Consider the following 56,690-nt stretch of genomic DNA (forward strand, 5'->3'; position numbering starts at 1 on the left):
GGCGAGGTCGGCGGCGGACTCGGGTCCGGCGAGGGCCAGCGCGGCCTTGAGGCCGGGGCACGACCGGGCGGCGTGGGGGCGCCGCCGCCCGCCGCTGGTCGTGGCCCGCTCCGGGCACGGATTGTCGGGTCGAGCGGCAGAGATCAACTCGGGCGTCTAGATTGCGTCTTGAACGATGTCTTGAACGACGCCCCGTTGCACGATGTCCCTGTCCCTGTCCCAGTCCTTCCGGCATCCAGGAGCTGACCCACGTGACCGACAACTCGGCCGCCACGAACGACGTGGCCGTGTCACTGCGCGCCCGCATCAACACCAGCCAGCCGCACACCGCCCGGATCTGGAACTACTGGCTCGGCGGCAAGGACAACTACGAGGTCGACCGCGCGGCCGGCGACCAGATCCGCCAACTGCACCCGGGTATCGGCGAGTACGCCCGCGCCGACCGCCTGTTCCTGGGCCGTGCCGTGAACCACCTGGTCAGCGAGGTGGGCATTCGGCAGTTCCTGGACGTCGGCACCGGGCTGCCCAGCGCCGACAACACGCACGAGGTGGCCCAGCGCATCGCGCCGGACGCGCGGATCGTGTACGTCGACAACGACCCGCTCGTCCTCGCGCACGCCCGTGCCCTTCTCACCAGCACGCCCGAGGGCCGTACCGACTACCTCGACGAGGACCTGCGCAACGTCGACGCGATCCTCGAACACGCGTCGACGATCCTGGACTTCAGCAAGCCGGTGGCGCTGATGCTGCTCGGCGTCGTCATCTTCATCGGCGACGAGGAGGACCCGTACGCCCTGGTGCGGCAGTTGATGGACCGGCTGCCCGCCGGCAGCCACCTGGTGCTGTCGCACACCATCACCAGCCCCTCGATGCCGGACGTGGACGAGGCGGTCAAGTTCTGGAACGAGCACGGCACTCCGAAGCTGACCCAGCGCACCCCTGAGACCGTCACGCGGTTCTTCGACGGCTTCGAGCTTCTGGAGCCGGGTGTGGTGTCCTGCTCGCGCTGGCGCCCGGAGGGTGAGCAGGACGGCGAGCCGGAGGAGGTCGCCATGTTCGGCGGGGTGGCGCGCAAGGCCTGACGGGACGCACTCACCGGCGGCGCGCGGGAGGGGGCCGGGTGGCCCCGGTGCCCTGCCGTCGCCGGTGAAGGCCGTCGGCGTACGCCCATGGTGAACCCCGCCGGTGAACGCCGTCGGCCCCGGCTCCGTAGTAGTGGCCGGGTGCCCGGTGAGCGGAGGGCCCCGCGGTGCCGGCAGGGGCAGCGCGCGTTCGGGGTTCGGGAGCCATGCATGAGGCACGTACGACGGCGGGTCGTCCGGCGAGTGACACGGCTCGCGGCGGTCGGCGGACTCCTACTGGGAGGTGCCATGGTCGCCCAGGCGGCCATGGCGAGCGAGACCCCGACCCCGGCCACGTCGGCGCGGACGACCGGTTCGGCGGGGACAGCCGGTGACACGAGTGCCGCCCTGGTGGCGAGGCTCGGCACCGCGCGGACGGCGGGCAGCTGGATCGGCGCCGACGGCCGGCCGGTCGTGGCGGTCACCGGCCCGGAGGCCGCGGCGCAGGTGCGGCGGGCCGGGGCGGTGGCGAAGGTCGTGGACCACAGCATGGACGAGCTGAAGTCGGCCACCGCCACGCTGCGTTCGGCGCCGCGGGTGGCCGGCACCGCGTGGTCGGTGGACTATCGCGCCAACCGCGTCGTCGTCCTCGCGGACCGCACGGTGTCGGCGGGCGACTGGTCCCGGATGACCCAAGTTGCCACAGATATCGGCGGTTTCGTGCACATGGAGCGGACGAAGGGCACGTTCACCACGCGGCTGAACGGGGCTCAGCCGATCCTGTCGACGGGCGGGCGCTGTTCGGCGGGTTTCAACGTCACCGACGGGCAGAGGGACTTCATCCTGACGGCCGGCCACTGCGGGCCGTCGGGATCCGTCTGGTTCGCCAACGGCCGGGGCGAGCGGCAGTTGGGGCAGACGGTGGACAGCGCCTTCCCCGGCAGCGACTTCTCGCTGGTCCGGTACGACTCCGGGAGGGCCGGTGACGGCGCGGACATCGTCGCGATCGGCGGCGGCAAGGGCGTGCTGATCACCGGGGCGGCCGATCCGGCGGTGGGGCAGCGGGTGTTCCGCAGCGGCAGCACGAGCGGGCTGCACGACGGTCAGGTGACGGGGCTGGACGCGACCGTGAACTATCCGGAGGGCACGGTCACCGGACTGATCCAGACCGACGTGTGCGCCGAACCGGGCGACAGCGGCGGTCCGTTGTTCTCCGACGGTGTCGCGCTCGGCGTCACCTCGGGCGGCAACGGCGACTGCACCACGGGGGGAACGACGTTCTTCCAGCCGGTGACCAAGGCGCTGACGGCGCTGAACGTCCGTCTCCTCGTCGCCGCCCGGACCCCGGGCGACACCGGGACCACCTCCCCCGCCCCCGACTCCACGGCCTCGGCCGCGCAGAGCGCGATGACTCCGAGCGCCGCCTCCCCCGGCTCCCCGGCGCCCGTGACGGGCACCACTCAGGGCCGGACGCTGCTGGCACGGCTCACGGACACCCGGAACATCGGTCCCGGACTGCTCGTCATCGCGGGCAGCCTGATCGCCCTCGTCGCGACGCGCTACATCCGGGCGGAGCGGGACCGCAAGGCGTACCAGCGGTACTACTCGGCGACCTGGGGATGACCGCGCGCGCGAAAACGCGCACGGAAAAGGAGGGCCCGCACCGCGTTCGACAGGGGTGGCTACGCGGGCCGGGAAGTCTTTGACGAGAACGGTGGCGCGGGCCGGGCGGTCCGCGAGGCTCAGGCGACCCGACGCTACCGCGGGGACGCGGCGGCCCACTCCGTCACGAGGCGCTGGTACTGCGCGCGCTGCTCGGTGTTCAGTGTCCCGCCCGCCCGGCGCCACAGGGCCCGGATCTCCTCGTTGACCTCCGCGGCCGATCGCTCGGAGACGGCTTCAACAGTGGTGGACATGCTGTGAAGCATATGCCGCCCGAGGTGAAGGTGCTGTGAGTAACTGCATTATATGCGGACATTTCGGACCGTGTTACTCATCACGTCAATGCGTCGGGCGGCAGCGGGAGTTCACGTTCGCGCGGCGGCGAGGACCAGCACCTGAATGGCCAGTACAGCGGCACCGCGCGCCCAGTCGTGGAAGTCCGAGACCTTGGTCTCCAGGTCGACCGGATCGGCCAGCGGATGCCGGTGCGCGCGGATGGTCCCGCGCACCGTGTCGCCCGCCACATCCATGAGGCCGACCCCCTCTCCGGCCAGCAGGATCTTCTGCGGCATCGCGAAGTTGGCGATCTGTGCGACCAGGGTGCCCAGGGCCCGCGCGGCCTCCCCGACGACCCGGGCGGCCATCGGTTCCCCCTCGGCCGCACCGGCGAGGATCTCCTCGTAGCTCGCGTCGTGCCCGCGGGCGGCGCGGATCTGGTAGCGGATGCCGGGGATCGTGAGCAGGGACTCGGCGCTGCCGCGCGCGCCGTCCAGGGTGAGCGGGCCGTGGGGGTCGATGATCCAGTGCCGGCCGAAGCCCCGGTTCTCCTCGGCGAAGGGCACCCGCCTGCCGCCGAGCACGAGTCCGTAGCCGAGGCCCGCACCGATGGTCAGGACGGCGAACCGGTCGAGGCCACGTCCGGCACCGAACCACGTCTCGGCCTCCACCAGGGCGGCCACGTCGTTCTCCACGACCACAGGCAGCCCGGTGCGCTCCCGGACCAGCTCGGCCAGCGGCACGTCCCGCCACCCCAGGAACGGCGAGTCGGCGACCACCGCGCGCCCGCGCACCAGGCCGCCCACGCCGATGCCGATGCCCGCGAGAGCGGGGCGCCCGGTGGCCGGCTCGGCGGTCATCTCGGCGAGGAGGTCGGCGACCCGGGCGGGGTCCCGGTCGGGCAAGGGGCGCTCCAGACGGGCGGTGACGTCGCTGCGCAGGGTGGTGACGACGCCGTAGACCCGGTCCCCGGTGATCTTGAAGCCGAGGAAGGAGCAGGACTCGGCCACCACGTCGAGCGGCTGCGACGGCCGGCCCTGGCGCGCCCCGGCCGGACCGCCCGCCTCGGGCACCTCCACCAGCAGCCCGGACTCGATGAGCGGCTTGGTCAGCCGGGTGAGGCTGCCCTGCGAGAGGTGCAGGCGGCGAGCCAGTTCGGTGCGGGAGAGCGGGCCGTGCACGAGGACTTCGATCGCCACGGAGCGCTCACCCGCGCTGAGCGGCAGCCAGCTGGTCATGGGGCCCGATTCCTCCGCCTCTCGCGCCATTTCTCTCGTCACTTCTTTTCGGCCGTTTCTTTCGGCTCAGAAATAACAAGGCCAACACTAGCCGGGAAGTCTCGGCCGGGGGGCGCCTCATGGACGCTTCATCCGCCCTCTTGACGAACTCATCCTTCCGCCGAAAAAGTAAAGCCCATGACCTTCTCCCTCGGCATCGTCGGCGCCGGTCAGTTCTCCGGCCAGTTCGCCAAGCTGTTCCAGGCCCACCCCGGGGTGGGCGAGGTCCACGTCACCGACCTGCTGCCCGAGCGGGCGGAGCGGCTGGCCGCGGCCCAGGGCCTCGCCGGCACCTTTCCCTCGTACGAGGCCATGCTGGAGTCACCCGCGGTCGACGCGGTCGCGGTCTTCACGCAGCGCTGGACGCACGGCCCGCTGGTCCTGAGGGGCCTTACGGCGGGCAAGCACGTGTACTCGGCGGTGCCGATGGCGATCACCGTCGAGGAGATCGCCGCGATCGTCGAAGCGGTCCGCTCGACCGGGCTGACGTACATGATGGGCGAGACCAGCCAGTACAACCCGGCGACCGTGCACGCCCGCAACCAGATCGCCGAGGGCGCCTTCGGCCGGCTCTTCTACGCCGAGGGCGACTACGTCCACGACATGGACCTCGGCTTCTACGACGCCTACCGCTACAGCGGCGGCGCGGACTGGAAGGCGACCGCGAGCTATCCCCCGCTGCTGTATCCGACGCACTCGGTGGGCGGGGTGCTGGGGGCCTGGCGGACGCACGCGGTGAGCGTGTCGGCGATCGGTGTGCGCGACCAGCGCGACGACGGCGTCTTCGACCGCTCGGTCAGCCGGTTCGACAACGACGTGTCCAACGCGACGGCCCTGTTCGAGGTGGCGGGCGGCGGTTCGTTCCGCACCAACGAGTTCCGGCGGGTCGGCTACCCCTCGCACATCCGCGAGTCCCGCTTCCGCTTCTTCGGCACGGAGGCCAGCATGGAACAACTGGCGACGGTCGCGCTGTGGCAGGACAAGAACGGCGTGAAGGACATCAGCGAGCTGCTGGAGCCCAAGACCACGCTTTCTCCCGACGACCCCTCGCTCCAGCACGTCGCGCCGGAACTGCGGGCGGCCTTCACCTCGGGCTCGGCGCCGGTGCACGACCGCTCCCGGCTGCCGCGCTCGTTCGACCACATGCCCAACGGCCACGAGGGCAGCCACCACTTCCTGGTGGACGACTTCGTGACCGCCGTCACCACACGCACCCTGCCGCCGGTCAACGCGTGGGTCGCCGCCCGCTACACCCTGCCGGGCGTCCTCGCGCACGAGTCCGCGCGGCAGGGCGGGGTGCGGCTGGAGATCCCCGACTTCGGGGACGCACCGCAGGACTGATCAGGTGCCGGGCTTGCGGCCGTACACGTAGACGTCGTCGCCGTTCTTCAGCAGCGACCAGTACTTCTTGGCGACCGTCGTGGTCATGTTGACGCAGCCGTGCGAGCCCGGCGGGTTCCACATGCTGAGGTTCACGGAGTGGAAGGCCTGCCCGCCGTCGAAGAACTGGCTGTACGGCATGGGCACGTTGTAGAGGCTGGAGACGTGGTCGATGTCCCGCCAGTAGATCTTCTTCAGGCCGGTGCGGGTCTCGTAGCCGTTGCGTCCGGTGCGCACCGGCACGGGCCCGTAGACGAGCTTCTTGCCGTCCTGGATCCAGCTCAGCTGGAGCGTGAGGTTCACGCAGGCGATCCGGCCCTTGTTCACCGGGCACTTGCCGGCCTTGTTGGGGTTGCTCCCCACGGCCTTCTGCTTGTTCATCAGGTCCATCACACCCCAGGTGACGGGGCCGGCGTAGCCGATGTCGGGTGTGATGCCGTGCTTGGTCTGGAAGGCCCGGATGGCCTTGCAGTCGGTGGCGGACTGCTTTCCGTCGACCGGGCGGCCGAGGAACTTCTCCACCTGCTTCTGGTACGGCCCCGCCTGCGTGGTGCAGCTCGCGGCCTGGGCCGGTGCCGCGGTGAACGCGAGCGTGAGCGGCGCTATCAGCCCGGTCACCCCCAGCACGACGACACTTCGCCTGCGTATGTCCCCCATGTCGCCCTCTTCCCTTTCTACGCATGACTCCGGGGTCTCCTAAGGGAGTTCCCCTGCGCGGTTCCCGCGGTCTCCGCCTACTAGACCCGTCTTCCCGCCGGACAGTTGTGCTTCCGGGCACGCTGTGACGAAACGGTGAACTTCGCGTCCGCCGCCCCGGAACACCCAGGTCTCAGGGGTGGCCGAGCGCCGTGCGGAACCCGGTGTTGACCGCCGTGAGGCCGCCGTCGACCACGAGGGTGGTGCCGGTGATCCAGGCGGCGTCGCGGGAGGCGAGGAAGGCCACGGCCGCGGCGATGTCCTCCGGTTCGCCGACCCGGCCCAGCGGGTACAGCGGGCGCACGGCGTCGAGGTCGTCGTCGCGGCCCTCCCAGGCCGAGGTGCGGACGGTGCCCGGCACGACGAGGTTCACGCGGACGCCCCGGGCGGCCGCGTGCCCGGCGAGGGTCCGGGTGAGGGAGCCCAGACCGGCCTTGGCGGCGCTGTAGGCGTGATTGCCGAAGTCCTGCAGGCCGTTGACCGAACCCACGCTGACGACGGCGCCGCGTCCGCAGGCGGCGAGGTGCGGCAGGGCGGCCCGGCAGCAGCGGTAGGCGCCGGTGAGGGTGATGTCGAGGTCGCGGGCCCAGGCGTCGTCGGGATCGTCCTCGAACAGCGGCGGGTCCGGGGTGCAGTGGGCGGCGCAGTTGACCAGGACGTCGAGCGAGCCGAACGCGGACACGGTGTGGGCGACGGCCGCCTCGACGGAGGCCCGCTCACCGACGTCGCACCCCAACGCCTCGGCGGAGAGGCCCTGTTGACGCAGCGCGGCGGCGGTTCGCTCCGCCTCGGGCGCGTCCTGGTCGGTCACCAGGACGCGCCCTCCCTCCTGCGCGATCCGCCGGGCGACGGCGGCACCGATACCGCGGGCCGCGCCCGTGACGAGAACCCCGTGTCCCGCGAAGCGATCGAGATCAGTCATGGCCGTGACCGTACGGGCCGGACGATCGGCACGACAGACTCCGTACGCTCACGGATGCGGGTCACGGATGCGGGTCACCGATGCGGCTCACGGATGCGGGACCCAGACGCGAGTCACAGGCGCGGGTCACCGACGCGCGTCACCGGTATCCGGTCACGTCCGCCGGCTTGCCCGGGTCCTGGACCTCGACCATGTAGCGCCAGGCGTCGGGCCGGCTGCCGTCCACGTCGGTGAAGCCGTACTCCTGGGCGAGGCCGCCGCTGGAGAGGGAGCGGCCGTTGTGCCGGGACACGTCGGGGTCGGCGGCGAGGGCGGCGACGGCGCGGCCGACGTAGCGCGGGGTCTCGGAGATGGCGAAGTGGGGTTCGCGGGCCAGGGCGTCGCGCCAGTTGTCCTCGCGGACGCCGAAGACGTCGAGCATGATCTCCGAGCGCATCCAGCCCGGGGTGAGTGCGACGGCGGTCGCCCCGCGCGGGCCGAGTTCGTGGCCGAGTGCGAAGGCCATGCGCAGCACGGAGGTCTTGGCGAGGTCGTAGAAGAGGTTCACGCGGTAGGTGTCGCGGTTGTAGTCGGCGGTGCCGTCGGTGACCTCCACGACCAGGCCGCCGGGCCGGCGCAGCAGGAGCGGCAGGGCGAAGTGGCTGGTGACGGCGTGGGTCTCGACGGCGAGCCGGAGCAGCCTGAGCCCGTTGTCGAGGTCGTGCTCCCACACCGGCGTGTCCCACTCGAAGAGTTTCTCGCCGCCCCAGATGTCGTTCACGAGGACGTCCAGGCGGCCCTGTTCGTCGGCGATGCGGTCCACCAGGGCACGTACCGCGGGCCTGTCCAGATGGTCGACGGGGACGGCGATGCCGTGTCCGCCGGCCGCCGTGACGAGGTCCGCGGTGTCCTCGATCGTCTCGGGGCGGTCGTACTCCGAGCGGCGGGCGCGGGTGCTGCGTCCGGTGACGTAGACGGTGGCGCCGGCCGCGCCGAGTTCCTCGGCGATCCCCCGCCCGGCGCCCCGGGTCGCCCCTGCGACCAGCGCGACCTTGCCTTCGAGCGCACCTGCTGACATGTCCGGCCTCCCGTGTGGTGACGAGTGTTGTCGGGCTCCACTCTCGCGGGACGGCCGGACGTCGTCATACGGTTTTCCGGCGGGGTCCGCCGCGCGGCGCTCAGTGCCCGCGCGCGATCCACTCCTCCAGGTGGGGTGCCTCGGCGCCGATGGTCGTGGACTCGCCGTGGCCGGTGAGGACCTTGGTGTCCGGGGGAAGGGTGAGGAGGCTGTGCCGGATGGATTCGATGATCGTCGGGAAGTGGGAGTACGAGCGTCCGGTCGCGCCGGGGCCGCCCTGGAAGAGGGTGTCGCCGGTGAAGACGACGCCGAGCCCGGGGTCGTAGAGGCAGACGGCGCCGGGGGCGTGGCCGGGGGTGTGCAGGACGGTCAGGTCGGCGCCGGCGGTCTCCAGGACCTGGCCGTCCAGGAGGTGGCGGTCGGGCTCGCGGTGCGGATGGGTGAGTTTCCACAGCGGCAGGTCGTCGGGGTGGAGCCAGATCGTGGCACCGGTGAGGTCGGCGAGCGCGGGGGCGGCGTCGATGTGGTCGTTGTGGGCGTGGGTGCACACGATGGCGGTGAGGGTGCGGTCGGCCACCGCCTCGGCGATGGCCTCGGCGTCGTGGGCGGCGTCGATGACGATCACCTCACGTTCGTCGCCGACGATCCACACGTTGTTCTCGACGTCCCAGGTGCCGCCGTCGAGGGTGAACTGGCCGCTGGTGACGAGGCGTTCGATGCGGGTGGTCATCAGAGCACCACCACCGAGCGCAGTACGTCGCCGCCGTGCATCCGCTCGAACGCCTTCTCCACCTCGTCGAGTCGGATGGTCTCGGTGACGAACGCGTCCAGCGGCAGCCGGCCCTGCAGATGCAGGTCGATGAGCATCGGGAAGTCGCGGCTCGGCAGACAGTCGCCGTACCAGGAGGACTTGAGGGCGCCGCCGCGGCCGAAGACGTCCAGCAGGGGCAGTTCGAGCTTCATCTCGGGGGTGGGGACGCCGACGAGGACGACGGTGCCGGCCAGGTCGCGGGCGTAGAAGGCCTGCTGGTACGTCTCGGGCCGGCCGACCGCCTCGATGACGACGTCGGCGCCGAAGCCGCCGGTCAGCTCGCGGACGGCCTCGACCGGGTCACTGTTCTTGGAGTTGACGGTGTGGGTGGCGCCCAGGGTGCGCGCCTTCTCCAGTTTCCGGTCGTCGATGTCGACGGCGATGATCTTCGACGCGCCGGCCAGGTTCGAGCCGGCGATGGCCGCGTCGCCGACGCCGCCGCAGCCGATGACGGCGACGGAGTCGCCGCGGCCGACGTTCCCGGTGTTGATCGCGGCGCCGATGCCGGCCATCACGCCGCAGCCGAGCAGTCCGGCGACGGCCGGGGAGACGGCCGGGTCGACCTTGGTGCACTGGCCGGCCGCGACGAGCGTCTTCTCGGCGAAGGCGCCGATGCCGAGGGCCGGGGAGAGTTCCTGCCCGGTGGCGGCGAGGGTCATCTTCTGCTTCGCGTTGTGGGTGTTGAAGCAGTACCAGGGCCGGCCGCGCAGACAGGCCCGGCAGTTCCCGCACACCGCACGCCAGTTGAGGACCACGAAGTCGCCCGGAGCCACGTCGGTGACGCCCTCGCCGACCGACTCCACGACACCGGCGGCCTCGTGGCCGAGCAGGAAGGGGAAGTCGTCGGAGATCCCGCCCTGCTTGTAGTGCAGATCGGTGTGGCAGACCCCGCAGGCCTGGACACGTACGACGGCTTCGCCGGGCCCGGGATCCGGGACCACGATCGTCTCGACCCGTACGGGTTCGCCCTTGCCCGGTGCGATCACGCCGCGTACTTCCTGCGCCATGTGCCTGGCCCCTCTTCGTCGAATTGCCTTCGGTGCCGACCCTACGCGCGACCGACCGGTAGGAACACGGACACGGCGGCACCAGTTGATCTTTCCGGCCGCCACCGGCACGGCTCTGACCTCGGCCTGGACCGCGACGGCAGCCACGACGGCAGCCACGGTCGCTGCCCGGTCCGGACACCGGTGAGGGCCGTCCCCGGTGGGGACGGCCCTCGGATCCAGCGGTTCACCTGCCCGAGCGGCTCAGGCCTCGACCGCGGGGCTCAGGCCTCGACCGCGGGGCTCAGGCCTCGACCGCGGGGAGCAGGCCGGTCGCGGGGGCCACGAGATCGGTGAGCTGGTGGAGTTCGTTCAGCCGGTTCAGTCCGTCGAGCTGGTTCAGTCCGCGCATCTGCTCGGTGACGGTCGGGACCTGGGCCCTGTGCTCGGCGGGGATGTCGCTGACGGCGAGCGTGTCCAGCGTGGTCATCGGGTTGATCTGCCCGGTGTTCGCTGCGCCCGCCTCGGCCGCGTTCGCCATCGGTGCCGCGAGGCCGGTGACGCCGACGGCCAGACCGACTGCGGCGACGATACGTCGTGTTGAGATCATGTCCTCAGCAACGGTGCCGGACGCCGCGCGGACACGGGCCCCCGTCCGCACTCACCCGGGAGGCGGAGCACCGTCCCTGCGCTTGCCGTGGCAGTCGGGGCGGAGGACGCTCGACAGTGGGGACCGTGCGGTCCGCTCCCGAACGGGCCGCGGGCGCCGGAAGGAGGTCCCGATGGGCACCGCGACAGGTTCCACGTTCGACACCGAGACACTGCGCCGGGGCATAGAGGGCAATACCGGGAACACGCTGCTCGCCCTCTACGCGGACAACGCGGAGATCCTCATCATCGACCACGACAGCCAGCCGAGCCACCCCAAGATCCTTCAGGGCCGTGGGCAGATAGCGGAGTTGCTCGACGACGTCTACAGCCGGGACATGACACACCACCTGGACCAGTGCGTCATCGAGGGCAACCATGCCGCCTTCACCGAGTCCTGCGAGTACGAGGACGGCACCCGGGTCCTCGCCGAATCGATGATCACCCTGCAGGACGGGAAGATCTCCCAGCAGATCCTGATCCAGGCATGGGACGAGTAGGCGGGAAGGCCGCGAAGGTCCAGGTCACCTCCCGGCTGACCTGGACCTTCTCGGCACGGGCGGGTCTTGGGAGAGCGGCGCGCAGGCCCGCTCCCGGCAGCGGGCCTGCGCGCGAGTGCCGCCCTGCTCCGCTCGCTGCTGGGAGCGGAGCCCGCTCGGCCCCGCCCCGGGCTGCCCCGTCCCACGCCGTCACGACGCGCGCTGTCACGGCGCACGCGCAACCGCTGATGCTCAGCCGGTGGTGAGGACCATACGGAAGCGGGCCTTGCCGGCGAGCATCTTGTCGTAGGCCTCCCCCGTGCGCTCCAGCGGCACGGTCTCGGTCATCGGGCGGATGTTGTGCAAGGCGCTGAACTCCATCGTGTCCTGCACGTCCTGGGCGGTACCGGACGGGTGACCGGCGACCTTGCGGCCCGTCATGAGCAGCTGGAACGGCGAGATGGCCATCGGTTCGAAGTCCGCCCCGATGGCCACCAGTTCCCCGCGAGGAGCCAGGCCGTCGACCGTGGCGCTGATGGCCTCGGAGCTGCCCGCGGTGGCCAGGACGACGTCGACGCCGCCGAGCGCCCGCAGTGCCTCGGCGACGGGGGTGCCGGAGGTGCTGTCGACGTAGTGGTGGGCGCCGAGCTGCTTGGCGAAGTCGGCCTTCTCGGCGCCGCGGGCGATCGCCACGGTCTCGAAGCCCATCGCGGCCGCGTACTGCACGCCGAGGTGCCCGAGGCCGCCGAGGCCGAGCACGGCGACCCGGTCGCCCGGCTTCGCCGAGCTGCGCCGCAGACCGTTGAACGTGGTCACGCCCGCGCAGGCCATGGGTCCGGCATCGACCGCCGACAGCGCGTCGGGGATGCGGGCCAGGGCGTCGCAGGGCGCGATCATCTTCTCGGCGAAGCCTCCGTCGTAGGCCCACCCGGGAACCTTCAGGCGTTCGCACACGATGAAGTCGCCCTTGCGGCACTGTGTGCAGTAACCGCAGCTGCCGCCGAACCAGCCGACCGCGACCCGGTCACCGACCTGCCAGCCCCGCTCCGCCACGCCCTCGCCGAGTTCCTCGATGCGTCCGGCGGCCTCGTGTCCGGCCACCACCGGGAACGTCACGCCCGGCAGCGCCCCGTCCACGAACACGGTGTCGCTGTGGCAGATCCCGCAGGCCTCCACGGCGATCCTCACCTCGCCTCGTCCCGGCCGGGGCACATCCCGCTCGACCAGTTCGAACGTGCCGCCGGGGGCGGTCACCTGCGCGACTCGGTAGGTAGTCATGCGTCTCTCCGGGGAAACGGTACGAAGATCGTTTTTCGACGGGCCCACTCAGGCCACTCGGTCCAGCACACCAGCTCCGGAGCGATCGCGCGCGCCGAGCGTCTCCCGCCCACGGTGTCGCACGGGCGCCGGCCCGCCCCGATGCGGCGTGGGCGGGATCCTCAGCCGGCGCCCGGACGCCACCCTTCGGGCCGGAGCGTGCCGAGCAGTTGGCGCACGAGTTCGTCGACCACCTCGTCGAGGCTCGCGTCCACCCAGCCGGCGCTCCAGTCGTGCAGCAGACCGTTGACGCTGCCGATGAAGGCCGTGGCCGCGAGCCGGTAGTCGCGCGGGGCCGCCTCGCCGCGGGCCACTGCCGCGTCGGCCTCGGAGCGGATCAGGTCGATCCAGCGGGCCCGGCGGGCCAGCCGCTGCTCCTCCAGGCGGGGGCTGACCCCGATGATCTCCACGAAGGCGATGCGGATGCGGCGCGGGTCGGAGGTGACGTCGCGGGCGTAGGCGTGGAAGAGCACGGCGACGCGTTCGGCCAGTGGCAGCCCTTCCGCCGCCGCGAGCGCGTCCAGCACGGCCTGTTCCGCCCAGCCGTTGACCTCCAGGTGCAGTGCGGCGAGGACGTCCTCCAGGGTGCGGAACTCCTCGTAGAACTGGCGGGTGGACAGGCCCGCGGCCTGGCTCAGCGCGGCGACCGTGGTGGCGCGGAAGCCCGGGGTGTCGCCGAACAGGCGGAGCGCCGCGTCCAGGAAGCGCCGGCGCCGCTCGGCCTGCCGTTCCTCGGCGGACCTGCCGCCGTAGCGGCCCGTCGGCGCCCTGAGTCTGCCCGTCAACCCGTCCCCCTCCGTCCGGCCCTGACGCCTCAATCCTGTCGTGCACACATCTTGTCGAGAAGGCCTCCCCCTCCCTACTTTTCAGTAAGTTCACTGTGAAAGCGCCCGTGTTCAGATTCCTCCGAGGAAGGAGAGCAGCCATGCCTGCCTCCAGAACCAGGCACCTCCGCTCCGTGGCCGCCGCCCTCGCCCTGACCGTCGCCGGCCCGGCGACCGCCGCCTCCGCGGCCTCCGCCGCCTCCCCCACCGCGTCCCCGACCGCCTCCCCCACCGCGTCCGGCGCCTCGGACCTGCGCGAGGTGCTGTTCGTGGGCAACAACTGGGACGGCACCGCCGATGTCCTCAAGTCCTCCGGCGACTTCGCGAAGGTCGGCCGGGTCGATGTCGTCCCGGACAAGGACCAGCGGATGGCGGAGATCGACGCGGACCCCGTCAAGTGGATCTACTTCATGGCGATCCGCAACAGCGTCGGCGAGGGGCACGACCAGTTCGCCGACGACATGTACTCCACGCCGGACGGCAGGTCGGTGGTGGTCTCCCGGCCGAGCTTCGCCGACGTCGTCTCGATCGACCTCGCCACCGGAAAGCTCAACTGGCGCTTCCCCGTGGCCGGTTACCGCGCCGACCACATGGCGGTCTCGCCCGACGGCACTCGCGTGGCCGTCTCCGCGTCGACCGCGAACACCGTGCACGTGCTGGACATCGACTCGGGCAGACAGCTCGGGTCGTTCGCGACCGGCGACAAACCGCACGAGAACATCTTCACCAAGGACGGCAAGTACATCTGGAACATGTCCATCGGGGACGTCAACACCGCACTGGACGACCCCGTCTGGGACTGGACCAAGGGCGACCGGCACATCACGGTCGTGGACGCGACGACGTACAAGCAGGTCAAGGTCATCGACATGCGTCAGCGGCTGGACGCCTTCGGGCTGAAGGACTTCTCCGACGCGGTGCGCCCGGCCGTCTTCTCCCCCGACGAGTCGAAGCTGTACTTCCAGGTGTCGTTCTTCAACGGCTTCCTGGAGTACGACGTCGCCTCCGACCGGATCACCCGGCTGAAGACGCTGCCGAAGAACCCGGCCACCAGTGAGGACCGCACCACCTGGGTCAACGACTCGCGCCACCACGGCCTGTCGATGAACCCCGACGGCACCAGGCTGTGCGTCGCGGGCACCATGGACGACTACGCCACCGTCGTCGACCGCGCCTCCCTCCAGGAGGGCCCGCTGATCCCCGCGTCCAAGCCGTACTGGGCCACGGTCAGCGGCGACGGCAAGGACTGCGTCGTCTCCGAGAGCGGCGCCGACCAGATCACGGCGATCGACTTCGCCACCGGCCGCAAGGTGACGTCGATCCCGGTCGGCGATCACCCGCAGCGCGTCCGGCTCGGGCATGTCCAGGCCGACTGGACCGGCCCGAGCGGCAGTTGAACGAGCGGAGTTGAACGGGCGGCACTCGATCGACCGGCACCCGATCGAACGGCGCTCGATCAACCGGCACTCGATCGAACGGCAGTCGGACGATCCGCACGAGCCGCGGCCTCCGGGACACCCCACGCCTCCCGGAGGCCGTGCCGTGGCCGGACGCGCCACGGGAACCGCCGCTCTCAGTCCCCCACCCTGCGCGTCACGTTCAGCAGGTACTCCTTCCGGTTCAGCGGGTTGTGGTCGGTGCGCAGCCGCTCCGGGAGCGGGCCCCGCCCGACGGGCGCGTAGTGGTCGAACGCGGTCTCCAGTTCGCCTTCGCCCCCGGTCAGGCCGGGCAGCCGCTGCTCCAGCTCGTGCACCCGGGCGACCGGAACCGCGCCCTGGAGGACACAGGCCCCGCCGTGCGTGCTCGTGGACTCCGGTACGGCGCCCAGCCCGGCGAGCACCGGCAGCAGGGCGCCCAGCGTGTCCGCCGGTGCGTCGAGCCGGAAGCGGTGCATCGGCTCGCACACCAGGGTGCCCGCCTGCCTCAGCGCCTCGATCAGGACGAGCGGGGTGAGGCTCCGGAAGTCGTAGCCGGTGCTCGACATGCTCTTGTCGAAGCCCTGGTGGGCGTGGCTCTGCCGGGGCGAGTAGCCGGAGTGGGTCATGGTGACCGTGCAGTCGGTGACCTGCCAGCCGTGCAGCCCCTGTCCGAGCGTCTCGCGCACCGTGTCCTCGACCGCCTTGAAGAAGGCGTACGGCATCGCGCCCAGCTCCACCTCCAGCCGGAAGTCGACGCCGGAGCCGACCGGGGCGGGGTCGACGCGCAGGCCGACCGTGGCGAGGAAGGGGTTGAGGTCCTTCTTGTTGAACTCCACGGCCCGGCCGCTGCCGGCGAGCCGTTCGATGCACAGGGTGGTGGTCTCCCGGAAGGTGACGGCCAGGCCGTACTCGTCGGCGAGGGTGGCCTGGACGACCTCTTTCTGCACCTCGCCGTACAGGGACACGGAGGTCTCCGCGCGCAGCTCGTCGTGGCGGACGCCGATGAGCGGGTCCTGTTCGGCCAGCTGGGTGAGCGCGAGGTGCAGGGACCTCCGGTCGGTGCCGGGGCCGGGGACGACGACGCTCTCCAGGGTGGGCGGCGCGAAGTGGTGCTCGTACGCCCGTCCGGGCGCCCCGAGCACGTCGCCGATCCGGATGCCGCCGAGGCCCCACACCTTCGCGATCAGGCCCGCCCCGGCACTGTCCCGCCGGCTTTCGGTGCCGTGCTCGAAAACGCTGAGCGCGGTGACCCGGCCCCCCGGCCGACCGCCGGGGGCTCGGCTCTCCTCACGCGCGCCGACGGCCCGGTTCTTCTCACGACCCCCGACGGCACCACCCGCCTCACGGCCCTCGACGGCACCACCCGCCTCACGGCCCTCGACGGCACCACCCGCCTCGCGCCCGTCGACGGCACCACCCGCCTCGCGGCCGTCCCCGAACGGGACCCGGTCGCGGACGCGCAGAGTGCCGGAGAAGATCCGGGCGTAGGCCACCTTCTCCCCCGCCGGGCCTCTCTCGACCTTGAAGACCGTGGCCGACAACGGGCCGTCCGGGTCACCGTCGGCGGTGGGGAGGAGCCGTTCGATCCCGGTGATCAGCTCGGGCACGCCGGCGCCCGTGATGGCGGAGCCGAAGTACACCGGATGGACCAGCGCGCGCCGGGTCTGGTCGGCGAGGGCCGTACGCAGGCGAGCTTCGGGGACACCGTCGTCCAGGTAGGCGGCGAGCAGCGCGTCGTCGCGCTCGGCGAGCACCTCCGCCGCGGCCGGGCCGAGGCAGGGCACGACGCGTGCGGCGCGCGTGCCGAGCGCCGTCGCCCTCCCCGCCGGGACGAGCGGTACGGCCAGCCTGCGGGCCATCTGATCGAGCACGGCGGAGCCGTTCGCGCCGCGCCGGTCGATCTTGTTGACGAAGACGAGGGTGGGGATGCGCAGCCGGCGCAGCGTGCGCATGAGGACCCGGGTCTGGGCCTGGACGCCCTCGACGGCCGAGACGACCAGGACGGCGCCGTCGAGCACGCCGAGCACGCGCTCCACCTCGGCGATGAAGTCGGGGTGGCCGGGGGTGTCGATGAGGTTGACGGTCACCGAGTCGAGCGGGAACGAGACGACCGCCGACTTGATGGTGATACCGCGCTGCCGCTCCAGCGCGAGGGTGTCCGTGCGGGTGTTGCCGGCGTCGACGCTGCCGATCTCGTCGGTGACCCCGGCGGCGTGCAGCAGCCGTTCGGTCAGGCTGGTCTTACCGGCGTCGACATGGGCGAGGATTCCGAGGTTGAGCAGGTGCACTGAGCGTGATGTCCTTCGGCACGGGTGGGATTCCTTCCTGGGTGGTGGACATGCACGCAGTGCGCATCTGAGGTCCTCTCCGGGTGACGACGGGTCGACGACAGGTCACTGACAGTGCACCAGAGCCACTCCCGCCGCAGCAATGGATTAATGCTCAACAAATCTCCGCCGCACCACTCGCCGCCTCCGGAACACCGCCCTAGAGTGACCTACGTCACGCCCGCACAGCTGACCTCACTCACTCCTGCCCGCTCGGTCTGGAGGGCCCATGACCCATATCAAGGTGCTCGTGGACGGCACGACGTACGAGGACGACGTGGAGCCCCGGCTCCTGCTGGTCCACTACCTGCGCGACCGCCTCGGCCGCACCGGCACCCCGATCGGCTGCGACACCTCCAACTGCGGGGCGTGCACGGTCGACCTCGACGGGACGACCGTCAAGAGCTGCTCGGTGCTGGCGGTGCAGGCGGACGGGAGCGAGGTGACCACCGTCCAGGGGCTGGCGGAGAACGGCGAGTGGTCGCCGCTGCAGCGGGCGTTCCACGAGCGGCACGGTCTGCAGTGCGGCTACTGCACCCCCGGCATGATCATGGCCGCGCGGGACCTGCTGCGGGAGAACCCGCGCCCGTCCTCCGACGAGGTCCGCCAGGCGCTGGAGGGCAATCTCTGCCGGTGCACCGGTTACCAGAACATCGTCCGCGCGGTGCTCGCCGCGTCCGGGCAGCAGGTCGGCGAGGAGGTCACCTCATGACCGATCAGGCCACGGAACGCGAGGTGGGCCGCTCGCGGCTGCGCAAGGAGGACGCCCGGCTGGTCACGGGCCAGACCAACTGGACGGACAACATCCAGGTCGCGGGGCTGCTGCACCTGGCGATCCTGCGGAGTCCGATGGCCCACGCCCGCATCGCCCGCGTCGACGTCTCGCCCGCGCTGGAGCGCCCCGGTGTCGTCGCGGCGTTCAGCGGCGCCGACCTCGCGGAGGGGCTGGGCTCCCTGCCCTGCGCCTGGCCGGTGACCGAGGACATGGTGCTGCCCGACCACCCGCCGGTCGCCGTCGACGAGGTCCGCTACGCGGGTGACCCGGTGGCGGTCGTCGTGGCCCGCGACCGGTACGCGGCGGCGGACGCGCTGGAGGCGGTCGAGGTCGACTACGAGCCGCTGCCCCCGGTGCTCGACCTGGAGGCCGCGCTGCGCGAGGACTCCCCCCTGGTCCACGCCGACAAGGGCACCAACCGCTGCTACGTGTGGCCGCTGGCGACCGGCGAGAGCTTCGATTCCGTCCGGGAACGCGCCGACGTCACGCTCAAGCGGCGCTATCACCAGCAGCGGCTCATCCCCAACGCCATGGAGCCGCGCTCGGTCGTCGTCACCCCGCTGCCCGCCTCCGGCGAGTACACCGTCTACTCGGCGACGCAGATCCCGCACATCCTGCGGATCATGCTCGCGCTGGTCACCGGGGTCCCCGAGCAGAAGCTCCGGGTGATCGCCCCGGACGTGGGCGGCGGCTTCGGCTCGAAGCTCCAGGTCTACGGCGAGGAGGCGCTCGCGGTCGCGGTGGCCCGGCGGCTGGGCCGGCCGGTGAAGTGGACCGAGTCCCGCTCCGAGGGCTACCTCGCGACCCACCACGGCCGCGGCATGATCCAGGACGTCGAGGTCGCCGCCACCCGCGAGGGCCGGCTGCTCGGCCTCAAGGTGGACCTGCTCGCCGACATGGGCGCCTATCTGATGCTGGTCACCCCGGGTGTCCCGCTCCTCGGCGCCTTCATGTATCCGGGGATCTACAAGATGGACGCCTACGACTTCACCTGCACGGGCGTGTTCACCACCCGCACCCCCACCGACGCCTACCGCGGCGCCGGCCGTCCGGAGGCCACCTTCGCCATCGAGCGGACCATGGACGAGCTGGCCGCCGAACTCGGCCTCGACCCGGTGGAGTTGCGGCGCCGGAACTGGATCCGGCACGAGGAGTTCCCGTACACGACGGTCGCCGGACTGACCTACGACAGCGGCAACTACGAGGCGGCGACGGACCGGGCGCTGGCCCTGTTCGGGTACGACGACCTGCGCGCCGAACAGCACAGGCGCAACGAGCGCGGCGACCCGGTCCGCCTCGGCATCGGCGTGTCGACGTTCACCGAGATGTGCGGTCTGGCGCCGAGCCGGGTGCTGCGCGACCTCAGGTACACGGCCGGCGGCTGGGAGGCGGCGAGCATCCGCATGCTGCCCACCGGCAAGGTCGAGGTCGTCACCGGCACCAGCCCGCACGGGCAGGGCCATGTGACCTGCTGGAGCCAGATCGCGGCCGACGTGCTGGGCGTGCCGTTCGAGGACGTCGAGGTGGTGCACGGCGACACCAAGGCCGCTCCGCAGGGCATGGACACCTACGGCTCGCGGTCGCTGGTCGTGGGCGGCGAGGCCGTGTTCCGGGCGGCGACGAAGGTGGTCGACAAGGCCCGCAGGGTCGCGGCCCATCTGCTGGAGGCGAGCGAGCAGGACCTGGAGTTCACGCGGGGCGTGTTCTCGGTGAAGGGGTCCCCGGAGGCGCGCAGGACCATCCAGGAGATCGCCTTCGAGGCGTTCACCTCGCACGACCTGCCCGACGGCATGGAGCCGAGCATCAACGCCGGTCACCTCGTCGACCCGGAGAACTTCTCCTTCCCGCACGGCACCCACCTGTGCGCCGTCGAGGTCGACACGGTGACGGGGCGGACCCGGATCAGGTCGTACGTCTGCGTCGACGATGTCGGCCGGGTCGTCAACCCGATGATCGTCGAGGGCCAGGTGCACGGCGGGCTCGCCCAGGGCATCGCGCAGGCGCTGTACGAGGAGGCCGTGTACGACGACGAGGGCAACCTCGTCTCCGGCACCATGACCGACTACCTCGTGCCGTCGGCGGCCGACCTGCCGGACTTCGTCACCGACCGGACGGAGACACCCGCGGTCTCCAACGCCCTGGGGGTGAAGGGGGTCGGGGAGGCCGGGGCGATCGCGTCGACGCCGGCCGTCGTGAACGCGGTCGTGGACGCGCTCAGGCCGCTCGGGGTGCGGGACGTGCGGATGCCGTGCTCTCCGCAGCGGGTGTGGGAGGCGGTCCGGTCGGCGCGGTCGGGCGAGGCCGGTGGGAGTGGTGCGGCCGACGGGGGTGGTGCGGCCGACGGGAGTGATGCGGCCGGTGGAAGTGGTCCGGCCGACGGGAGTGGTGCTGCCGGTGGGTCCGTCGGGTCGGGTGCGGCGGGTGGGAGCGGTGCGGCCGGTGGGAGCGGTGCGGCCGGTCGGGCCGGGAAGGAGGCCGGGGCATGATTCCTCCCTCATTCGAGTACGCGCGCCCGGCGAGCGTGGGCGAGGCGGTACGGATCCTCGCGGACGCCGGCGAGGACGCGAAGGTGCTGGCCGGCGGGCAGAGCCTGCTGCCGCTGCTGCGACTGCGGCTGGCCTTCCCGGAGCTGGTCGTGGACGTGGGCCGGATCCAGGAGCTGCGCGGGGTCCGCGAGGACGGTGACACGCTCGTCATCGGCGCGATGACCACGCATCACGCCGTGCTCCGCAACCCGCTGGTGCGCCGGCACGCCGGCCTGCTGGCGCAGGCGACGGCCACGGTCGCCGACCCCGCCGTACGGCACCGGGGAACCCTCGGCGGCTCCCTCGCGCACGCCGACCCGGCCGGGGACCTGCCCGCCGTGATGCTGGCCCTGGACGCGGAACTGGTCGCCGCCGGACCGGAGGGCCGGCGCCAGATCCCGGCCCGGGAGTTCTTCGTCGACTACCTCCAGTCGGTGCTGGCGCCCTACGAACTGCTGGTGGAGGTGCGCATCCCCAAGTCGGACGACTGGAGCTTCCACTACGAGAAGTTCCACCAGGTCGCGCAGGCCTATGCGATCGTCGGCGTGGCCGCCCTGGTGCGGCGGGGCGACGACGGCATCGCGCAGGCGCGCATCGCACTGACCAACATGGGCCCGACCCCGCTGCGGGCCACGCTCACGGAGGAGGCGCTCGTCGGCGCCGACGGTCCGGGGGCCGTCGCACGGGCCGCCGAGGCCGCGGCCGAGGGCACGCAGCCGTCGCAGGACCTGTCCGCCACACCCGAGTACCGGGAGCACCTCGCGCGCGTGCTGACCGAGCGCGCGGTGCTGAGCGCCGCGGGAATGGGGTGAGCGCCGATCATCGCCATGGACGACCCGGAACAGGTGCGCGCCCGCCTGGAGAGGACGGGGTACCTCGTCGACGAAGGGCTGGCCGTCACCTGCTTCCTGGCGCTGCGGCTGCACCGGCCGCTCTTCTGCGAGGGCGACGCGGGCGTGGGCAAGACCGCGCTCGCGACGGCCCTCGCCGAGGCGCTCGGTGCCCCGCTGATCCGCCTGCAGTGCCACGAGGGCATCGACGCCTCCCAGGCCCTGTACGACTGGGACTTCCCGCGCCAGTTGCTGCACCTGAGGGCCGCGGAGGCGGCCGGCGTGCAGGACGCGGACCGGCTGGAGAGCGAACTGTACGACCGGCGCTTCCTGATCGCCCGGCCGCTGCTGCGCGCACTTCAGACCCAGCCGTCGGTGCTGCTCGTCGACGAGATCGACCGGGCCGACGACGAGTTCGAGGCGTTCCTGCTGGAGCTGCTGTCCGAGTACTCGGTCACGATCCCCGAGCTGGGCACCCTGCGCGCCGAGGAGCCACCGGTGGTCGTACTGACCTCGAACCGGACCCGGGAGGTGCACGACGCGCTGAAGCGGCGGTGCCTGTACCACTGGTTCGACCATCCCTCCTTCGCCCGCGAACTGGCCATCGTGCGCAGCCGGTTGCCGCAGGTGTCGGCGCGGCTGGCCGAGCAGGTCACCGCGCTGGTGCAGGCCCTGCGGGGCGCGGACCTGGTCAAGCCGCCCGGCGTCGCCGAGACGATCGACTGGGCGCAGGCCCTGGACGCCCTGGGCGCGAACGAGGTCGACGCGGAACTGGCCGTGGCGACGCTCGGTTCGGTCCTCAAGTACCGGGAGGACACGGACCGGGCGCGCGGGCTCGATCTCACGGCGGTCCTGGCGGCCCGAGGGACGTGAGCGGGATGCGGACGACGGGAAACGGTGACGGGGCGGTGGCTCCCGACGGGGCGGTGGCTCCCGACGGGGCGGTGGCTCCCGACGGGGCGGTGCCTCTCGACGCGGCGGCGCCCTCCCTCGGCGCGGACGCCGTACTGCTCGGTTTCGTACGGGCGTTGCGGGCGGCCGGGCTGGACGCCGGCGCCGAACGGGCGCACGCCTTTCTGCGCGCCGTCGACGTGCTGCGGCCCGGGGTGCGGGCCGACGTGTACGGGGCGGGGCGGGCGACGCTGTGCGGCGGGCACGACGATCTGGAGCGTTACGAGCGCGTGTTCGCCGCGTACTTCGGACCGAGCGGCGAGCGCGCCCCGCGCGTGGTACGCACGGCTCCTCCGCCCCGGCGCCGGCCCATGGCCGTACGGGAGGCGTCGCCCGGACCGCGCGCGCCCGGCGAGAACGAGCCCTCGGGCCCGCCCACCGCCACACTGGCCAGCCGCGCCGAGGTGCTGCGGCACCGGGACGTCGCCGAGCTCGACCCTGCCGAGCGGGCCCAACTGCGTCGTCTGCTGGCCGCGTTCGGACTGCGGGGACAGACCCGCCGCTCGGCGCGGCGCGGGCCCTCCCGGCGCGGACGGGTCGATCCGCGCCGTACGGTACGGGAGTTGCTGCGGCGCGGCGGCGAACCGGCCCTGCTGCTGCGGCACGCGCGCGTGGAGCGGCCCCGCCGGGTCGTGCTGCTCGTCGACGTGAGCGGTTCGATGGCGCCGTACGCCGACGCGCTGCTGCGGTTCGCGCACGCGGCGGTGCGCGGGGGCCGTACGGAGGTGTTCACCATCGGCACCCGGCTGACCCGGGTGACCCGCGAACTCACGCACCATGACCCGGACCTGGCCATGGCGGCACTCGCGGCGAGCGTGCCGGACTGGCGCGGCGGCACCCGACTGGGCGAACTCCTGCGGGAGTTCCTCGCCCGCTGGGGTCAGCGGGGCATGGCGCGCGGCGCGGTCGTCGTGATCCTCTCGGACGGCTGGGAACGCGGCGACCCGGAACTCCTCGCCGCCCAGATGCGCCGCCTGCACGCCCTGGCCCACCAGGTCGTCTGGGCGAACCCCCGCAAGGCCCGCCCCGGTTACGCCCCGCTGGCCGCGGGAATGGCCGCCGCCCTGCCGAGCGTGGACAGCTTCGTGGAGGGCCACAGCCTGGCGGCACTGGAGCGACTGGCGGCGGTGGTGCGCGGGGCGGACGCGGGACCTGGGGTGGATGCGGGACGCGGGGCGGGTGCGGAAGCGGTGGAGGCTGGTCGGTCCCGTGGGGACGGCGTGGAAGGAGCGGACCGTGCGTGAGATTCTGCCGGCGTTGGCCCGGTGGTACGGGGCCTCGGTCCCGTTCGGGCTGGCCATGGTCGTCGCGGTCAGCCGCAGCGCGCCGCGCGGGCCCGGAGCCGCCATGGCCGTGGGACCCGACGACGAGGTCGTGGGAAGCGTGTCCGGGGGCTGTGTCGAGGGTGCGGTGTTCGAGTTGGCGCAGGAGGTGGTGGCGAGCGGCGAGGCGCGGTTGGAGACCTTCGGGTACAGCGACGAGGACGCGTTCGCGGTCGGGCTCACCTGCGGCGGCGAGATGACCCTGCTGGTGCGCCCGGTGACGCCCGAGTCGGACCCGGCGTTCGGCGCGCTCGCCACGGCGGTCGCCGCGGGCGAGCCGGTGACCATGACCACGGTGGTCGACGGGCCCGCCCCGCGCGGGTCCATGCTCGCCGTCTGGCCGGACAGTGCGGCCGGCACCCTCGGCACGGCCGGCCTGGACCTCGCCGTCAGCGCCGACGCGCGCGGCGAACTCGCCCTCGGCGCCTCGGTCCTGAGGCACTACGGGCCGCGCGGGGAACGGCGCGAGGACGCCGTCACGGTGTTCCTCCAGTCCTTCGCGCCGCCCCCGCGCATGCTGGTCTTCGGCGCGATCGACTACGCGGCCGCGGTGGCCCGCATCGGCGACTTCCTCGGCTACCGGGTCACCGTGTGCGACGCCCGCCCCGTCTTCGCCACGCCCAAGCGGTTCCCGGAGGGCGTGGAGGTCGTCGTCGACTGGCCGCACCGCTATCTCGCCGGCACGGGCACCGACGAACGCACGGTCATCTGTGTCCTCACCCACGACCCGAAGTTCGACGCGCCGCTCCTGGAGGAGGCCCTGCGCCGGCCGGCCGCGTACATCGGGGCGATGGGCAGCCGCCGTACCCATGACGAACGGCGCAAACGGCTGGCCGAGGCCGGTCTGACCGAGGCCGAGCTGTCCCGGCTGCGCTCACCGCTCGGGCTGGACCTCGGGGCCCGTACCCCGGAGGAGGTCGCCGTGTCCGTCGCCGCCGAGATCGTCGCCCTGCGCTGGGGCGGCAGCGGCACCCCGCTGACCGCGACCAGCGGAGCCATCCATCCGCCCGCCACCGTGTGAGATCTGAGACCGCCTGAGCACGAGGAGGAAGTCATGGAGCTGCACCACGAGTTCACCGTCCCCGTCCCGGTCGACGACGCCTGGCACGCCCTCCTCGACATCGAACGCGTCGCGCCGTGTCTGCCGGGCGCGACGGTGCAGGAGTACGACGGCAAGACCGTGACCGGCTCGGTGAAGGTGAAGCTCGGCCCGGTCACGCTCACCTACCGGGGCACCGCGGTCTTCGAGGAACAGGACGAGACGGCCCACCGGATGGTCCTCCTGGCGAACGGCCGGGAGGCCCGGGGCCAGGGCACGGCCAGAGCGACGGTCACGGGCACGCTGAGCGAACGCGACGGCGGTACAGCCGTGTCGGTGCGCACCGACCTGACGGTGACCGGCCGGCCGGCGCAGTTCGGGCGCGGGGTGCTGGCGGAGGTCGGGGACCGGTTGGTGGGTCAGTTCGCGGCGTGCCTCGAACAACGGCTGACCGAACGGCCTGCGCAGGCCCCGGAGACGGGACGGGGAGAGGGGCAGGGGGAGGGAGAGGAGCGGGCGCAGCCGTCGCCCCTCCGAACGGAGCATCCGGAGGAACCGGAGGGGCGGGAGAAGACGGAGGGCCGGGAGGAAACGGGAGGCTGGGAGGAAACGGAAGGCTGGGAGGAGGCTGAACCGCTCGACCTCCTGCGGACGGCCGGTTTGCCGGTGGCCAAACGGGTGGCGGGCGCGGCGGCGGTGGTCACCGTACTGGCCGTGGTGGTGGCGCGCCTGCGCCGCCGCAGGCGCGCACGCCGTACCGGCCGCTCGCGCCGGTAGAGGTACCGCGCCCGCCGGACCCGCGCCACCGCGACCGTGCTCCGGCCACGTGCTCTCAGGCGTCCCCCGCCACCCGCGCGTGCAGATGCTGGTCGTGCCAGCCGTCCGCGTGGAGCAGGGCGCTGCGCCGGGTGCCCTCCAGGGTGTAGCCGGTCTTCTCGGCGACCCGGCAGGAGGCGGGGTTGGCGACCGAGTGGCACAGGCGCAGCCGGTGCAGGCCCAGGTCGTCCAGGGCCCACCGGGTCAGCGCCCGGGTCGCCTCGGCGACGATTCCGGCGCCGCGTGCCTCGGGCAGGACCCAGTAGACGATCTCGGCGGAGCCGTCCGCGAGGTCGATGTCACCCCAGGCGCCGAGTCCGAGGGCCGCGCCGCCGGGCCTGGCGATGGCCCACACGGCGGCCGTCTCGGACCGCCGGCGCTCGTGCATGCGCGCGATCCGCCGGCGCGCCTGCTCCGGGCTCGCGACGGTGAACCGGTTCCACCGGCGGATCGCGGGATCCTGCCCGGCGGTCATGAGCGCCGCGGCGTCGGCGTCGTCGGCCCGCCAGGGCCGCAGTTCCATGCCGTTGGACAGCACGAGCACGGGCTGCTCGCTCCGGGCTATGCGGCCCGCGGGAACGACGTCCGCCGGAACGCCGTCGGAAACGCCGTCGTGACTGCCGTCGTGAATGCCTGTCGCGATGTCCGCGCCAGAGATCATTTCGGCATCCCGCCACGGGAATAATCTTCAGGTAAAACTGAACAGTCCGAGCTGGACACTGTCGGGCCGCCGACCTAGGGTGACCTGTATGGCACGTATCTCGGATTCCGCCGATCGCGCGGCGCGCGAGCTGCGAGTGGTGTTCAGTCGACTGCGGCGCCGGATCCGTGAGGTCGCCCAGGACGCCGATCTGACCCCGTCGCAGGAGTCGGCGCTCTCGCTGGTCGGCAAGCACGGGGCGGCCACGGCGAGCGCGCTGGCCGCCGCGGAGGGCGTACGTCCGCAGTCGATGGCGACCACGCTGGCCGGACTCGACCAGCACGGGCTGATCCGCCGCTCCCCGGACCCCGAGGACGGCCGGCGCCAGCTGGTCACCCTCACGGACACGGGCCGGGCCCGCGTCGAGGGCAACAAGCGACTGCGCGAGGAGTGGCTGGCCCGCGCCTTCCAGGACCGGTACTCCGAGGAGGAACGACAGACCGTCCTCAAGGCACTGGAACTGATGGAACGCCTCTCGCAACCGTGACGCACCGAGGACCCCTCCCCTCGTCCTCTCCCCTTCTCCTCCTCCCTCCTCCCTCCTCCCCCGAAAGGCCTGATCCCCGCATGTCCCTCACCACTCTCGACCCCCGCACCGCCCTCGTCGTGATCGACCTGCAGCGCGGCATCGTGGGCATGCCCACGCAGCCGCACGCCGCCTCGGACGTGGTGGCCCGTACCGTCGAACTCGCCGACGCCTTCCGGGCCCACGGCCTTCCCGTGGTCCTGGTGCGGGTCTCCTTCGCGGCCGACGGGGCGGACGTCGTCCCGGGCCGCACCGAGCGCCAGGCGCGCGGTCTCGCCTTCCCGGAGGGCTGGGACATCCTCGTCGACGAGCTGACCGGCCACCCCGGCGACGTCGTCGTCACCAAGCACAACTGGAGCGCCTTCCACGGCACTGACCTGGAGGTCCAGCTGCGCCGCCGCGGCATCACCCAGATCGTGCTGAGCGGCATCGCCACCAGCATCGGCGTCGAGTCCACCGCGCGGGACGCCTACGCCCACGGCTACCACGTCACCCTCGCCACGGACGCCATGTCCGACAGCGACGCCGAGGCGCACCGGGGCAGCGTCGAGCGGATCTTCCCGAGGCTCGGCGAGGGCGGCACGACGGCGGAGATCCTGGAGCTGCTGGCCAAGACCCACGCCTGACGAGCGGGCCGCTCAGGTGTCCTCCCCCGAGGGGGACCCCGCCGCCCGCTCCACGTCCGCCTCCACCTCGGCGCGTGTCCGGCCGCTCTCCCGGGCGTACTCGCTCACCGCGGTCTGTACGTCCCGGGCCAGGTCCCGCCAGGCGCGCAGGGCGGTCTCGTACGTGCCCGACTGAGCGCCCGTCATGCCCCGCTCGGCCGGCGGCCCGTACGCCTCCCGCAGTTCCTCGACCGTGGCGTGCGCCGCGGTGGCCGCACGCTGTTTCTGGACCAGTTCCTCGAAGGTGTGTGCCACAGCGCCCGACCCTAGGCACGTCACCGCCGTCCGACCGCTCCGACCTGCCGGGACCGGGACCGACCGGTACCCGAGTGGCGGGTCGCGGGGGACGGCGGGAAGGCGGGGCGACAAGGAAGGCGGGACGGCATGGAGGCCGAACGCCGGTTCTCTCAGGTGTCCGGCGTCAGGTCCGCCCACACCTGCTTGCCGCCGCTGACCGGGACCGTCCCCCAGGCCGCCGAGACCGCCTCCACCAGGAGGATGCCGCGTCCGCCGGTGGCCTCCCAGCCGATGCTGGTGGGTTTGACGGGACTGCGGGGCGAGGCGTCGGCGACGGCGAGCCGCAGCCGGTGGTTGACCAGGCTGAGGTCCAGGCGGACCTGGCCGCCGGTGTGGACGAGGGCGTTCGTGACCAGTTCGGAGACGACCAGGAGGGCCGCGTCCAGCGTGTCCGGGGACACGTCCCAGGAACGCAGGGTGCGCCGGGTGAAGCGGCGGGCGTGCCGCGCGGCCTCCGGCACCCGCCACACCGTCCAGCTCTCGCGCAGCGCGCGTACGGCCATGCCGTCGTAGCGCATCAGCAGCAGGGCGATGTCGTCGGCGCGGTGGGCGCCGGTGAGCAGGGCGTCGGCGACCAGACCGAGGTGGCCGGGGTCGGCGGCGGCGAGTTCGCGGGCGAGCCGGTCCATGCCGTCGTCGATGTCGGCGTCGGGGGACTCGACCAGGCCGTCGGTGGTGAGCGCGAGGACGGTGCCGGGCTGGAGCCGGAGCGGGGTCATCGGGAACTCGGCCTGGAAGAGCACGCCGAGGGGTGGGCCGCCCTCGGCCCGGACGATCTCGGCGGAGCCGTCCGGGTGCCGCAGCACGGGCTGCACATGGCCGGCGCGCACGCACAGGGCGGTGCCCTGCTCCATGTCGACGTCGACGTAGGCGCAGGTGGCGAAGAGGTCGGTCTCCATCTCCAGCAGCAGCCGGTTGGCGTGCGCGACGACGACGTCCGGCGGGTGGCCCTCGGCGGCGTAGGCGCGCAGGGCGGTGCGCATCTGGCCCATCAGGGTGGCGGCGCCCGCGTTGTGGCCCTGTACGTCGCCGATGACGAAGGCCACGTGGTTGTCGGTCAGCGGGATGACGTCGTACCAGTCGCCGCCGACCTCCAGCCCCGAGACGGTGGGCAGGTAGCGGGCGACGGCGACCGCGCCGGGCAGCCGGGGCAGGCGGCGCGGCAGCAGGGTCCGCTGGAGCATGCCGACGAGTTCGTGTTCGGCGTCGAAGGCGTGCGCGCGCACCAGGGCCTGTCCCGTCAGACCGGCGCAGGCGGTGAGCAGGGCACGCTCGTCGGGACCGAAGGGGCGCGGCCGGTCCCAGCCGATCAGGCAGGCGCCGGCCATGCGGCCGCCGGCGGGCAGCGGCAGCACCGCGAGGCCCCCGGGTCCGACGCCGGCGAGGGCGGGCTCCAGCGGGGAGCCGGCCGGCCAGATCCGGGCGCGGCCCTCGTTCAGCGCGGCGGCGAGGGTCGGCATGGCGCGCACCGGCGCGTCGGGCCATTCGGTGCGCCATTCGGTGCGCCACAGCTCGGGCCATGCCTCGGGCTCGGGCGGGTCGAGGACGGTGACGACGAGGCGGTCGTTCTCCAGTTCCGCCAGAGCGATGCGGTCGGCGTGGAGAGGCCGGCGCAGGGCGGCGACGACGGCGTGGCCCACGTCCTTGACGGTGCCGGCGGTGGCGAGCGCGGCGGCCAGCCGCTGCACGCGGGCGACGTCGGTGACCTCGGAGCGCAGGGTGGAGGTGTCCGCGACGGTGCCGACCAGGCGCGCCGGGCGGCCGTCCCCGCCGGACAGCATCCGCCCGCGCAGCCGGAGCCACTTGGGCGGGCCGGAGGGCTGCAGGACGCGGAACTCCAGCTCACGTTCGCCGAGGGACATGTGGTCGGCCTCGACCACCGACATCAGCGCGGGCAGGTCCTCGGGCACGGTGAGCCCGAGGAGGGTCTCCACCCTGCCGTCGAAGGCCCCCCGTCCGATCCCGAACAGCCGCAGGATGCCGTCGCCGACCTCGACCCGGCCGGAGTCCATGGCCAGGGCGAACGCGTCGTCGGACAGCTCGCCGTCCTCGGGCGCCGGGGTGCTGCCCGGTGCGGGCAGGACGACCGCCCCGGCGATCACCTCCAGACAGGTCCGGTCGTCGGTGCCGAAGCCGCCGGGCTGTTCGCTGACGGCGACCAGGCAGCCGTCGGCCGGCCCGAGCGGCAGGACGGCCAGGGAGAAGTCCGGTGACGGGGTACGGCGCGCCTCGGGGGTGTCGGCCAGCTCCTGCGGGCCGAGCCACACCGGCCGCCCGGTGCGGTGGGCCGTGCAGACCGGTGAGCCGCTCGTCACCTGATAGCCGTCCCGCAGGCCGAACAGCGTGCGCGGCAGGCCCGCCGACTCGGCCAGGTACAGCCCCGCCGGATCGCCGCCGGGCACGTACACCCCGACGAACGCCGCTCCGCCCAGGACGAGACCCTGTTCGAGGACGCGGCGCAGCCGGTCGGGCGACGACGGCACCGCGGTGAGCGCGTCGAGGGCACGTTCGGCACGCTCGGCTCTCGTTCTGCGTACCGCAGCACCCTCACTCGCCACGTCCGCCATTACAGCGCTTATGAGCCGCCCGCGCAGCCCCTGTGAACGGACCGTGTACGACGGATTCCGATTCGCGGGACTCCGACCGAACAGATCCCCGTCGTCCGAACACATCCCCGCGACCCGAACATACCCTCGCCGCCCGAACACGTCCCCGCCGTCCGAACACATCCCCGACCCCCGAACATGTCCCCGCCGCCGCGTGGTGGCGCTCGCTCGCCGTCAGGTGGTGACGCTCGCCGTCCCGTGGTGGCGCTCGCCGTCAGGTGGTGGCGCTCGCCGTGCGCCGGGGCACGGCAGGGGGGAGCCTTGATCCCTGGACGGGAGGAGGTGGTGGTCGCGTGACCGACGAGCCGGCGCCCGCGCAGGCACCGGCGGCCGCGAGGGCTCCGGTCGGCGGGCCGATGCTCTCGCTCGCCCTGGCCTCGATGATGGAGGAGGTGCACGCGCTCTCCGGCGCGCTGTATCTGCTGCGGCCCGACGCGCAGATGATGGACATGGCGGTGAAGGCCGGCCTGCCCCGGGCGTTCGTGGCGCCCTGGGAGCGGGTCTCGGTGAACGCGCCGCTCCCGGTCGCGCAGGCGGTGCGCGAACGCCGGCTGGTGTGGGTGGGCGGCGAGGAGGAGATGGCCCGCCGGTTCCCGCGGATCGCGGTGGTGCTGCCTTATCCGTTCGCGCTGGCCGCGCTGCCGGTGGCGACAGAGGGCACCGTGTACGGCGCCGTGTTCGTGACCTGGCCCGGCTCGCATCCGCGGGAGCTGTCCGACGCGGAACGCGAGCAACTGACGGCGGGCTGCGCACGGCTGGCCCTGGGGATGGAGCGGGCCGCCGCGGCGAACCAGCCGCTCGAACCCGAGCCCGACCTGTTGGGGCCGCCGGAGGCCGAGAGGCCGGACACGCTGGGGGCCGTGGAGGCGATGCGGCTGGTCACCCGGCTGCCGTACGGGCTGGTGTCGCTGGACCTGAACGGCCGGATCGGCTTCGCCAACGCGGAGGCCGCCGAGCTGTTCGGCCGGCCCGTCAGGGAGCTCCTGGGCATGGTGCCCTGGGTGTCGGTGCCGTGGCTGAACGACCCGATGTACGAGGACCGTTACCGGGCCGCACTGCTCAGCCAGCAGGCGACCTCCTTCGTGGCGCTGCGTCCGCCCGGGGACTGGCTGTCGTTCCGTCTGTTTCCGAGCACGACCGGGCTGACCATGCGCATCAGCCGGATCCGGGCGATGGCGGAGATGGCACCGGGTCCGGGTCCGGGAACGGGAACGGAACCCTCCCCGGTGCGGCTGGTGACCATCTCCCAGTTGCTGAACCTCGCCGGGGCGCTGACCGAGGCGGTGGAGGTGCGGGACGTGATCCAGTTGGTCGCGGACCAGGTCGTCCCGATGGTCGGCGGCAAGGCGCTGGTGGTCCTGGGCACCCGGGGCGGACGGCTGCACGTGCTGGGGCACCGCGGCTATCCGGACCCGGACCTCGTGGAGCGGTTCGACGGGATGCCGCTGAGCGAGCACACCCCGGGCACGCAGGCCCTGAACACCGGGGTGCCGGCGTTCTTCGGCTCGCGGGCGGAGCTGGAGCATCTGTATCCCGCGCGGCGCGAGACCCCGGCCGGGTTCGCGGCCTGGGCGTATCTGCCGCTGATCGCGTCGGGGCGGCCGGTGGGCACCTGCATCCTGGCCTACGACGAACCGCGCGACTTCACCACCGACGAGCGGGCCGTCCTCGCCAGCCTCGCCGGCCTGATCGCGCTGGCCCTGGAACGGGCCATGCTGTACGACTCCAAGAACCGGCTGGCGCACGCCCTCCAGGCGTCGCTGCTGCCGCACTCGCTGGCCCGGCTGCCCGGTATCGAGGCCGCCGCGCGCTATCTGCCGGCCATGCAGGGCATGGAGATCGGCGGCGACTTCTACGACCTGGTGCCGGCGCGGCCGTTGCCGGCCGCGGTGATCGGTGACGTCCAGGGGCACAACGTGACGGCGGCGGCCCTGATGGGGCAGATCCGGACGGGGGTACGGGCGTACACCACGGTGGGGCAGGGGCCGCAGCAGGTGATGCGCAGCACCAACCGGCTGCTCATCGACCTCGGCTCCGAACTGTTCGCCAGCTGCCTGTACCTGCGGCTCGACCCGGCGCGCGGGACGGCCGTCATGGCGCGTGCGGGGCATCCGCCGCCCCTGCTGCGGCGCCCGGACGGGCGGGTGCGGGTGCTGGACCTGGCCGGAGGCCCGCTGCTCGGGGTCGACGCGGCGGCCCGGTACCCGACGACCGAGGTGTCCCTCGCCCCCGGCTCCGTCCTCGCCCTCTACACGGACGGTCTCGTGGAGTCCTCCCATGTGGACATCGAGGACTCCCTCGCCGAACTCGGGGAGGTGCTCGCCGAGTACGGGACGCGTCCGCTGACCGACCTCGCCGACGCCCTTCTCCGGCACAGCGCGGCGGCACGGGAACGGGCCGACGACGTGGCCCTGTTGTTGCTGCGGGCCCAGGCCGACAGCTGAGCCGCACGTACGCACCGGGGTCCGTGTACGGCTGATCGGCCATGCTCCGCGTGTCGTGCCGTCGTCGTGGGAACAATCGCCCACATGACGCTGACGACCGTCGAAGCAGACAAGATCCTCTCCGCCAACTTCGCCCCTTGGGTCCTCGATCTCGGCCTGTCGGTGGTGGAGCTGGGCAAGGATCGCGCGGTGCTGCGTCTGCCCTGGTCGGACCGGCTGGCCCGGGAGGGCGGCGGCCTGTCGGGGCAGGCTCTGATGGCAGCCGCGGACACGGCGACGGTGATCGCGGTGTCGGCCGCGCGGGGCGGCTTCGTGCCGATGACGACCGTCCAGCAGTCGACGTCCTTCCAGCGGCCGGTCACCGACGCGGATGTCCTGATCGAGGCGGTCCAGACCAAGCTGGGCCGAAGGACGGCGTTCGCCGACATCACGCTGAGCGACGCCGGTTCGGGCGCGCTCGCGGCCCGCGCGAGCACGGTCTACGCGATCCTCGGCTGACACGTTCGGCAACTGATCGACAGCGGTCCGTTCCCGACGTGTAAAGGAATCCCCACTTCAGGGAATCTGCACATCGAATACCCGAGCGGGTCACCGCTGCCCGCACTTCTGCACAATCGCGCGCCCCGCCGCACTCCTTTGGCGCGGAGTGCCGGATTCGCCGCCAGGCGGGCAAGAGGCGGTGTGCACCGATGCCGTGTGCCATGTGAAGGAGTCGCCGACATGGCGTGCGCGCGCCTGCACGGATGGTCTGCTCCGCGCGTCAAGTTGCCTGGTGAGAGAGCTGGTTGATTGGAAGCGGGCGCCGCGTGCGTGCTTTGATCCATCGCACCGCGGGGCGCCCCGGGCTTCCGTGCCACGGATGCTCGGCGCCCACGGTGGCGGCCGTCCGTCTGTCTCCGGAGGGGGCCGCTCCCCCTTGTGAAATATCCATACGAAGGGAAGTTCCACCATGAACTCCACCCCCCAGGTCGAGACCGTCGAGATCTCGGACGCCGAGCTGGACAACGTCTCCGGCGGTCTGTCCGTGAACGCCCTCAACACCGCGACCGGTGCCCTCAACGGCATCGCCCCGGTCGCCGGCGTGCTCGACACGGTCGTCGGCACGGTCGAGGGTGTCACCGGCCTGAACACCGCGCCGGTCACCGGCCTGGTCGCCGGTCTCTGATCGCACCTCGGTGTCACCGAAGTCCCGGAGCCGTCCCGCGGCTCCGGGACTCTCGGATGCCCGAAACATGCCGTGACGTCGTCTCTCCTCGGGTGAGGGAAGTTCCGTGCAGTTCCGCCAACAGGCCCTCGCCAAGCTCCAGTCACCGGAAGAGCTGGACCTTCCGGTGCGTCTGGCACGCCCGCAGGGCTGGCTCGCGCTGGGTGTCACCGTCGTCGTGATGGCGGCGGCCTCCGTGTGGGCGGTGACCGGTTCGGTCGCCTCCACGGTCAGCGCGCAGGCCATCCTCACGCACGGGCAGGGCAGTTATCTGCTGCAGAGTCCCGTGGCCGGGCAGGTGACGGCCGTGCTCGCCGGGCAGGGCGACCGGCTGCCCGCGAACGCCCCCGTCCTGAAGGTCCGGACGGCGCAGGGCGACCAGGTGATCCGGACGGTCGCCGCGGGCCGCGTCACCGCGCTCGCCGCCACCATCGGGCAGATCATCCGGACCGGCGCGAACGTCGCCGCCGTGGAGAAGGTCGCCCACGCCTCCGACCCGCTGTACGCGACCGTGTACGTCCCCGCCGAGAACGCCGCCGCCATCCCGGCGCACGCCGCCGTGGACCTGACGGTGTCCTCCGTACCGACACAGACGTACGGCGTGCTGCGCGGGCATGTGAAGTCGGTGGACCGCACCGCCCAGTCCGCCCAGTCGATCGCCGCGTTCCTCGGCGACAGCCAGCTCGGCGAGCAGTTCACCGGCAAGGGCCGGCCGGTTGCCGTCCTGGTGTCGCTGGACACGTCGTCGGCGACGAAGAGCGGCTACCGCTGGTCGTCCGCCGACGGACCGCCGTTCCCGCTCGACTCCATGACCCTGGCCGCCGGATCGATCCGGCTGGCCGACCAGCGTCCCGTCGATTGGCTGCTCCCGTGACCGTCTCGACCGGGGGCACCCAGGAGAACCGGGGCCGCCGACGTGCCGCACCGGCCCGGCGCCCCGTCCCCAAGTCCCGCCGCGGCACGGTCCGTACCCCCACCGTGCTCCAGATGGAGGCCGTCGAGTGCGGCGCCGCCTCCCTCTCGATGGTGCTCGGCCACTACGGCCGTCACGTGCCGCTGGAGGAGCTGCGCATCGCCTGCGGTGTCTCCCGCGACGGCTCGCGCGCGAGCAACCTGCTGAAGGCGGCCCGCGGTTACGGCCTGACCGCCAAGGGCATGCAGATGGACCTGGCCGCCCTCGCCGACGTGCGGGCACCGGCCGTCCTCTTCTGGGAGTTCAACCACTACGTCGTCTACGACGGCATGGGCCGCCGCTTCGGCCGGCGCGGGGTGTACATCAACGACCCCGCCAAGGGCCGCCGGTTCGTGCCCATGGAGGAGTTCGACGGCAGCTTCACCGGTGTCGTGCTGGTGCTGGAGCCGGGCGACGGCTTCACCAGGGGCGGGCGCAGGACGGGCGTGCTCGGTGCGATGCCGGCCCGGCTGCGCGGCACCGCGGGCACCCTGCCCGCCGCGATCCTCGCCAGCCTGCTGCTGGTCCTGGTGGGCGCGGCGCTGCCCGCGCTCAGCCGGACCTACATCGACATGTTCCTCATCGGCGGCCAGACCTCGCTGCTCGGCGTGCTGTTCGCCTCGATGGCGACCTGTGTGCTGCTCACCCTGGTGCTGACCTGGCTCCAGCAGGCCAATCTCCTGCACGGCCGGATCATCTCCTCCACCCTCTCCAGCGCCCGCTTCCTGCGCCATCTGCTGCGGCTGCCGGTGACCTTCTTCTCCCAGCGCTCCCCCGCCGACCTGGTGCAGCGGCTCCAGTCCAACGACCAGGTCGCCGAGACCCTGGCCCGCGACCTCGCGGCGGCGGGCGTGGACGCGATCGTCGTCGTGCTGTACGCGGTGCTGCTGTACACCTACGACCCGCAGCTGACGTTCCTCGGCATCGGCGTGGCCCTGCTGAACGTGGTGGCCATGCGGCTGGTGATCCGGTTGCGCGCGACGCGGACGGCGAAGCTGCGCGCGGACACGGCGCGGCTGACGAACACCTCGTACACCGGTCTGCAGCTCATCGAGACGATGAAGGCGACCGGCGGCGAGGACGGTTACTTCCGCAAGTGGGCCGGGCAGCACGCCACCACGCTGGAGGAGCAGCAGCGGCTCGGGGTGCCGAGCGCCTGGCTGGGGGTGGTCGCACCGACGCTCGCCACGTTCAACAGCGCGCTGATCCTGTGGATCGGCGGCATGCGGGCCGTAGAGGGGCACATCTCGGTGGGTCTGCTGGTCGCCTTCCAGGCGCTGGTCACCCGCTTCACGGCCCCGCTGACCCGGCTCAACGGCGTGGCGGGCCGCATCCAGGACTTCGCGGCCGACGTGGCACGGCTGAAGGACGTGGAGAACTTCCAGGCCGACCCGCTGTACGCCCGCGCCGGCCGGGGCGAGTCCACGCGCCGGCTGCACGGGCATGTGGAGCTGGAGAACGTCACCTTCGGCTACAGCCCGCTGGACCAGCCGCTGCTGACCGGGTTCGACCTGACGGTGGGCCCCGGGCAGCAGGTGGCGCTGGTGGGCGGCTCGGGCAGCGGCAAGTCCACGGTGTCCCGGCTGATCTCGGGTCTGTACGCGCCGTGGGACGGGGTGATCCGTATCGACGGCCGCCGCCTGGACGACATCCCGCGCGGCGCGCTCGCCGCGTCCGTCTCCTTCGTCGACCAGGACGTGTTCCTCTTCGAGGGCTCGGTGCGCGACAACGTGGCCCTGTGGGACCCGTCGATCCCCGACGACGCGGTGGTCGAGGCACTGCGGGACGCGGCCCTGTACGACGTGGTGATGCGCCGGCCCGGCGGCATCCGCAGCAGGGTCGAGCAGGACGGCCGCAACTTCTCCGGCGGACAGCGCCAGCGGCTGGAGATCGCGCGGGCGCTGGTGCGCCGGCCGAGCATCCTCGTCCTGGACGAGGTGACCAGCGCGCTGGACGCGGAGACCGAGCTGGTCGTGATGGACAACCTGCGCCGGCGCGGCTGCGCCTGCGTGGTGATCGCCCACCGGCTGAGCACCGTCCGCGACAGCGACGAGATCGTCGTGCTCCAGCACGGCACGGTCGTCGAACGCGGGCGGCACGAGGAGCTGGTGGCGCACGGCGGCGCGTACGCGGCGCTGGTCAGGGAGCGGTGAGATGACGACGGTTCAGGAAGGGTACGAGGGCGCCGACGGCGACCTCGTCCTCGGCGCCCTCGGAGCGCTGGGCACGCGGGTCGACTGCGCCGGCTTCAACCGGCTGGACCTGGAGGGTCCGCAGGTGCTGTGGCTGGTCGCGGCCGGCGCCCTCGACCTGTTCGCGGTGGACGCGGCCCAGCAGGGCCACTGGCACCACCTCGGCCGGCTGGAGGCGGGCGCGCTGCTGCTCGGCCCGGTCGCCGGGCCCCAGCACACCCTGGTGGCCCGCCCGGTCCGCGACTGCGTCGTGCACCGCGTCAACCTGCGCGAGCTGTACCAGACGGCCGACACCCAGACCTGGTCGTACGACGAGTACGGCAACGCGCAGTACGTGCCGCCGACCACGAGCCCGCTGGAGTACGCGCTCGCGCTGGGCGTCGGCCGCGGCCTGTCCGTGCTGTTCCAGGCGCCGATGGCCGAGGACCGGACCACCGCGCCGAGCGATGACGACGTGTTCTGGATGCAGGTGCCGCCGGGCAGCGTGCGGTATGGCTCGCTGTACGGCGCGGAGGCGGCGGCCGACCTGCTGATGGACCCGGCGTTGTGGCAGAGCATGGTCGACCAGGAGTACCGGCTGCTGACCGCGCTGGACCGCTGGATCGAGCAGCTGGAGCGCACGCACGAGACGCGGACGGCGGCCGGGATCAAGGCCGGTGAGGCGGTCCGCGCCCAGGCCGACCGGACGCTGCTGGCCTCCATCGGCAAGCGCTCGGCCCGCCGGGCGACGGCGGCCGACGCCGATGCCGGGTACGCGGTGTGCAAGCTGGTCGCCGAGGCGGCCGGGATCACCCTCGCCGAGCCCGCGCAGAGCGGCACCGAGAGCGAGCGGCTCGATCCGGTGGAGCGGGTGGCGCTGGCCTCGCGGGTGCGCACCCGCGGGGTACGTCTTGACGGGCACTGGTGGCGGGAGAACGTGGGCCCGCTGGTCGGGCACCGGGCGCTGTCCGGGGCGCCGGTGGCGCTGCTGTGGCGGCGCGGCGGCTATGTGGCCGTGCACGCGGGAACCGGACGCGAGACGCCGATCGAGAAGGCGAACGCGGAGGAGTTCGAGCCGCGCGCGGTGATGTTCTACCGGCCGCTGCCCGAGCGCCGGCTGACCCCGTTCGGGCTGCTGCGGTTCAGTCTGCGCGGTACCCGGGGCGATGTGGTCAACCTGATGCTCGCCGGTCTGGTGACGGTGGTGATCGGCGCGCTGGTGCCGATCGCCACGGGCAAGGTGCTCGGCGAGTACGTGCCGAAGGCGCAGACCGGTCTGATCGTCCAGGTCTGTCTGGCGGTGATGATCAGCGGCGTGGTGTCGGCGGTGTTCACACTGTTGGAGAACCTGACCATCCTGCGCCTTGAGGGCCGTATCGAGGCGGCGCTCCAGCCGGCCGTCTGGGACCGGCTGCTGCGCCTGCCCACCCGGTTCTTCACACAGCGTCCGACCGGTGAACTGGCCAGTGCCGCCATGGGCATCAGCGCGATCCGCCGGCTGCTGGCGGGCGTCGGCCCGGTGGTCGCCCAGTCGGTGACGATCGGCGCGATGAACGTCGCCCTGCTGCTGTGGTACAGCGTGCCGCTGGCGCTGGCGGCGATGGGGATGCTCGTCGTCATCGCCGCCGTCTTCCTGGGGCTCGGGCTGTGGCAGGTGCGCTGGCAGCGCCGGCTCGTGGTGCTCGGCAACAAGCTGAACAACCAGGCCTTCCAGACCCTGCGGGGCCTGCCCAAGCTGCGGGTGGCGGCGGCGGAGAACTACGCGTACGCCGCCTGGGCCAAGGAGTTCGCGCGCAGCCGTGAACTCCAGCAGAAGGTCGGCCGGATCAAGAACCTCACCTCGGTGCTGGGCGCGGTCTATCTGCCGGTGTGCACGCTGGTGATGTTCATGCTGCTGGCCGGACCCGCGAAGGGCGCGATGTCGGCGGCGGCGTTCCTCACCTTCAACACCGCGGTGACGATGGTGCTGACCGCGGTCACCCAGCTCACCGGCTCGTTCGTCTCGGCCGTGGCCGCGCTGCCGCTGTTCGAGGAGATCCAGCCGGTCCTGGAGGCCACCCCGGAGGTCCGAACGGCCAGCACCCGCCCGGGACCGCTGTCGGGCGCGATCGAGGCCCGGCGCCTGTCCTTCCGGTACTCCGACGACGGTCCCCTCGTCCTGGACGACGTGTCCTTCGCGGTCCGGCCGGGCGAGTTCGTGGCGGTCGTCGGCCCCAGCGGCTGCGGCAAGTCCACACTGCTGCGCCTGCTCATCGGCTTCGACAAGCCGGTCTCGGGCAGTGTCCTGTACGACGGCCAGGACCTGGCGGCCCTCGACCAGTCGGCGGTGCGCCGCCAGTGCGGGGTGGTGCTCCAGCACGCGCAGCCCTTCACCGGGTCCATCCTGGACGTCATCTGCGGCGCCGAGCCGTACACGCCGGAGGAGGCGATGGCCGCGGCCGAACTGGCGGGCCTCGCCGAGGACATCAAGCGCATGCCGATGGGCCTGCACACCATCGTCGCGGGCAACGGCGCGATCTCCGGCGGGCAGCGCCAGCGCCTGATGATCGCGCAGGCGCTCATCAGGCGGCCACGGATCCTGTTCTTCGACGAGGCGACCAGCGCCCTGGACAACGACACCCAGCGCACGGTCATCGAGAGCACCCGCAAGCTGAACACCACCCGGATCGTCATCGCCCACCGCCTGTCCACGGTGCTGGACGCGGACCGGGTGATCGTGATGGAGGACGGCAAGGTCATCCAGCAGGGCTCGCCCGCCGAACTGCTCTCCGACACCGGCGGGCGGCTGCACGAACTGGTGCGCCGGCAGATGACCTGAGGCCGGGCCGTCCGCAGGGCTGGATGGTGGCGCGGGTCACGTCGCCGTCGTAGTGGGCGAGGACCCGGTGGTCCATGACCCGGCGCCACAGCGGCGGGACGTGGGCGAGCGGCATCATCCCCGCGTAGCCGGTGGGGAGTTGGGGCGCGTCCTCGAAGTGACGCCCGGCCGGGCCCGGCCACGACAGGCATCGCCCGCCGCTCAGTCCAAGCCAGGCACCGCCCGCCGCGCTGTCGCTGCTCAACACCACCTTCACCAACCCCCGTGAGCGGGCACGCGCGTTCAGCGTGCACGGCGCCATCGCCGGGGCCGGCGGCGCGGTGGGTCTGCTGCTCGGCGGTGTGCTGACCGACGCGCTCGACTGGCGCTGGACCCTCTACGTGAACGTGGCCATCGCGGTCGTCGCCTTCATCGGCGGCTGGGTCCTGCTGAGCAACCACCGGGACGCGGTGAACGCCAAGCTGGACGTGCCGGGCACGGTCCTGGTCGCCGCGGGTCTCTTCTCCCTCGTGTACGGCTTCTCCAACGCCGAGACCCACCACTGGAGTTCGCCGCTGACCTGGGGCTTCCTGATCGCGGGCGGTGTGCTGCTGGCGGCGTTCGTCTGGTGGCAGGGCCGGACCACCCACCCGCTGCTGCCGCTGCGGATCCTGCTGGACCGCAACCGCGGCGCTTCCTTCGTCACGGTGCTCATCACCGGCGCGGGTCTGTTCGGCGTGTTCCTCTTCCTGACCTACTACCTTCAGCTCAACCTCGGCTTCAGCCCGACGAAGACGGGTGTCGCCTTCCTGCCGATGGTCGGCGCGCTGATGGTCACCGCACAGGTCGGCACCACGGTGCTGATCCCGCGGATCGGCCCCAAGACGGTCATCCCGCTGGGCTTCGCGATCGCCACGGCCGGCATGGCCTGGCTGACCGGCATCGGCCTCGGCTCGCACTACGCGAGCGCCGTGCTGCCGCAGCTGATCGTGATCGGTGTCGGCCTCGGTCTGGTCATACCGCCCGCCATGCAGCTGGCCACCGGAGGGGTCGCCGCCGAGGACGCGGGTGTCGCCTCGGCGACCGTCAACGCCATGCAGCAGGTGGGTGGTTCGATCGGTACGGCCCTGCTGAACACGCTCGCCGCGAGCGCCGCCACCGACTACCTGTCGCACCGCAACCCGGCCGACAAGCTGGTCCGGGCCCAGGCGACGATCGAGAGCTACACCACCGCCTTCTGGTGGTCGGCCGGCTTCTTCGCCGCCGGCACGGTCCTCGCGTTCCTGCTCTACCGGCGCGGCCTGCCGGAGCGTAATCCCGAGGGGGCACCGGTCGTCCACATGTGACGACCGCCTTCGCTCCGCCGAGCCGCGGCGCGGAGCCATCCGGTCCGAGGGGCCGCCGTCAGCAGGGAGACGGCGGCCCCTCCGCGCTGTCACGGCGTCGGTGTGCGCAAGGCGTCGGCGGCGGTGGGCACCGCCGGGAGCCCGGAGGGAGCCGACCGGCCTTCCCGCTCCGGACCGGTCGTCGGTCCCGTCGTGAACGGTTGTTTTTCGCCGCTCCCCGGAAGGCCCCCCACGGGCCTGTCCGGGGAGCGGCTGTGCCACCGGGAGCCGGCGGGGGCCCCACTCCGCCCGCCTGTCCCGGTGCGAGATCGCTGGTTCCCCGCTGCGGGGGCCGCTACTCCCCAGTCGCGAACCTCATCCGGCGTCACGGGGACCGCGCGATCCCGGTCCTAGAACGCGAAGACGCCGCTGTTCAGCGCGTCCTTCACGCAGGTGTTGCCGAAGGTGTGCTCGTACGAGACGCGCCGGCCCTGCCAGACGCCCTGGACGGTGACGACGACGGGGTCGTACAGCTTGGTGCACCAGACGTCTTCGCGTGTCGTGAGGGACCCGAAGTCACCGTCGACGCCGCGCAGTTCGGCGCAGGCGAGGGCCGCGGCCGGATGGGTGCCGGAGGCCGTCGGGGCGCAGTTCAGGGTGACGGCGCGCTCCGGGGTCGCGGTGGCCCCGTCGGCGCCGTGGCCGGTGGTGAGCACCAGCGCCGAGGGGGCGTAGAGCGACGGCGCGGCAGAGTCCGGCACGACGCTGGCCGGCACGGCGGTGTCCGGCACGGCGGTGTCCGGCACGGCGACGGCGGCCCCGGTCAGGGGTCCGCAGACGGCGGCGGCCGTGAGGCCGAGGGTCGCTGCCCAGCGCGCGGTGGTCCGCATGGTGTGCATCCTTCCGCTCAAGAGGACGGGCGCTCGCTCCGGTCAGGTCGATGCCGGAACGGCGAGCGTCACTCTGCCGAGTCCGGCCACGAAACACACATCGCACCCGCGCGTTTCAGTAACCTTGCGTATTGAATCAGTGGCGTGAAGTCACGGAACGCGGCCACGTCGACCGCACAACTGAGCGGTTCTTGATCGTGAGAAGCGGCCAGTTGGCCGGAAATCACCTGCTGGTTAATAGGCCTGAAACATTCCGACCCTGCTCCTGCTCCGCTCCTGGCGAACCTCTTCACGACCTCTCCACGACTCCTTGCGTTCATGAAGACACGCGAGTAATCCTCATTACATGATGACGACCGAGCAGAAGGAGAAGCTGCGCGGCTGGTTCACCGGCCGGCTGCCCGACGATCTCTTCGAGGAACTGGTCGAGGTGACCCCCGACCGCGAGGAGATCACCGTGATCGGCCGCATCCCCGAGCCCCGGTTCGCCGAGGACGTCTCGGACGCCGAGCGGGATGCCGCCGTACACGCCCGCGTCCAGGAGTTCCGGGAGCGCACCCGCGAGGCCCGGATGGAGGTGGCCCGCGAGGCCGAGCACCGCTTCCGCCGCAAGGTGTCCTGGGGTGTGGTGTGCGGCACCGAACGCGCCCTGTTCACCCATGTCGCGGCGCCGGTGATGACCCGGCTGCGGCAGCCCGAGCGGCAGGTCCTGGACACCCTCATCGCCGGGGGCGTCGCGCGCAGCCGGAGCGACGCGCTCGCCTGGTGCGTGCGACTGGTCCAGCGTCACACCGACGACTGGCTCACCGAACTGCGCGAGTCCCTCGAACACGTCCAGCGGGTACGGGCGCAGGGACCGGACGGCGAGGAAACGGGCGACTCCCCCGACGACACCCGCGAGCGCGAGGACGACCGCGACGGCGACGGCGAGACCGGGTGACACATCCTGCGGCCTGAATGCCGTCCGCGATCGACGCGGTCTGCACAATCCCCGTCACCTGCCCGTATCGTCGGCCCGCAGCGCACCGCGGCGACGAACGGCAGGAGGGCCGGATGGCCAGGCACTGGGCGGACTTCCAGTACGAGATCTATCTGAACGGGATGACGGGTGCCGTGCCCCGGCTGCCCACGGACCTGACCCGGCTCGAGGAACTGGCCGAACACCGGCTCGGCCCCGGACCGGTGGGCTATGTGGCGGGCAGTGCGGGCGCGGGCAGCACGGCACTCGCCAACCGGGCGGCTCTCGACCGGCGCCGGATCGTGCCCCGCATGCTCAAGGACGTCCAGGAGCGCGACCTGTCGGTGCGGATACTGGGCCGCGACCTGCCGGCGCCGCTCGCCCTGGCCCCGGTCGGCGTGCTGTCCATCATGCATCCGGACGCCGAACTCGCCGCCGCGCGGGCCGCCGCGGCGCGGGAGGTGCCGTACATCCTGTCCTCGGCGTCCAGCACGCCGATGGAGCAGGTGGCCGAGGCGATGGGTGGGGCCGAGCGGTGGTTCCAGCTGTACTGGGGCAGGGACCGCGAGGTGACGCGGAGTTTCCTCGCCCGCGCGAAGGCGGCCGGGTTCAGCGCCCTGTTCGTCACCTTGGACACCCCGCTGCTGGCGTGGCGGCCTCGCGACCTGGACCAGGCGTACCTGCCGTTCCTGCACGGGGTGGGCACCGCCAACTACTTCACCGACCCGGCCTTCCAGGCGGGCCTCGCCAAGCCGGTCCACGAGGACCCCGACGCGGCGGTGATGCACTTCCTCGGCCTGTTCGGGGACGCGAGCCACACCTGGCCGGACCTGTCCTTCCTGCGTGAGCACTGGGACGGCCCGATCGTCCTCAAGGGCGTGCTGCACCCCGACGACGCCCGGCTGGCCGCCGACGCCGGGATGGACGGGGTCGTGGTCTCCAACCACGGCGGACGCCAGGTGGCCGGTTCGATCGCGGCGGCCGACGCGCTGCCCCGGGTCGCGGAGGCGGTCGGCGACCGGCTCACCGTGCTCGTCGACAGCGGCATCCGCACCGGCGACGACGTCTTCAAGGCCCTCGCCCTCGGCGCGCGGGCGGTCCTGCTCGGACGCCCGTACGTCTACGGCCTCGGGCTCGACGGACAGGCGGGCGTCGACCACGTCATCCGCTGCGTGCTCGCCGAGTTCGACCTCACCCTCGCGCTGTCGGGCCACGCGACGCCGGCGACGGTGACGACGGACGACGTCGTCGAGATGCCCGCGTAAGCCCGTACAGGCACGTACAGGCACACGTGCAGGCGCGTGTGCAGGCCCGTACCGGCCCATAGGCCCGTGCAGGACGGGACGCCGGTGCAGGGCGCCGGTCCGTGTCCGGCCCGCCACGCGGCCGGCCGGACACGGACCGCTGGGACCACGTGCCCTCGAAACCACGTGCTTTTGGACTACGTGCCCCCTGGAACTACGTGCCCTGGTGCGGCAGTTCGGAGGGCCACGCGGACTCACCCTCGCCGCCTGCGGCCGAGAAGGAGCCCGGACCGGTCGACGGTGCGCCGGTCCCCCAGCGCTGGTCGGTGGAGCGGTTGCGGACCGTGACGACCAGGTCGGCGCCGGGACGGGCACCGGCCGGGGCGAGGGCGAGGGTCCGGTCCCAGCGGGGCAGCAACTCGCCCTGCGCGGTGAGGTCGTAGCGCACGTCGTCGCCCCGCCGCGTGCCGTCTTCGGCGCAGGTGCCGAGGATGACCACACCGGCGTCGGCGTGCGAGTCCAGGCAGAGGGCGGGGTCGGCGGCGCTGTGCAGCAGCCCGTCGGCGTCGTACGTCCACTGCTGGGTGCGCGCCGAGGAGCAGGCGGCGAGCACGGTGCCCGCGTCGGCCCGGGGTGGGCCCTTGATGTCCAGGCACAGCGCGGTGCCGGTGTTGCGCAGCCGGGTCGGCCGGCCCGCCGACGGCAGTCCGGCGGTGCCGGGCGCCGGCGCACCGGCGGAGGCAGAGAAGGACGAGGGGCCCGAGGGAGCCGAGGGGGCCGAGGCGTCGGTGCCGGGGGCGGCGCCGGTGGTGGCGACCGGGGCGGTGCCGTCGCCGCCGTCAGGCCAGGCGCCGACGGCGAGGACCGTGACGAGCAGTCCGGCGGAGGCGATGCCGACGCCGCTGAGCAGCGTCCGGGACGACCAGCCGGTACCGGACGTGCGCGACGGCGCCGGGATCCTGGCGAAGAGCGCGGTCCCCGAGCCGCCCCGGCGGCGGCCCCCGGGAGCGGTGGTCCGGGCCGCCGGGCCGGGTCCGTCACCGCCGCGCCGGCGGCCGTGCGAGCGCCGGGAGGCGGCATGGGCGCGGGCCGGGTTCGCCCGGGTGCGGCCGGGGCGCGAGTCGAGGTAGCGGCGGGCGCCCCAGCCGAGGACCGCCTCGGCGAGCAGCACCCCGGAACCGGCGTCGATCCGGCCGAGTTGCTCGGCGGCGTGCCGGCAGTAGGCGCAGTCGGCGAGGTGCCGGCGGACGTCCGGGAGCAGGCCGCCGTCCCGGCGCAGCGGCACGTCGAGGAGGCGGTTGTAGTGGCGGCATTCGGTGTTCGGGGCGAGTTCCCGGTGCGCGCGGACACAGCCTTCCCGGAATTTCTCGCGAGCCTGTTCGAGCGCGTTCGCGGCACTGTGGCTGTCCAGGCCGAGCAGGCTTGCGGGGACGTTTATCGGTTCGGCCTCGACCTCGGTGTGCCACAGCAACGTCTGTTCGAACCGGGGAAGGCCCTGGAATGAGCGTGCGGACAGTGCGCGGTTTTCCGCTATCAGGGTCTTCGCGGCGCGCATGCCGCGGCCTCCGGCGGGTTTGTCGAGGCCGGGCAGAACGGTGGTCGTGCGCCGCGTGGCCGCCCAGTCGACGACCGTGTCGCGGACGGCGACCAGCAGCCGGGGTCTGAGCGCCTCGGCGGATTCGCCGAGGGTGAGCCGGTCCAGGACCTGATGGAAGGTGGCGGCGGTCACCATGTGGGCGAGCGGACCGGGCGTGGCCAGGCAGATCACGGCGTAGTCGTGCGCGGGCCGCCAGTGCCGGGCCATCAGCAGGGCCGCGGCGCGCGAGGCCTCCGCGTCGGAACCGGCGCGCAGCGGGGCCGCGACGGACTCGTCGGACTCGCCGAACTCGTGGGACTCGTCGGACTCGTGGGACTCCATGGGGTCGACGCCGGGAGGCGGGTAGGCGGGACGAGGGGGGTGGGGGGTGAACACTCGGCGGATTCCTTCGGCGCGTGTGGTGCGTCGCTGCGCACTTCTCGGTGCGCGCGTCTCGGCGCGCACTTCTGGAACGTGCGCGCGGGGAGCGGGAATTCGCCGGGGTCGTACCATCCGGGTTCCTCAACGGCCGTATAACACCCGGGGATTACTCCCCGCACGAACGTGTCAACCCTTGCACAGCTTCCACACACGCAACAAGGCGGTCGTTCACATCGAGCCGTTTGAAGGAAAGTCAGAAAGCCGCGCGGAACCGGGTTCGCGTGTGATGGCTTTCGGCTTTTCACGCGCCCCGTGTGAACCGCGCGCCCTCACCGGTCGGCCGCGCACGCTCCCGCCCCGTGGCCGCCGGGAGTGGACTGTGGACCGGCCCTCTCAGAAGGCCCCTCGCAGGGGGTCCCCCGGCTCGGGCGGCCGAGAACCTCGGGCTCGGCCGGGAGCCGGGGAGACCCTCTTGCGCGACACCGGCCGCCGGCCTCGTTCCTCCCGCCCGCGGCCGGCGGTCCCGCTCCCGGCCGGCGGCTCCGGCGGCTTCCCCCGCCGGCCGGGACGGTGTCAGATCTGCCAGGAGCGCAGCCGGTCGGCCGCCCGGTACACGTCGGCCTTGCCGGAGATCAGGTCACGGGCGAGGTCGACGAGGGCGCCGTAGGGCGGGTCGATGCCGACGCCGCTGACGAACATGTAGGCCACGGCGGTCGCGCAGGCGAAGCGGGCGTTGGCCGAGGGCAGCGGCTTGAGGACGGCGAGGGTGTGCAGCAGGGCGGCGGCCCGCCAGGCGGGGTCGGAGTCCACGCCGAGCCGGGGCGGGTCGACGCGGTGCCGGGCGACGGCGGCGACCAGCGCGGAGAAGTCGTCCACCGTGGGCTGGTCGGGCAGGACCTCCTCGTGGCGCTGGAGCAGCCACGGGACGTCGATGTGGATGGTGGAGGGCATCACTCAGGCGGCCTCACCCTTGGCGGGCGGCTCGTCCTCGGGGAAGGCGGCCGCGAACTCCTCGGCATGGGCGGTGAAGAAGCTGCGGAACGCCTCCGCGCCCTCCTGGAGCGCCCGGTGCCGGGCGATGTCGGCGGCGGCGGCCTCTCGAACGAGGGCCTTCATCGACGTACCGCGCTCCTTGGCGATCTGCCGCAGATCCTCGAGTTCGCGTTCGCTGAACTCCACGTTGAGAGCTGGCATGACCTCACGGTACCGCGAGGGTACTCAACCGTAAATATCACCAGGTCAAGACCACTTCATCCCGGTACCTCCGGGCACCCGCAGGGCCGAATGGGCACGGTGGGCCAAGGGTGTGGCTCCATGGGCTCCTGAGGCCCTTCGACACCCGTCATCCCTAGACGCGCCGCTGCAGATCCATCACATTTGAGCACAAAACGTGTCTTATTTCCTCCATGCACACACCTTCGCGGCGTACCCTGCTCCGTGCCCCGTTCGTTGCCGCCGGCGCGGGACTACTGGCTGCCTGCAGCGACTCGGGCTCCGACTCCCCTCCCGGCTCCGGCCCGCAGGGCCCCGTGGTCGCCGAGCGGAACTTCGTTCCGCCAGGGCCCAAGGGATATGTCGAGCCATCCGGTCCGGAGGTCCGTGCCGCGGAGCGCAAGCGTGGCTCCGGCCCGGTCCGCATGCTCAAGTTCACCGCCGCGGAGACCACCCTGGACCTGGGCGGCAAGCACGTACGGACCTGGGCCTATCACGACGCGCTGCCCGGACCCCTGGTGCGCGTCACCGCGGGCGATGTCCTCAGCCTCACGCTCGCCAACAGGCTGCCGACCACCACCACGCTCCACTCCCACGGCATCCGGCTGCGCTGCGACATGGACGGCGTTCCCGACCTGACCCAGAAGGCCATCGACTCCGGGGCGGACTTCACCCACCGCTTCACCGTCGCCCACCCGGGCACCTACCTGCTGCACTCCCACGTCGGGATGCAGCCGGACCGCGGTCTGTACGCCCCGCTCATCGTCGACGACCCCAAGGAGCCCCTCAAGTACGACAAGGAATGGGTCATCATGCTGGACGACTGGCTCGACGGGGTGGACGGCTCCACCCCCGACGGCGTGCTCGAACAGCTCAAACCGGGCTCGAACGGGGCCATGGACATGAGCGGCATGGCCATGGGTCCCGGCTCCGGCCACTCGGCCTCCGCCCGCACACCCGGCGCGAAGGCGTCGGCCGCCCACAAGGCGGCCGGGCCCAGCCGTGTGCTGCACGACTCCCACAGCCGTCTGCTGCACGGGGAGGCGGGCAGCGTCGCCTACCCGTACTACCTCATCAACGGCCGTCTGCCGGCCGCGCCCTCCGTGTTCCGGTGCCGCGCCGGTGAGCGCATCCGGCTGCGCATCATCAACGCCGGCTCCGAGACCGCCTTCCGCGTCGCGCTCGGCGGCCACAGCATGACCGTCACGCACACCGACGGCTACCCCGTGAAGCACAAGCGCACCGACGCCCTGCTGCTCGGCATGGCCGAGCGCTACGACGTCATCGTCACCGCCCGGGACGGCGTCTTCCCCCTCGTCGCCATGGCCGAGGGCAAGACGGGGCAGGCCCTCGCGGTACTGCGGACGGACAACGGCAGAACCGTTCCGGCTCGCAATGTCCGCCCCGCGGAACTCGACGGGGAACTCGTCCAGGCCCACGATCTCGAACCGGACGCCTCCGTCGCCCTGCCCGACCGCGACCCCGACCGCTTCCTGCGCATCAGGGTCACCGGCACCATGAAGCGGTACGACTGGGGCTTCGACCACAAGCCGTACGACGTGCGCCAGCGGCACGCCGTCCGCGCGGGCGAACGGGTGCGGCTCACTCTCATCAACGCCACCGACATGTGGCACCCACTGCACCTGCACGGGCACACCTTCGCCCTCACCGGCCTGGACGCGAACGGCGCGCGCAAGGACACCGCCATCGTCCTGCCCCACCGCAAACTGGTCATCGACTTCGACGCCGACAACCCCGGCCTGTGGATGCTGCACTGCCACAACCAGTACCACTCGGAGGGCGGCATGATGACCGTCCTCGGCTACCACACGTGACGAAGTGACCAGCAGCACCGGACGCCGGCCCACGCCACACCCCCGGCCACCCCCACCACCGGCCGGCGACCACCTCTGTCGACCGAACCGACCGCGATCCCGGCCCACGGACCGGCGGCCACCCCGCCGACGGGCCGGTGACTCTCCGCTCCCTCCCTGTGCGCCGGAGGACCCCGGCCCCCGGAGGCGGCCGAGACGGGCGCCGGGGCCAGCCGCCTCTGACCGCCCGTCACCTGCCGTCCGCACACCGGCGTCACCCTGCCGACCACCCACCGGCGCCCACCCTGCCGACCACCGGCGTCCACCCGGCGTCCACCCGCCGTCCACCCGCCGTCCACCCTGCGTCGCCGAGGTCTCCGGAGCCGTTCCTCGGCGGGCGTCCGGCGTTCCGGTTCACGGATGTGCGTGACGCACTAGGCTGGAACACAAGTGGTGCGCCTGTTGACTCTGCGTGTGCGCTTGGGAGTGGCGACGATGAGCCGGGTCTATCCGTTCGACGACACGGCGACGGCTCGGGCCGTCGTCGCCGACGACGGAACGCTGGTGGAGTGGAACGAGGGCGCGCGCCGCCTCCTCGGCCACCCGGCCGACGCCGTCCTGGGCCGCCCCGCCGGCTGGCTGCTCGCCGGGCACGGCCAGGCCGTCAGGCCCGCCGGCTCACGCTGGCAGGGAACGCTCGAACTGCGCCACAGCGACGGTCGTACCGTCCCGGTGTGGCTGCTCGCGCACCACCGCCCGCCACGCGACGACCGCGGCGGCGACTGGCTGGTGGTCACCCCGCTGCCCGCCGGGAAGCCGCCCGCCGCGGACGATCCGCTGGTCGCCGCGGGTCTGATCCAGTCGCCGTGCGCGGTCGCGCTGTTCGACGAGCGGCTCAGGCTGCGCCGGATGAACGACGCCATGGCCGAGGAGACGGCCCTGTCCGAGGACCGGGTGCGTGGCCTGCGGATCTCGGAGATCGGCGGGCGAGCGCAGCACGAGGAGCTGGAACAGGGCATGCTCCAGGTGCTCACCACCGGGCAGTCGGTGGACCTGGAGACGCTCACCTGCACCGGAGCCGGCGCGCGGGCCCACGCCTGGCTGGCCCGGATGGCGCCCGTCACGGACGCCGAGGGGCGGGTGCGGGGCGTGTCCCTGGCCGTGCACGACGTCACCGACAACCAGCGGGCCCGGCAGCGGCTCCAGCTGGTGAACGAGGCGAGCCTGCGCATCGGCTCCACCCTCGACGTGACCCGTACGGCGCAGGAGCTGGCCGACGTGTGCGTGCCCGCGCTCGCCGACTTCGTCACCGTCGACCTGCTGGACCCGCAGGAGTACGGCGGCGAACCCCCGGCCCGCATCACGGCACCGGTCAACCTGCGCCGGATCGCCCACCAGTCGATCCTGCCGGGCGTGCCGGAGGCGGTGGCCGAACCCGGGGAGGTGCAGGTCTATCCGACGCTCTCGCCGCAGGCGGACTCCCTGACCGCCGGCCGCACCATCCGGGCCACGATGGACGCCGGCAGCATGCAGCAGTGGCTGGGCTGGAACCCCGTACGCAGTGAGCGCGTACGCAGGTTCAAGATCCACGCCTCGATGGCCGTGCCGATCCAGGCCCGCGGGCTGACCCTCGGGGTCGCGGTGCTGACCCGGCACCGGCACCCGGACCCGTTCACCACGGACGACATGATGCTGGCCGAGGAGATCACCGCGCGCGCCGCCGTCTGCATCGACAACGCCCGCCGTTACTCGCGCGAGCGGGACACCGCGCTCGCCCTGCAGCGCAGCCTGCTGCCCCGCACCCTGCCGCGCACCGCCGCCGTGGAGGCCACCTCCCGCTATCTGCCGGCGGCACGCGCGGGGGTGGGCGGTGACTGGTTCGACGTGATCTCGCTGTCCGGGATGCGGGTCGCGATGGTCGTCGGGGACGTCGTCGGGCACGGCGTACCGGCCTCCGCGACCATGGGCCGGCTGCGCACCGCCGTCCGCACGCTCGCCGACATCGACCTGGCCCCGGACGAACTGCTCACCCACCTCGACGACCTGGTGGTCCGGCTCGCGCAGGAGTCGGGCGGTGACGCCACCGCCGGCGAGGTCGGCGCCACCTGCCTGTACGCCGTGTACGACCCCGTATCACGGCGCTGCACACTGGCACGGGCCGGGCATCCGCCGCCCGTGATCGTGCGGCCGGGCGAGGAGCCCCGGATGCTCGACCTGCCTGCCGGTCCCCCGCTGGGGCTGGGCGGGCTGCCGTTCGAGTCCGCCGAGCTGGAACTGCCCGAGGGCACCGTCCTCGCCCTGTACACGGACGGCCTGGTGTGGTCCCGGGAACGCGGCGGGGAGTCCAGCCGCCAGTTGCTCTACCAGGCCCTGCGGGCGCGCACGGGCTCCCTGGACGAGACCTGCGACCGCGTCCTGCACACGCTGCTGCCTTCCGGCGGGGTCGCTGACGACGTGGCGCTGCTGGTCGCCCGCACCCAGGGGCTGCCCGCCTCCCAGGTGACGACCTGGGACGTCCCCGCCGATCCGGCGCTGGTCGCGCCGCTGCGCAAGCAGGTCGTGGAACAGCTGGAGCACTGGGGGCTGAGCGAGGCCGCGTTCACGGCGGAACTGGTGGTGAGCGAGCTGGTCACCAACGCGATCCGGTACGGCTCCCTCCCGATCCGGCTGCGGCTGATCCACGACGCGGCCACGCTGATCTGCGAGGTCTCCGACACCAGCCACACCGCCCCGCACCTGAGGCGGGCCAGGGTCTTCGACGAGGGTGGCCGCGGGCTCCTGCTGGTCGCCCAGCTCACCCAGCGGTGGGGCAGCAGGCACACCCCCGAGGGCAAGACGATCTGGGCGGAGCTGAACCTGCTGGAGGAGGATCAGTAGCCCCAGGCCATCAGCCCCGCAGATCACCAGCCCCGCGGATCAGTAGCCGCGCAGCCAGGGCCGCACCTGTTTGCGGGCCTCGTGCAGCCGGGACTTGAGGGTGCCGAGCGGAATGCCGAGGCGCTCGGCGATCTCGGCGTACTCCATCTGGTAGATGTCCCGGTGGATCAGCGGCGCGACCAGGTGCGGATGCTCGCGCTCCAGCCGGTCCAGCGCCTCCAGCAGATCGATCCGGGAACCCGCGATGACGCTGGTCGTGCGCGGGTCGACGTGCTCGGCGGGCTCGAAGGCCGCGGGCTGCTCGGCCGCCCGCCGCTTCAGCTCGCGGTACTTCTGCCGGCAGCAGTTCGCGACGACCGTGTACAGCCAGGTGCTGAAACGGCTGCGGCCCTCGAAGGCGGAGATGTGCCGGGACACCTGGAACAGCACGTCCTGGGCGGCTTCCTCGGCGTCCTCCCGGCACGGCAGGAAGCGCCCGCAGCGGCGCACCACCTCGGGCCACAGTTCGGCCAGCAGCCGGTCCAGGGCTGCCCGGTCGCCCGCCGCGGCGCGCCGGGCGAGGTCTTCGGCCGTTGCCGGCTCCTGCACGTCAGGGTCCCCTCCGGAGTGGATCTCAGGCCAGGCATGATAGTCGTATGCACTCCCTGGAGCGGATCGGCCGCTACCGCCTGCAACGGCGCCTGGGTTCCGGCGCCTTCGCCACGGTCTGGCTCGCCCATGACGACGAGCTGCAGGCTCCGGTGGCGGTGAAGGTCCTCGCCGAGAACTGGGCACACCGGCTCGACGTCCGGGACCGCTTCCTGTCCGAGGCCCGGCTGCTGCGCCGGGCCGGCTCCAGCCGGGTGGTGCAGGTCTACGACATCGGGGAACTGCCCGACGGCAGGCCGTACTTCGTGATGGAGTACGCCGACGCCGGGACGCTCGCCGATCTGGTGGCCGCCGGTCCGCTGCCCGTGCCCGAGGCGCTGACGCTGACCGCGCAGGCCGCGTGGAGCGCCGCCGCGCTGCACGAGGCCGGCATCGTGCACCGCGACATCAAGCCGACCAACGTGCTGCTGCACACCGCCCCGGACGGCGGACGCCGGGTGCTGCTGGCCGACCTGGGGCTGGCCAAGAGCCTCGCGCAGGCCTCGGTGCTCACCCTGGCCGCGGGCTCGGCGGGCTACCAGCCGCCGGAGCAGGCCGAGCCCGGTGAGGGCATCGACGCGCGCGCCGACGTCTACAGCCTGGGCGCGGTCGGCTACGAACTGGTCACCGGGAGTGTGCCGGGGCCGCCCGGCAGGATCGTCCCGCCCCGCAGGCTGCGGCCGGACCTCGGCGAGGACGTGGAGCGGGCGCTGCTGCGGGCCCTGGAGCCGGACCGGGAGCGGCGCTGGCCGAGCGCGGGGGCCTTCGCCCAGGAACTGGAGCGGCTGGCCGCGCGGTCCGGCACCCGGCGGGCGGGCCGGCTCGACGGCGTCCGGGGCCGGCTCAACGGCGTGACGCTCCTGGCCGCCGGGTTGCTGGCCGCCGCGCTGGCCGCAGGCGCCGTGACACTGATGCTCGACCGGTCCGGTGGCGGCGCGCGGGACACGACCGTGCACGACTCCACCGGCCGGGTGAGCGTCGCGGTGCCCGCCGGCTGGGCGAAGGAACTGCGCGACGCCGGTTGGGACCCGGGCGCCCTCGGGCTGCCGAAGGGGCACGAGCCGGGTCTGGTCGTCGCCGACCGGCTGGCGAACTGGTCCGACCTGTCGTCCGGGGTCGACGGCGTGTTCGTCGGCGTCGCCGAGCACGGGGACGTGGCCGCCCGGGTGGACGCCCTCACCCATTCCGGCTGCCACTACGCGGGCTCCCGGGACTTCACCGGTGTCCGCTGGCACGGCACGGTCCGCACCTGGACCGGCTGCCGGGACGGCGGCTCGGTCACCGAGTCCGCGCTGCGCCCCGCGACCGGCCCGGACCGGCCGCAGGTGTACGTGCAGGTACGCCGGCAGGGTGCCGCCGAGGCGACCGACGGCGTCCTCCGCTCGCTCCGGGTCACCTGACGGACCGGGGCGGGACGGGTCACGTGTCTCCGGGCGGGACGGGGCGGGTGACTCGGGGCGGGACGGATCACGTGACGGAGAACATGGGAAAGGATTTCCCGTACGTACCGAACCTTTCCGGTGGCCCGTGCATCGAAGTGTGGTGACGGCGCACCCGGCGCCCGAGGCACGCGACCCTCACGTGCCGTGATCATCCAGGAGTGTTGAGCGACATGGCGTACTCATCCCAGCCCCTGCGCCGCGGGGCCCTGTTCGCGGGAACGGTCGCCGTTCTGGGCCTCCTGACCGCGTGCGGCACCGACCACGGCGGGGCCGCCCCGGCGAGGACCGACTCCGGTACGGCCGCCCCGGCGACCGAGGCCACGAACAGCTCCGCTCCCGAGGCGTCGTCCGGCACCGGCACACCGGACGGCACGGCGTCCTCCCCCGCCGGACACGCCTCGGCCTCCTCAGGCGTCCCGGCCTCCTCGGACTCCTCGGCCTCCTCGGGTGCCGGCACCGAGGCCGGCGGTGCCGGCGGCCGGTGTCACACCTCCGAGCTGCGCGCCTCCGTGGGCGGCAACAACCCGGGCGCCGGGCAGGAGAACTTCCCCGTCGTCCTCACCAACAAGTCGGCGCGGACCTGCACCCTGCGCGGCTATCCGGGCGCGGCCTTCGTGAACGCCTCCGGCACCCAGCTCGGCCCGGACCCCAAGCGCTCCTCGGGCTCGCCGGTCACGGTCACGCTCCAGCCCGGACAGAGTGCCTGGGCGGGGCTGACCTTCTCGAACCCGGAGGTCAGCGAGGCCAAGACGGCCAAGGCGGCGGCGCTGCTCGTCACCCCGCCGGACGAGCGGGACTCCCTGAAGGTGACGTGGACGGCCGGACCGGTCCCCGTCTCCGGCAACTCCTCCTCCGTCTTCCTGACCGTCGTCAACCCCGGCACCGGCGCCTGACTCCCTGCCCGCGAACCCCGCTGCCCGCCCACGGGTGGCGGGGTTCGTCATGTCCGCGGCACAAGTGTCACAGGCATGCAACACCGCCCGGACGCCGCGATCTTTTCGCCCGGACCCCTCATCGAACTCCCCGACCACACAGGGAGCGCGCCCCGCACGGGGCCGGCACGAGGGAATCGGGGCGGAACATGAGCGGGATCTCACGCAGGCGGGTACTGACGGCGGGGGCGGCGGCGGGTGCCCTCGGGGCGCTGTCCGCCTGCTCCCCCGGCACCGGTCCGGTCGTCGGCGGGAAGGACCCGGTGGACGGCGGGCCCACGGCGCAGGCCCGGCCGGTGAAGACGATCGGTGACGGCTCCACCGCCGACACCGGCGCCCAGCCGCACCAGCCGGTGCCGCAGGCGCTGAGGCCGGGCCAGAAGCCCCCGCAGTTCGTGGTGTTCTCCTGGGACGGCGCCGGCGAGCTGAGCAACAAGCTGTTCTCCCGGTTCCGTCAGGTCGCGGCCGGCCACGGCGCGAAGATGACCTTCTTCCTGAGCGGCATCTACACGCTGCCCGAGTCCAGGAAGAGCCTGTACCGTCCGCCGCGGCACGCGGTCGGCGCGTCCGACATCGGCTACCTCGCCGACCGGCACATCCACGCGACGATCCAGCAGGTGCGCGAGGCGTGGCTGGAGGGGCACGAGATCGGCACCCACTTCAACGGGCACTTCTGCGGCGCGAGTGGCGTGCGCAACTGGTCCCCGGCCGAGTGGCGCAGCGAGATCGAGCAGGCCGTCGACTTCGTCACCCACTGGAAGACGAACACCGGTTTCACGGACCTGGATCCCCTGCCGTTCGACTACCGCGAGGAGCTGATCGGTGGCCGCACACCGTGCCTGGAGGGCCAGACCAACCTGCTGCCCACGGCCGCCGCGCTCGGCTGGAAGTACGACGCCAGCTCCCCCGGCGGGCTGCAGGTGTGGCCGGGCAAGGTGCAGGGCGGCCGGATCTGGGACTTCCCGTTGCAGTCGATACCGTTCTCCGGCCACTCCTTCCAGGTGCTGTCGATGGACTACAACATGATGTTCAACCAGTCCGGCGGCGACCCCCTCGGCGACCGCACCAAGTTCGACACCTGGCGCGCCCAGGCCCGGGACACCTATGTGGCCGGGTTCCAGCGCGCGTACGAGAGCAACCGCGCCCCCTTCTTCATCGGCAACCACTTCGAACGCTGGAACGGCGGCATCTACATGGACGCCGTCGAGGAGGCGATCGGCCGGATGGCGGAGCACGACGACGTGCGGTTCGTGTCCTTCAAGCAGCTCGTGGCCTGGCTGGAGGCGCAGGACCCGGCGGTGCTGCGCAAGCTGCGCACGCTGGTGCCGGGGCAGGCTCCGGCCGGCGGCTGGGAGGAGTTCCTGGGGGCGGCGGGCAGCACGACGTCGTAGTCGTACGGGACGGACGCGGCTGTCAGCGCGGGCGGCCCCACGCGCCGGCGCCTGGAGCCGTCGGGGCGGGCGTGGCGGCAGAGTCCCAGTCGACGATCTCCATCCGGAGGTCGGGCCGGGCGGTGTCGAGGGTCCAGTGTTCGGCGACCGCACCCGTGCGGTTCTTGGTGACCAGCGCGCCGGAACCGTCGGTGGCGGCCGGGGTGAGGGCGAGGTCCTGGCTGCCGCGGGGGACGAGGGTGCCCTGGAGGGTGAAGTCG

General features: G+C 72.6%; 47 protein-coding genes and 2 pseudogenes (2 of these 49 running past the window's edge). 28 read left to right on the forward strand and 21 right to left on the reverse strand.

What is annotated here, in order from left to right; translation table 11 throughout:
• Positions 1-54 (reverse strand): annotated as a pseudogene (locus ACGFYV_RS03255) (pyridoxal phosphate-dependent aminotransferase); its annotated part reaches 384 nt to the left of the window's first position; the annotation flags it as partial.
• Positions 55-251: 197 nt separating this feature from the next.
• Here ACGFYV_RS03255 and ACGFYV_RS03260 point away from each other — a divergent pair.
• Together ACGFYV_RS03260 and ACGFYV_RS03265 are read left to right on the forward strand one after the other, a co-directional pair.
• Positions 252-1,082 (forward strand): SAM-dependent methyltransferase, encoded by an 831-nt coding sequence (locus ACGFYV_RS03260; protein WP_393876606.1) that lies wholly within the window; start codon positions 252-254, stop codon positions 1,080-1,082.
• A gap of 210 nt (positions 1,083-1,292) precedes the next feature.
• Positions 1,293-2,684, forward strand: a complete 1,392-nt coding sequence (locus ACGFYV_RS03265; RefSeq protein WP_393876607.1) for a S1 family peptidase — start codon at positions 1,293-1,295, stop codon at positions 2,682-2,684.
• Between the two features lie 134 nt (positions 2,685-2,818).
• Here ACGFYV_RS03265 and ACGFYV_RS03270 read toward each other — a convergent pair whose 3' ends face one another.
• Positions 2,819-2,977, reverse strand: coding sequence for a hypothetical protein (locus ACGFYV_RS03270; protein ID WP_393876746.1), 159 nt, complete (start codon positions 2,975-2,977; stop codon positions 2,819-2,821).
• A gap of 111 nt (positions 2,978-3,088) precedes the next feature.
• A complete protein-coding gene (locus ACGFYV_RS03275; protein ID WP_393876608.1) occupies positions 3,089-4,237 on the reverse strand; it encodes an ROK family protein in 1,149 nt (382 codons plus the stop codon).
• A gap of 177 nt (positions 4,238-4,414) precedes the next feature.
• Between ACGFYV_RS03275 and ACGFYV_RS03280 the strand changes: the two genes are divergently transcribed.
• Positions 4,415-5,617 carry a Gfo/Idh/MocA family protein gene (locus tag ACGFYV_RS03280; protein WP_393876609.1) on the forward strand — a complete coding sequence of 401 codons (1,203 nt, stop codon included), beginning with the start codon at positions 4,415-4,417 and terminating at the stop codon, positions 5,615-5,617.
• On the opposite strand, the gene ACGFYV_RS03285 is transcribed toward ACGFYV_RS03280, so the two are convergent.
• The 6 genes from ACGFYV_RS03285 to ACGFYV_RS03310 form a co-directional block, all read right to left on the reverse strand.
• A complete protein-coding gene (locus tag ACGFYV_RS03285) occupies positions 5,618-6,313 on the reverse strand; it encodes a L,D-transpeptidase family protein (protein ID WP_393876610.1) in 696 nt (231 codons plus the stop codon).
• Positions 6,314-6,485: 172 nt separating this feature from the next.
• On the reverse strand, positions 6,486-7,274 hold the full coding sequence (locus ACGFYV_RS03290) for an SDR family NAD(P)-dependent oxidoreductase (RefSeq protein ID WP_393876611.1): 789 nt from the start codon (positions 7,272-7,274) through the stop codon (positions 6,486-6,488).
• Between the two features lie 139 nt (positions 7,275-7,413).
• Positions 7,414-8,331 (reverse strand): SDR family oxidoreductase, encoded by a 918-nt coding sequence (locus ACGFYV_RS03295; RefSeq protein WP_393876612.1) that lies wholly within the window; start codon positions 8,329-8,331, stop codon positions 7,414-7,416.
• Between the two features lie 100 nt (positions 8,332-8,431).
• Positions 8,432-9,061 (reverse strand): MBL fold metallo-hydrolase, encoded by a 630-nt coding sequence (locus tag ACGFYV_RS03300; RefSeq protein ID WP_393876613.1) that lies wholly within the window; start codon positions 9,059-9,061, stop codon positions 8,432-8,434.
• Positions 9,061-10,149: an S-(hydroxymethyl)mycothiol dehydrogenase gene (locus ACGFYV_RS03305; RefSeq protein WP_393876614.1), complete on the reverse strand. Its 1,089-nt coding sequence runs from the start codon at positions 10,147-10,149 to the stop codon at positions 9,061-9,063. The genes ACGFYV_RS03300 and ACGFYV_RS03305 overlap by 1 nt, the downstream gene beginning before the upstream one ends.
• Positions 10,150-10,432: 283 nt before the next feature.
• Complete coding sequence (locus tag ACGFYV_RS03310; protein WP_393876615.1) at positions 10,433-10,738, reverse strand: hypothetical protein; 306 nt, start codon at positions 10,736-10,738, stop codon at positions 10,433-10,435.
• 172 nt (positions 10,739-10,910) lie between these two features.
• Between ACGFYV_RS03310 and ACGFYV_RS03315 the strand changes: the two genes are divergently transcribed.
• Entirely contained in the window at positions 10,911-11,276 is a 366-nt protein-coding gene (locus ACGFYV_RS03315; RefSeq protein ID WP_393876616.1) for a nuclear transport factor 2 family protein, read from the forward strand.
• A 231-nt stretch (positions 11,277-11,507) separates the two neighbouring features.
• Here ACGFYV_RS03315 and ACGFYV_RS03320 read toward each other — a convergent pair whose 3' ends face one another.
• Positions 11,508-12,533: an alcohol dehydrogenase gene (locus ACGFYV_RS03320; RefSeq protein WP_393876617.1), complete on the reverse strand. Its 1,026-nt coding sequence runs from the start codon at positions 12,531-12,533 to the stop codon at positions 11,508-11,510.
• A gap of 161 nt (positions 12,534-12,694) precedes the next feature.
• Positions 12,695-13,357 carry a TetR/AcrR family transcriptional regulator gene (locus ACGFYV_RS03325; protein WP_393876618.1) on the reverse strand — a complete coding sequence of 221 codons (663 nt, stop codon included), beginning with the start codon at positions 13,355-13,357 and terminating at the stop codon, positions 12,695-12,697.
• A gap of 140 nt (positions 13,358-13,497) precedes the next feature.
• Here ACGFYV_RS03325 and ACGFYV_RS03330 point away from each other — a divergent pair, with 140 nt between their 5' ends.
• Positions 13,498-14,793 carry a YncE family protein gene (locus ACGFYV_RS03330; protein ID WP_393876619.1) on the forward strand — a complete coding sequence of 432 codons (1,296 nt, stop codon included), beginning with the start codon at positions 13,498-13,500 and terminating at the stop codon, positions 14,791-14,793.
• Between the two features lie 176 nt (positions 14,794-14,969).
• Here ACGFYV_RS03330 and ACGFYV_RS03335 read toward each other — a convergent pair whose 3' ends face one another.
• Positions 14,970-17,102, reverse strand: coding sequence for a GTP-binding protein (locus ACGFYV_RS03335; protein ID WP_393876620.1), 2,133 nt, complete (start codon positions 17,100-17,102; stop codon positions 14,970-14,972).
• A 268-nt stretch (positions 17,103-17,370) separates the two neighbouring features.
• On the opposite strand from ACGFYV_RS03335, the gene ACGFYV_RS03340 reads away from it, so the two are divergent.
• From ACGFYV_RS03340 to ACGFYV_RS03370, 7 genes are read left to right on the forward strand one after another with little or no spacing between them, the layout of a single operon-like run.
• Complete coding sequence (locus ACGFYV_RS03340; protein ID WP_393876621.1) at positions 17,371-17,853, forward strand: (2Fe-2S)-binding protein; 483 nt, start codon at positions 17,371-17,373, stop codon at positions 17,851-17,853.
• Entirely contained in the window at positions 17,850-20,402 is a 2,553-nt protein-coding gene (locus ACGFYV_RS03345; RefSeq protein ID WP_393876622.1) for a xanthine dehydrogenase family protein molybdopterin-binding subunit, read from the forward strand. Before ACGFYV_RS03340 ends, ACGFYV_RS03345 begins: the two co-directional genes overlap by 4 nt.
• Positions 20,399-21,253 (forward strand): FAD binding domain-containing protein, encoded by an 855-nt coding sequence (locus tag ACGFYV_RS03350; protein ID WP_393876623.1) that lies wholly within the window; start codon positions 20,399-20,401, stop codon positions 21,251-21,253. The genes ACGFYV_RS03345 and ACGFYV_RS03350 overlap by 4 nt, the downstream gene beginning before the upstream one ends.
• A 15-nt stretch (positions 21,254-21,268) precedes the next feature.
• A complete protein-coding gene (locus ACGFYV_RS03355) occupies positions 21,269-22,144 on the forward strand; it encodes an AAA family ATPase (protein ID WP_393876624.1) in 876 nt (291 codons plus the stop codon).
• Between the two features lie 5 nt (positions 22,145-22,149).
• Positions 22,150-23,466, forward strand: a complete 1,317-nt coding sequence (locus ACGFYV_RS03360) for a VWA domain-containing protein (RefSeq protein WP_393876625.1) — start codon at positions 22,150-22,152, stop codon at positions 23,464-23,466.
• Positions 23,459-24,565 carry an XdhC family protein gene (locus ACGFYV_RS03365; RefSeq protein WP_393876626.1) on the forward strand — a complete coding sequence of 369 codons (1,107 nt, stop codon included), beginning with the start codon at positions 23,459-23,461 and terminating at the stop codon, positions 24,563-24,565. The genes ACGFYV_RS03360 and ACGFYV_RS03365 overlap by 8 nt, the downstream gene beginning before the upstream one ends.
• Positions 24,566-24,598: 33 nt before the next feature.
• Positions 24,599-25,360, forward strand: coding sequence for an SRPBCC family protein (locus ACGFYV_RS03370; RefSeq protein WP_393876627.1), 762 nt, complete (start codon positions 24,599-24,601; stop codon positions 25,358-25,360).
• A 55-nt stretch (positions 25,361-25,415) separates the two neighbouring features.
• Here ACGFYV_RS03370 and ACGFYV_RS03375 read toward each other — a convergent pair whose 3' ends face one another.
• Positions 25,416-26,060: a GNAT family N-acetyltransferase gene (locus ACGFYV_RS03375; RefSeq protein ID WP_393876628.1), complete on the reverse strand. Its 645-nt coding sequence runs from the start codon at positions 26,058-26,060 to the stop codon at positions 25,416-25,418.
• 88 nt (positions 26,061-26,148) lie between these two features.
• Here ACGFYV_RS03375 and ACGFYV_RS03380 point away from each other — a divergent pair, with 88 nt between their 5' ends.
• A complete protein-coding gene (locus ACGFYV_RS03380; protein WP_393876629.1) occupies positions 26,149-26,586 on the forward strand; it encodes a MarR family winged helix-turn-helix transcriptional regulator in 438 nt (145 codons plus the stop codon).
• An 80-nt stretch (positions 26,587-26,666) separates the two neighbouring features.
• Positions 26,667-27,251: a hydrolase gene (locus ACGFYV_RS03385; protein WP_393876630.1), complete on the forward strand. Its 585-nt coding sequence runs from the start codon at positions 26,667-26,669 to the stop codon at positions 27,249-27,251.
• Positions 27,252-27,263: 12 nt separating this feature from the next.
• On the opposite strand, the gene ACGFYV_RS03390 is transcribed toward ACGFYV_RS03385, so the two are convergent.
• The gene (locus ACGFYV_RS03390; RefSeq protein ID WP_393876631.1) at positions 27,264-27,545 is read right to left on the reverse strand and encodes a hypothetical protein; all 282 of its coding nucleotides are present in this window, start codon (positions 27,543-27,545) and stop codon (positions 27,264-27,266) included.
• Positions 27,546-27,697: 152 nt separating this feature from the next.
• Positions 27,698-30,154 carry a SpoIIE family protein phosphatase gene (locus ACGFYV_RS03395; protein WP_393876632.1) on the reverse strand — a complete coding sequence of 819 codons (2,457 nt, stop codon included), beginning with the start codon at positions 30,152-30,154 and terminating at the stop codon, positions 27,698-27,700.
• 395 nt (positions 30,155-30,549) lie between these two features.
• On the opposite strand from ACGFYV_RS03395, the gene ACGFYV_RS03400 reads away from it, so the two are divergent.
• The 7 genes and pseudogenes from ACGFYV_RS03400 to ACGFYV_RS03430 all read left to right on the forward strand — a co-directional run.
• The gene (locus tag ACGFYV_RS03400) at positions 30,550-32,637 is read left to right on the forward strand and encodes a SpoIIE family protein phosphatase (protein WP_393876740.1); all 2,088 of its coding nucleotides are present in this window, start codon (positions 30,550-30,552) and stop codon (positions 32,635-32,637) included.
• A gap of 84 nt (positions 32,638-32,721) precedes the next feature.
• Positions 32,722-33,135 carry a PaaI family thioesterase gene (locus ACGFYV_RS03405; protein WP_393876633.1) on the forward strand — a complete coding sequence of 138 codons (414 nt, stop codon included), beginning with the start codon at positions 32,722-32,724 and terminating at the stop codon, positions 33,133-33,135.
• Positions 33,136-33,586: 451 nt separating this feature from the next.
• Positions 33,587-33,802 (forward strand): type A2 lantipeptide, encoded by a 216-nt coding sequence (locus ACGFYV_RS03410; protein WP_393876634.1) that lies wholly within the window; start codon positions 33,587-33,589, stop codon positions 33,800-33,802.
• Positions 33,803-33,908: 106 nt separating this feature from the next.
• On the forward strand, positions 33,909-34,715 hold the full coding sequence (locus ACGFYV_RS03415) for an HlyD family efflux transporter periplasmic adaptor subunit (RefSeq protein WP_393876635.1): 807 nt from the start codon (positions 33,909-33,911) through the stop codon (positions 34,713-34,715).
• On the forward strand, positions 34,712-36,946 hold the full coding sequence (locus ACGFYV_RS03420; RefSeq protein WP_393876636.1) for an NHLP family bacteriocin export ABC transporter peptidase/permease/ATPase subunit: 2,235 nt from the start codon (positions 34,712-34,714) through the stop codon (positions 36,944-36,946). The genes ACGFYV_RS03415 and ACGFYV_RS03420 overlap by 4 nt, the downstream gene beginning before the upstream one ends.
• A 1-nt stretch (position 36,947) precedes the next feature.
• On the forward strand, positions 36,948-39,782 hold the full coding sequence (locus ACGFYV_RS03425; protein ID WP_393876637.1) for an NHLP bacteriocin export ABC transporter permease/ATPase subunit: 2,835 nt from the start codon (positions 36,948-36,950) through the stop codon (positions 39,780-39,782).
• 221 nt (positions 39,783-40,003) lie between these two features.
• Positions 40,004-41,107, forward strand: a pseudogene (locus ACGFYV_RS03430) (MFS transporter); the annotation flags it as partial.
• A gap of 389 nt (positions 41,108-41,496) precedes the next feature.
• Here the strand turns inward: ACGFYV_RS03430 and ACGFYV_RS03435 are convergent.
• The gene (locus tag ACGFYV_RS03435; protein WP_393876638.1) at positions 41,497-41,976 is read right to left on the reverse strand and encodes a subtilase-type protease inhibitor; all 480 of its coding nucleotides are present in this window, start codon (positions 41,974-41,976) and stop codon (positions 41,497-41,499) included.
• 346 nt (positions 41,977-42,322) lie between these two features.
• Between ACGFYV_RS03435 and ACGFYV_RS03440 the strand changes: the two genes are divergently transcribed.
• Both ACGFYV_RS03440 and ACGFYV_RS03445 read left to right on the forward strand, forming a co-directional pair.
• The gene (locus ACGFYV_RS03440) at positions 42,323-42,916 is read left to right on the forward strand and encodes a hypothetical protein (RefSeq protein ID WP_393876639.1); all 594 of its coding nucleotides are present in this window, start codon (positions 42,323-42,325) and stop codon (positions 42,914-42,916) included.
• A gap of 113 nt (positions 42,917-43,029) precedes the next feature.
• The gene (locus ACGFYV_RS03445; protein ID WP_393876640.1) at positions 43,030-44,199 is read left to right on the forward strand and encodes a lactate 2-monooxygenase; all 1,170 of its coding nucleotides are present in this window, start codon (positions 43,030-43,032) and stop codon (positions 44,197-44,199) included.
• A gap of 193 nt (positions 44,200-44,392) precedes the next feature.
• Here the strand turns inward: ACGFYV_RS03445 and ACGFYV_RS03450 are convergent, their stop codons facing one another.
• From ACGFYV_RS03450 to ACGFYV_RS03460, 3 genes are all read right to left on the reverse strand, one after another.
• Positions 44,393-46,150 carry an RICIN domain-containing protein gene (locus ACGFYV_RS03450; RefSeq protein WP_393876641.1) on the reverse strand — a complete coding sequence of 586 codons (1,758 nt, stop codon included), beginning with the start codon at positions 46,148-46,150 and terminating at the stop codon, positions 44,393-44,395.
• Positions 46,151-46,708: 558 nt separating this feature from the next.
• Positions 46,709-47,086, reverse strand: a complete 378-nt coding sequence (locus tag ACGFYV_RS03455; protein ID WP_393876642.1) for a toxin Doc — start codon at positions 47,084-47,086, stop codon at positions 46,709-46,711.
• Between the two features lie 3 nt (positions 47,087-47,089).
• Entirely contained in the window at positions 47,090-47,329 is a 240-nt protein-coding gene (locus ACGFYV_RS03460; RefSeq protein WP_100829756.1) for a hypothetical protein, read from the reverse strand.
• A 212-nt stretch (positions 47,330-47,541) separates the two neighbouring features.
• Between ACGFYV_RS03460 and ACGFYV_RS03465 the strand changes: the two genes are divergently transcribed.
• A complete protein-coding gene (locus ACGFYV_RS03465) occupies positions 47,542-49,182 on the forward strand; it encodes a multicopper oxidase family protein (protein ID WP_393876643.1) in 1,641 nt (546 codons plus the stop codon).
• Between the two features lie 474 nt (positions 49,183-49,656).
• Complete coding sequence (locus tag ACGFYV_RS03470; protein ID WP_393876644.1) at positions 49,657-52,038, forward strand: SpoIIE family protein phosphatase; 2,382 nt, start codon at positions 49,657-49,659, stop codon at positions 52,036-52,038.
• A gap of 39 nt (positions 52,039-52,077) precedes the next feature.
• On the opposite strand, the gene ACGFYV_RS03475 is transcribed toward ACGFYV_RS03470, so the two are convergent.
• Complete coding sequence (locus ACGFYV_RS03475; protein WP_393876645.1) at positions 52,078-52,626, reverse strand: RNA polymerase sigma factor; 549 nt, start codon at positions 52,624-52,626, stop codon at positions 52,078-52,080.
• A gap of 47 nt (positions 52,627-52,673) precedes the next feature.
• Here ACGFYV_RS03475 and ACGFYV_RS03480 point away from each other — a divergent pair, with 47 nt between their 5' ends.
• The 3 genes from ACGFYV_RS03480 to ACGFYV_RS03490 all read left to right on the forward strand — a co-directional run bounded on the left by ACGFYV_RS03480 (position 52,674) and on the right by ACGFYV_RS03490 (position 56,430).
• Positions 52,674-54,065 carry a serine/threonine-protein kinase gene (locus ACGFYV_RS03480; RefSeq protein WP_393876646.1) on the forward strand — a complete coding sequence of 464 codons (1,392 nt, stop codon included), beginning with the start codon at positions 52,674-52,676 and terminating at the stop codon, positions 54,063-54,065.
• A 212-nt stretch (positions 54,066-54,277) separates the two neighbouring features.
• Positions 54,278-55,000, forward strand: a complete 723-nt coding sequence (locus ACGFYV_RS03485; RefSeq protein WP_393876647.1) for a DUF4232 domain-containing protein — start codon at positions 54,278-54,280, stop codon at positions 54,998-55,000.
• A 188-nt stretch (positions 55,001-55,188) separates the two neighbouring features.
• Positions 55,189-56,430 carry a hypothetical protein gene (locus ACGFYV_RS03490; RefSeq protein ID WP_393876648.1) on the forward strand — a complete coding sequence of 414 codons (1,242 nt, stop codon included), beginning with the start codon at positions 55,189-55,191 and terminating at the stop codon, positions 56,428-56,430.
• Positions 56,431-56,452: 22 nt separating this feature from the next.
• Here the strand turns inward: ACGFYV_RS03490 and ACGFYV_RS03495 are convergent, their stop codons facing one another.
• Positions 56,453-56,690, reverse strand: the final stretch of a protein-coding gene (locus ACGFYV_RS03495; protein WP_393876649.1) for a ricin-type beta-trefoil lectin domain protein. It continues 1,679 nt past the right edge of the window; 238 of the gene's 1,917 nt are visible here — the last part of the coding sequence; the start codon falls outside the window, past its right edge — the gene reads right to left on this strand; it ends in the stop codon at positions 56,453-56,455.

Source organism: Streptomyces sp. NPDC048297 (genome assembly GCF_043201585.1).
Classification (GTDB): domain Bacteria; phylum Actinomycetota; class Actinomycetes; order Streptomycetales; family Streptomycetaceae; genus Streptomyces.

Bases quoted from the DNA above. Each gene is read 5' to 3' on its own strand.
- ACGFYV_RS03265 (WP_393876607.1), top strand. From the start codon at position 1,293: ATGAGGCACGTACGACGGCGGGTCGTCCGGCGAGTGACACGGCTCGCG.
- ACGFYV_RS03270 (WP_393876746.1), bottom strand. From the start codon at position 2,977: ATGTCCACCACTGTTGAAGCCGTCTCCGAGCGATCGGCCGCGGAGGTC.
- ACGFYV_RS03275 (WP_393876608.1), bottom strand. From the start codon at position 4,237: ATGACCAGCTGGCTGCCGCTCAGCGCGGGTGAGCGCTCCGTGGCGATC.
- ACGFYV_RS03280 (WP_393876609.1), top strand. From the start codon at position 4,415: ATGACCTTCTCCCTCGGCATCGTCGGCGCCGGTCAGTTCTCCGGCCAG.
- ACGFYV_RS03285 (WP_393876610.1), bottom strand. From the start codon at position 6,313: ATGGGGGACATACGCAGGCGAAGTGTCGTCGTGCTGGGGGTGACCGGG.
- ACGFYV_RS03290 (WP_393876611.1), bottom strand. From the start codon at position 7,274: ATGACTGATCTCGATCGCTTCGCGGGACACGGGGTTCTCGTCACGGGC.
- ACGFYV_RS03295 (WP_393876612.1), bottom strand. From the start codon at position 8,331: ATGTCAGCAGGTGCGCTCGAAGGCAAGGTCGCGCTGGTCGCAGGGGCG.
- ACGFYV_RS03300 (WP_393876613.1), bottom strand. From the start codon at position 9,061: ATGACCACCCGCATCGAACGCCTCGTCACCAGCGGCCAGTTCACCCTC.
- ACGFYV_RS03305 (WP_393876614.1), bottom strand. From the start codon at position 10,149: ATGGCGCAGGAAGTACGCGGCGTGATCGCACCGGGCAAGGGCGAACCC.
- ACGFYV_RS03310 (WP_393876615.1), bottom strand. From the start codon at position 10,738: ATGATCTCAACACGACGTATCGTCGCCGCAGTCGGTCTGGCCGTCGGC.
- ACGFYV_RS03315 (WP_393876616.1), top strand. From the start codon at position 10,911: ATGGGCACCGCGACAGGTTCCACGTTCGACACCGAGACACTGCGCCGG.
- ACGFYV_RS03320 (WP_393876617.1), bottom strand. From the start codon at position 12,533: ATGACTACCTACCGAGTCGCGCAGGTGACCGCCCCCGGCGGCACGTTC.
- ACGFYV_RS03330 (WP_393876619.1), top strand. From the start codon at position 13,498: ATGCCTGCCTCCAGAACCAGGCACCTCCGCTCCGTGGCCGCCGCCCTC.
- ACGFYV_RS03340 (WP_393876621.1), top strand. From the start codon at position 17,371: ATGACCCATATCAAGGTGCTCGTGGACGGCACGACGTACGAGGACGAC.
- ACGFYV_RS03345 (WP_393876622.1), top strand. From the start codon at position 17,850: ATGACCGATCAGGCCACGGAACGCGAGGTGGGCCGCTCGCGGCTGCGC.
- ACGFYV_RS03350 (WP_393876623.1), top strand. From the start codon at position 20,399: ATGATTCCTCCCTCATTCGAGTACGCGCGCCCGGCGAGCGTGGGCGAG.
- ACGFYV_RS03355 (WP_393876624.1), top strand. From the start codon at position 21,269: ATGGACGACCCGGAACAGGTGCGCGCCCGCCTGGAGAGGACGGGGTAC.
- ACGFYV_RS03360 (WP_393876625.1), top strand. From the start codon at position 22,150: ATGCGGACGACGGGAAACGGTGACGGGGCGGTGGCTCCCGACGGGGCG.
- ACGFYV_RS03370 (WP_393876627.1), top strand. From the start codon at position 24,599: ATGGAGCTGCACCACGAGTTCACCGTCCCCGTCCCGGTCGACGACGCC.
- ACGFYV_RS03375 (WP_393876628.1), bottom strand. From the start codon at position 26,060: ATGATCTCTGGCGCGGACATCGCGACAGGCATTCACGACGGCAGTCAC.
- ACGFYV_RS03380 (WP_393876629.1), top strand. From the start codon at position 26,149: ATGGCACGTATCTCGGATTCCGCCGATCGCGCGGCGCGCGAGCTGCGA.
- ACGFYV_RS03385 (WP_393876630.1), top strand. From the start codon at position 26,667: ATGTCCCTCACCACTCTCGACCCCCGCACCGCCCTCGTCGTGATCGAC.
- ACGFYV_RS03395 (WP_393876632.1), bottom strand. From the start codon at position 30,154: ATGGCGGACGTGGCGAGTGAGGGTGCTGCGGTACGCAGAACGAGAGCC.
- ACGFYV_RS03400 (WP_393876740.1), top strand. From the start codon at position 30,550: ATGCTCTCGCTCGCCCTGGCCTCGATGATGGAGGAGGTGCACGCGCTC.
- ACGFYV_RS03405 (WP_393876633.1), top strand. From the start codon at position 32,722: ATGACGCTGACGACCGTCGAAGCAGACAAGATCCTCTCCGCCAACTTC.
- ACGFYV_RS03410 (WP_393876634.1), top strand. From the start codon at position 33,587: ATGAACTCCACCCCCCAGGTCGAGACCGTCGAGATCTCGGACGCCGAG.
- ACGFYV_RS03425 (WP_393876637.1), top strand. From the start codon at position 36,948: ATGACGACGGTTCAGGAAGGGTACGAGGGCGCCGACGGCGACCTCGTC.
- ACGFYV_RS03435 (WP_393876638.1), bottom strand. From the start codon at position 41,976: ATGCGGACCACCGCGCGCTGGGCAGCGACCCTCGGCCTCACGGCCGCC.
- ACGFYV_RS03440 (WP_393876639.1), top strand. From the start codon at position 42,323: ATGATGACGACCGAGCAGAAGGAGAAGCTGCGCGGCTGGTTCACCGGC.
- ACGFYV_RS03445 (WP_393876640.1), top strand. From the start codon at position 43,030: ATGGCCAGGCACTGGGCGGACTTCCAGTACGAGATCTATCTGAACGGG.
- ACGFYV_RS03455 (WP_393876642.1), bottom strand. From the start codon at position 47,086: ATGCCCTCCACCATCCACATCGACGTCCCGTGGCTGCTCCAGCGCCAC.
- ACGFYV_RS03460 (WP_100829756.1), bottom strand. From the start codon at position 47,329: ATGCCAGCTCTCAACGTGGAGTTCAGCGAACGCGAACTCGAGGATCTG.
- ACGFYV_RS03465 (WP_393876643.1), top strand. From the start codon at position 47,542: ATGCACACACCTTCGCGGCGTACCCTGCTCCGTGCCCCGTTCGTTGCC.
- ACGFYV_RS03470 (WP_393876644.1), top strand. From the start codon at position 49,657: ATGAGCCGGGTCTATCCGTTCGACGACACGGCGACGGCTCGGGCCGTC.
- ACGFYV_RS03480 (WP_393876646.1), top strand. From the start codon at position 52,674: ATGCACTCCCTGGAGCGGATCGGCCGCTACCGCCTGCAACGGCGCCTG.
- ACGFYV_RS03485 (WP_393876647.1), top strand. From the start codon at position 54,278: ATGGCGTACTCATCCCAGCCCCTGCGCCGCGGGGCCCTGTTCGCGGGA.
- ACGFYV_RS03490 (WP_393876648.1), top strand. From the start codon at position 55,189: ATGAGCGGGATCTCACGCAGGCGGGTACTGACGGCGGGGGCGGCGGCG.